61 protein-coding genes (2 of these 61 running past the window's edge) are annotated in these 57671 nt (G+C 37.3%); 56 read left to right on the forward strand and 5 right to left on the reverse strand.

Annotation, left to right across the window (positions count from 1 at the left end):
* Positions 1 to 194, forward strand: the final stretch of a protein-coding gene (locus Ana3638_RS11810) for a DUF1492 domain-containing protein (RefSeq protein WP_161838203.1). Its footprint begins 253 nt before the window's first position; only the last 194 of its 447 coding nucleotides appear in the window; the start codon falls outside the window, past its left edge; it ends in the stop codon at positions 192 to 194.
* 61 nt (positions 195 to 255) lie between these two features.
* On the opposite strand, the gene Ana3638_RS11815 is transcribed toward Ana3638_RS11810, so the two are convergent.
* Positions 256 to 1323 carry a ParA family protein gene (locus tag Ana3638_RS11815; RefSeq protein WP_202621607.1) on the reverse strand — a complete coding sequence of 356 codons (1068 nt, stop codon included), beginning with the start codon at positions 1321 to 1323 and terminating at the stop codon, positions 256 to 258.
* 334 nt (positions 1324 to 1657) lie between these two features.
* Here Ana3638_RS11815 and Ana3638_RS11820 point away from each other — a divergent pair, with 334 nt between their 5' ends.
* The 29 genes from Ana3638_RS11820 to Ana3638_RS11960 all read left to right on the forward strand — a co-directional run bounded on the left by Ana3638_RS11820 (position 1658) and on the right by Ana3638_RS11960 (position 24432).
* A complete protein-coding gene (locus tag Ana3638_RS11820; RefSeq protein WP_161838204.1) occupies positions 1658 to 2461 on the forward strand; it encodes a hypothetical protein in 804 nt (267 codons plus the stop codon).
* Positions 2462 to 2872: 411 nt separating this feature from the next.
* Positions 2873 to 3604 carry a phage terminase small subunit gene (gene terS / locus Ana3638_RS11825; protein WP_161838205.1) on the forward strand — a complete coding sequence of 244 codons (732 nt, stop codon included), beginning with the start codon at positions 2873 to 2875 and terminating at the stop codon, positions 3602 to 3604.
* The gene (locus Ana3638_RS11830) at positions 3601 to 4854 is read left to right on the forward strand and encodes a terminase large subunit domain-containing protein (RefSeq protein WP_161838206.1); all 1254 of its coding nucleotides are present in this window, start codon (positions 3601 to 3603) and stop codon (positions 4852 to 4854) included. The genes terS and Ana3638_RS11830 overlap by 4 nt, the downstream gene beginning before the upstream one ends.
* A gap of 7 nt (positions 4855 to 4861) precedes the next feature.
* Positions 4862 to 6238: a phage portal protein gene (locus Ana3638_RS11835; RefSeq protein ID WP_246241038.1), complete on the forward strand. Its 1377-nt coding sequence runs from the start codon at positions 4862 to 4864 to the stop codon at positions 6236 to 6238.
* A gap of 15 nt (positions 6239 to 6253) precedes the next feature.
* Positions 6254 to 7723: a phage minor capsid protein gene (locus Ana3638_RS11840; protein ID WP_161838207.1), complete on the forward strand. Its 1470-nt coding sequence runs from the start codon at positions 6254 to 6256 to the stop codon at positions 7721 to 7723.
* Complete coding sequence (locus tag Ana3638_RS11845; RefSeq protein WP_161838208.1) at positions 7720 to 7941, forward strand: hypothetical protein; 222 nt, start codon at positions 7720 to 7722, stop codon at positions 7939 to 7941. The genes Ana3638_RS11840 and Ana3638_RS11845 overlap by 4 nt, the downstream gene beginning before the upstream one ends.
* A 51-nt stretch (positions 7942 to 7992) precedes the next feature.
* Complete coding sequence (locus Ana3638_RS11850) at positions 7993 to 8310, forward strand: ribosomal-processing cysteine protease Prp (RefSeq protein ID WP_161838209.1); 318 nt, start codon at positions 7993 to 7995, stop codon at positions 8308 to 8310.
* A gap of 122 nt (positions 8311 to 8432) precedes the next feature.
* Entirely contained in the window at positions 8433 to 8963 is a 531-nt protein-coding gene (locus tag Ana3638_RS11855) for a phage scaffolding protein (RefSeq protein WP_161838210.1), read from the forward strand.
* Positions 8964 to 8989: 26 nt separating this feature from the next.
* Positions 8990 to 10219, forward strand: a complete 1230-nt coding sequence (locus Ana3638_RS11860) for a phage major capsid protein (RefSeq protein ID WP_246241040.1) — start codon at positions 8990 to 8992, stop codon at positions 10217 to 10219.
* A gap of 130 nt (positions 10220 to 10349) precedes the next feature.
* Positions 10350 to 10625: a head-tail connector protein gene (locus Ana3638_RS11865; protein ID WP_161838211.1), complete on the forward strand. Its 276-nt coding sequence runs from the start codon at positions 10350 to 10352 to the stop codon at positions 10623 to 10625.
* Positions 10625 to 10993 carry a DUF6751 family protein gene (locus tag Ana3638_RS11870; RefSeq protein ID WP_161838212.1) on the forward strand — a complete coding sequence of 123 codons (369 nt, stop codon included), beginning with the start codon at positions 10625 to 10627 and terminating at the stop codon, positions 10991 to 10993. The genes Ana3638_RS11865 and Ana3638_RS11870 overlap by 1 nt, the downstream gene beginning before the upstream one ends.
* A gap of 50 nt (positions 10994 to 11043) precedes the next feature.
* Positions 11044 to 11421, forward strand: coding sequence for a minor capsid protein (locus Ana3638_RS11875; protein ID WP_161838213.1), 378 nt, complete (start codon positions 11044 to 11046; stop codon positions 11419 to 11421).
* Positions 11418 to 11858: a hypothetical protein gene (locus Ana3638_RS11880; RefSeq protein WP_161838214.1), complete on the forward strand. Its 441-nt coding sequence runs from the start codon at positions 11418 to 11420 to the stop codon at positions 11856 to 11858. The genes Ana3638_RS11875 and Ana3638_RS11880 overlap by 4 nt, the downstream gene beginning before the upstream one ends.
* Entirely contained in the window at positions 11859 to 12338 is a 480-nt protein-coding gene (locus Ana3638_RS11885) for a hypothetical protein (RefSeq protein ID WP_161838215.1), read from the forward strand.
* A 41-nt stretch (positions 12339 to 12379) separates the two neighbouring features.
* Entirely contained in the window at positions 12380 to 12826 is a 447-nt protein-coding gene (locus tag Ana3638_RS11890; protein ID WP_161838216.1) for a hypothetical protein, read from the forward strand.
* Positions 12823 to 13383 carry a Gp15 family bacteriophage protein gene (locus Ana3638_RS11895; protein ID WP_161838217.1) on the forward strand — a complete coding sequence of 187 codons (561 nt, stop codon included), beginning with the start codon at positions 12823 to 12825 and terminating at the stop codon, positions 13381 to 13383. The genes Ana3638_RS11890 and Ana3638_RS11895 overlap by 4 nt, the downstream gene beginning before the upstream one ends.
* Positions 13384 to 13398: 15 nt before the next feature.
* Positions 13399 to 16281 (forward strand): phage tail protein, encoded by a 2883-nt coding sequence (locus tag Ana3638_RS11900; RefSeq protein ID WP_161838218.1) that lies wholly within the window; start codon positions 13399 to 13401, stop codon positions 16279 to 16281.
* 12 nt (positions 16282 to 16293) lie between these two features.
* Positions 16294 to 16692: a DUF6711 family protein gene (locus Ana3638_RS11905; protein ID WP_161838219.1), complete on the forward strand. Its 399-nt coding sequence runs from the start codon at positions 16294 to 16296 to the stop codon at positions 16690 to 16692.
* 2 nt (positions 16693 to 16694) lie between these two features.
* Entirely contained in the window at positions 16695 to 18998 is a 2304-nt protein-coding gene (locus tag Ana3638_RS11910; RefSeq protein WP_161838220.1) for a tail fiber domain-containing protein, read from the forward strand.
* Between the two features lie 80 nt (positions 18999 to 19078).
* Positions 19079 to 20023 carry an Ig-like domain-containing protein gene (locus tag Ana3638_RS11915; RefSeq protein WP_161838221.1) on the forward strand — a complete coding sequence of 315 codons (945 nt, stop codon included), beginning with the start codon at positions 19079 to 19081 and terminating at the stop codon, positions 20021 to 20023.
* A gap of 70 nt (positions 20024 to 20093) precedes the next feature.
* On the forward strand, positions 20094 to 20312 hold the full coding sequence (locus Ana3638_RS11920) for a hypothetical protein (protein ID WP_161838222.1): 219 nt from the start codon (positions 20094 to 20096) through the stop codon (positions 20310 to 20312).
* The gene (locus Ana3638_RS11925; RefSeq protein WP_161838223.1) at positions 20281 to 21186 is read left to right on the forward strand and encodes an Ig-like domain-containing protein; all 906 of its coding nucleotides are present in this window, start codon (positions 20281 to 20283) and stop codon (positions 21184 to 21186) included. The genes Ana3638_RS11920 and Ana3638_RS11925 overlap by 32 nt, the downstream gene beginning before the upstream one ends.
* A 1-nt stretch (position 21187) precedes the next feature.
* Entirely contained in the window at positions 21188 to 21472 is a 285-nt protein-coding gene (locus tag Ana3638_RS11930; protein WP_161838224.1) for a PF13754 domain-containing protein, read from the forward strand.
* Between the two features lie 9 nt (positions 21473 to 21481).
* On the forward strand, positions 21482 to 21748 hold the full coding sequence (locus tag Ana3638_RS11935) for a hypothetical protein (protein ID WP_161838225.1): 267 nt from the start codon (positions 21482 to 21484) through the stop codon (positions 21746 to 21748).
* Positions 21749 to 21907 (forward strand): hypothetical protein, encoded by a 159-nt coding sequence (locus Ana3638_RS11940; protein ID WP_161838226.1) that lies wholly within the window; start codon positions 21749 to 21751, stop codon positions 21905 to 21907.
* Positions 21907 to 23190, forward strand: a complete 1284-nt coding sequence (locus tag Ana3638_RS11945; protein WP_161838227.1) for an SGNH/GDSL hydrolase family protein — start codon at positions 21907 to 21909, stop codon at positions 23188 to 23190. Before Ana3638_RS11940 ends, Ana3638_RS11945 begins: the two co-directional genes overlap by 1 nt.
* Before the next feature lie 56 nt (positions 23191 to 23246).
* Positions 23247 to 23486: a hypothetical protein gene (locus tag Ana3638_RS11950; protein ID WP_161838228.1), complete on the forward strand. Its 240-nt coding sequence runs from the start codon at positions 23247 to 23249 to the stop codon at positions 23484 to 23486.
* A gap of 5 nt (positions 23487 to 23491) precedes the next feature.
* The gene (locus tag Ana3638_RS11955; RefSeq protein WP_161838229.1) at positions 23492 to 23767 is read left to right on the forward strand and encodes a phage holin family protein; all 276 of its coding nucleotides are present in this window, start codon (positions 23492 to 23494) and stop codon (positions 23765 to 23767) included.
* Positions 23768 to 23772: 5 nt separating this feature from the next.
* Entirely contained in the window at positions 23773 to 24432 is a 660-nt protein-coding gene (locus Ana3638_RS11960; protein ID WP_161838230.1) for a M15 family metallopeptidase, read from the forward strand.
* Between the two features lie 35 nt (positions 24433 to 24467).
* On the opposite strand, the gene Ana3638_RS11965 is transcribed toward Ana3638_RS11960, so the two are convergent.
* Positions 24468 to 25202 (reverse strand): Ig-like domain-containing protein, encoded by a 735-nt coding sequence (locus tag Ana3638_RS11965; RefSeq protein ID WP_161838231.1) that lies wholly within the window; start codon positions 25200 to 25202, stop codon positions 24468 to 24470.
* A gap of 971 nt (positions 25203 to 26173) precedes the next feature.
* The gene (locus Ana3638_RS11970) at positions 26174 to 26602 is read right to left on the reverse strand and encodes an FMN-binding protein (protein ID WP_161838232.1); all 429 of its coding nucleotides are present in this window, start codon (positions 26600 to 26602) and stop codon (positions 26174 to 26176) included.
* A 472-nt stretch (positions 26603 to 27074) separates the two neighbouring features.
* Here Ana3638_RS11970 and Ana3638_RS11975 point away from each other — a divergent pair, with 472 nt between their 5' ends.
* The 8 genes from Ana3638_RS11975 to Ana3638_RS12010 all read left to right on the forward strand — a co-directional run bounded on the left by Ana3638_RS11975 (position 27075) and on the right by Ana3638_RS12010 (position 39780).
* A complete protein-coding gene (locus Ana3638_RS11975) occupies positions 27075 to 27836 on the forward strand; it encodes a nitroreductase family protein (RefSeq protein WP_161838233.1) in 762 nt (253 codons plus the stop codon).
* A 78-nt stretch (positions 27837 to 27914) separates the two neighbouring features.
* Positions 27915 to 29105, forward strand: a complete 1191-nt coding sequence (locus Ana3638_RS11980) for an aldo/keto reductase (RefSeq protein WP_161838234.1) — start codon at positions 27915 to 27917, stop codon at positions 29103 to 29105.
* A 145-nt stretch (positions 29106 to 29250) separates the two neighbouring features.
* Positions 29251 to 31329: an SPFH domain-containing protein gene (locus Ana3638_RS11985; protein WP_161838235.1), complete on the forward strand. Its 2079-nt coding sequence runs from the start codon at positions 29251 to 29253 to the stop codon at positions 31327 to 31329.
* A 415-nt stretch (positions 31330 to 31744) separates the two neighbouring features.
* Positions 31745 to 32419, forward strand: coding sequence for a FadR/GntR family transcriptional regulator (locus Ana3638_RS11990; RefSeq protein WP_161838236.1), 675 nt, complete (start codon positions 31745 to 31747; stop codon positions 32417 to 32419).
* A 149-nt stretch (positions 32420 to 32568) separates the two neighbouring features.
* Complete coding sequence (locus Ana3638_RS11995; protein ID WP_161838237.1) at positions 32569 to 34284, forward strand: methyl-accepting chemotaxis protein; 1716 nt, start codon at positions 32569 to 32571, stop codon at positions 34282 to 34284.
* A gap of 319 nt (positions 34285 to 34603) precedes the next feature.
* A complete protein-coding gene (ilvD, locus tag Ana3638_RS12000) occupies positions 34604 to 36262 on the forward strand; it encodes a dihydroxy-acid dehydratase (protein WP_161838238.1) in 1659 nt (552 codons plus the stop codon).
* 326 nt (positions 36263 to 36588) lie between these two features.
* A complete protein-coding gene (locus Ana3638_RS12005) occupies positions 36589 to 38745 on the forward strand; it encodes an ATP-dependent helicase (protein ID WP_161838239.1) in 2157 nt (718 codons plus the stop codon).
* Positions 38746 to 38862: 117 nt separating this feature from the next.
* Positions 38863 to 39780, forward strand: coding sequence for a phosphotransferase (locus tag Ana3638_RS12010; protein ID WP_161838240.1), 918 nt, complete (start codon positions 38863 to 38865; stop codon positions 39778 to 39780).
* 124 nt (positions 39781 to 39904) lie between these two features.
* On the opposite strand, the gene Ana3638_RS12015 is transcribed toward Ana3638_RS12010, so the two are convergent.
* Both Ana3638_RS12015 and Ana3638_RS12020 read right to left on the reverse strand, forming a co-directional pair.
* Entirely contained in the window at positions 39905 to 41953 is a 2049-nt protein-coding gene (locus Ana3638_RS12015; RefSeq protein WP_161838241.1) for a DUF5301 domain-containing protein, read from the reverse strand.
* Between the two features lie 2 nt (positions 41954 to 41955).
* The gene (locus Ana3638_RS12020; RefSeq protein ID WP_161838242.1) at positions 41956 to 42318 is read right to left on the reverse strand and encodes a BlaI/MecI/CopY family transcriptional regulator; all 363 of its coding nucleotides are present in this window, start codon (positions 42316 to 42318) and stop codon (positions 41956 to 41958) included.
* Positions 42319 to 42887: 569 nt separating this feature from the next.
* Between Ana3638_RS12020 and Ana3638_RS12025 the strand changes: the two genes are divergently transcribed.
* The 18 genes from Ana3638_RS12025 to Ana3638_RS12105 all read left to right on the forward strand — a co-directional run.
* Positions 42888 to 43310, forward strand: a complete 423-nt coding sequence (locus Ana3638_RS12025; RefSeq protein WP_161838243.1) for a MarR family winged helix-turn-helix transcriptional regulator — start codon at positions 42888 to 42890, stop codon at positions 43308 to 43310.
* 98 nt (positions 43311 to 43408) lie between these two features.
* The gene (locus Ana3638_RS24700; protein ID WP_202621608.1) at positions 43409 to 43774 is read left to right on the forward strand and encodes an alpha/beta hydrolase; all 366 of its coding nucleotides are present in this window, start codon (positions 43409 to 43411) and stop codon (positions 43772 to 43774) included.
* A 26-nt stretch (positions 43775 to 43800) separates the two neighbouring features.
* Complete coding sequence (locus Ana3638_RS24705) at positions 43801 to 44232, forward strand: hypothetical protein (protein WP_202621609.1); 432 nt, start codon at positions 43801 to 43803, stop codon at positions 44230 to 44232.
* Between the two features lie 224 nt (positions 44233 to 44456).
* Positions 44457 to 45812, forward strand: coding sequence for an amidase family protein (locus Ana3638_RS12035; protein WP_161838244.1), 1356 nt, complete (start codon positions 44457 to 44459; stop codon positions 45810 to 45812).
* A gap of 148 nt (positions 45813 to 45960) precedes the next feature.
* Entirely contained in the window at positions 45961 to 46791 is an 831-nt protein-coding gene (locus Ana3638_RS12040) for a carbon-nitrogen hydrolase family protein (RefSeq protein WP_161838245.1), read from the forward strand.
* 310 nt (positions 46792 to 47101) lie between these two features.
* Complete coding sequence (locus Ana3638_RS12045) at positions 47102 to 47539, forward strand: LytTR family DNA-binding domain-containing protein (protein WP_161838246.1); 438 nt, start codon at positions 47102 to 47104, stop codon at positions 47537 to 47539.
* A 117-nt stretch (positions 47540 to 47656) separates the two neighbouring features.
* On the forward strand, positions 47657 to 48100 hold the full coding sequence (locus Ana3638_RS12050) for a DUF3021 family protein (RefSeq protein ID WP_161838247.1): 444 nt from the start codon (positions 47657 to 47659) through the stop codon (positions 48098 to 48100).
* Position 48101: 1 nt separating this feature from the next.
* On the forward strand, positions 48102 to 48998 hold the full coding sequence (locus Ana3638_RS12055) for an ABC transporter ATP-binding protein (RefSeq protein WP_161838248.1): 897 nt from the start codon (positions 48102 to 48104) through the stop codon (positions 48996 to 48998).
* Positions 48998 to 49714 carry an ABC transporter permease gene (locus Ana3638_RS12060; protein WP_161838249.1) on the forward strand — a complete coding sequence of 239 codons (717 nt, stop codon included), beginning with the start codon at positions 48998 to 49000 and terminating at the stop codon, positions 49712 to 49714. The genes Ana3638_RS12055 and Ana3638_RS12060 overlap by 1 nt, the downstream gene beginning before the upstream one ends.
* A 306-nt stretch (positions 49715 to 50020) precedes the next feature.
* Positions 50021 to 50596: a winged helix-turn-helix domain-containing protein gene (locus tag Ana3638_RS12065; RefSeq protein ID WP_161838250.1), complete on the forward strand. Its 576-nt coding sequence runs from the start codon at positions 50021 to 50023 to the stop codon at positions 50594 to 50596.
* Positions 50589 to 51911, forward strand: a complete 1323-nt coding sequence (locus Ana3638_RS12070) for an MFS transporter (protein ID WP_161838251.1) — start codon at positions 50589 to 50591, stop codon at positions 51909 to 51911. Before Ana3638_RS12065 ends, Ana3638_RS12070 begins: the two co-directional genes overlap by 8 nt.
* A gap of 218 nt (positions 51912 to 52129) precedes the next feature.
* Complete coding sequence (locus Ana3638_RS12075; protein ID WP_161838252.1) at positions 52130 to 52603, forward strand: GNAT family N-acetyltransferase; 474 nt, start codon at positions 52130 to 52132, stop codon at positions 52601 to 52603.
* 268 nt (positions 52604 to 52871) lie between these two features.
* On the forward strand, positions 52872 to 53774 hold the full coding sequence (locus tag Ana3638_RS12080; protein ID WP_161838253.1) for a radical SAM protein: 903 nt from the start codon (positions 52872 to 52874) through the stop codon (positions 53772 to 53774).
* A gap of 1 nt (position 53775) precedes the next feature.
* Complete coding sequence (locus Ana3638_RS12085; protein WP_161838254.1) at positions 53776 to 53937, forward strand: hypothetical protein; 162 nt, start codon at positions 53776 to 53778, stop codon at positions 53935 to 53937.
* Between the two features lie 110 nt (positions 53938 to 54047).
* On the forward strand, positions 54048 to 55448 hold the full coding sequence (gene rlmD, locus Ana3638_RS12090) for a 23S rRNA (uracil(1939)-C(5))-methyltransferase RlmD (RefSeq protein ID WP_408609521.1): 1401 nt from the start codon (positions 54048 to 54050) through the stop codon (positions 55446 to 55448).
* A 337-nt stretch (positions 55449 to 55785) separates the two neighbouring features.
* Positions 55786 to 56487 (forward strand): MBL fold metallo-hydrolase, encoded by a 702-nt coding sequence (locus Ana3638_RS12095; RefSeq protein ID WP_161838255.1) that lies wholly within the window; start codon positions 55786 to 55788, stop codon positions 56485 to 56487.
* 113 nt (positions 56488 to 56600) lie between these two features.
* On the forward strand, positions 56601 to 57356 hold the full coding sequence (locus Ana3638_RS12100; RefSeq protein WP_161838256.1) for a MerR family transcriptional regulator: 756 nt from the start codon (positions 56601 to 56603) through the stop codon (positions 57354 to 57356).
* Between the two features lies 1 nt (position 57357).
* Positions 57358 to 57671, forward strand: partial view of a class I SAM-dependent methyltransferase gene (locus tag Ana3638_RS12105; RefSeq protein ID WP_161838257.1) — the 5' portion only. Its footprint extends 154 nt past the window's final position; 314 of the gene's 468 nt are visible here — the first part of the coding sequence; the start codon lies at positions 57358 to 57360; the stop codon falls past the right edge of the window.

The following is a 57671-nucleotide window of genomic DNA, read 5'->3' on the forward strand; positions in this document are numbered from 1 at the left end:
ACCAGATTGAAATTGAGCGATACATATCTGGAATCAGTGATAGTACTACCAGGACAATATTCCGGATGTATTTCATTGATGGAATGAATCAATGGCAGATTGCGAGGAAGTTGGGATACGAGCAGAGCAGTATATCGCAGCGAATTAGAAGATACTTTAGTAGTAAACAACATGTAGATACAATTGGAATTTAAAGTAATTATATGTAATGGCACACTTTATTGTGTGCCATTTAATTATAAATATAGTATTCAATTAAATTATACTGGCAATGGCATCTATTGCTTTAATACATTCTTTTATTTTATCGGCATTAACTTTTACACTTTCGCCATAAACAGGATAATAACCTTGGCTCATAGAAGACAACAACCTACCTAGATGTGCACATACAACGCCAGCAGTGTTAAAATCACGCAAAGGTTTTGAATAATTAGCAATAAACGATTCTTTTGTAGCTATTGCTGTAGTTCTTGAAACAAAGTATTCAGGGTGAATCTTAAAAATATCAAATAATGAAGAGGCTGTTGCGTCGGATAAGGCACCATAAGCTGTTGCGGATCCCTCAAACTGAGTTAATCTATTACCAATAAGTAAATGAATTTTAGGGATATTTATTCCTTGTTCGGCTGCCATTGCTGCATAAGTCCATGACCCATAAATGGGGTGTGGTGGAATTGTGCCATGTAATAATGCTATTAATGCAGAAGCAGCTGTTTTAGAAGAATCATCAGCATTTATAGGGGTTAATATTCTTTCAACTCCTGATATAGCTATTTGAGTATATATGCTAAAGCTGGGATTAGTATCTACTAGAACAAGCCAATCTTTTTCATCATTAGTAGTTACATTAGAAATAAATTTTTTAATAATTTCTTGTATCCATTTCCATGGTTTATCTTTTGGGGTTAAAGATTTAGCGGAAGCAGCTTCATTAATTGCAGGGGCCATAGGTTCAAGATTACCATCACCACAGAGTAAATATAAGTTTTCAGGGACATTACTATTATATTTATTAACTTTGATTATGTAATCAGAGGGATTGGGTAAGGAAGCACCACGACCACTCGATATAACAGTACTTAAATATCCAACAACTGATTTTGGTGTAGCTTCACTGCATAAATCTATTAGATATTGTTCACCAATTGGACCACCACCAAGTAACATCATACTTGAATTTGCTTGGGGACATAAATCAATAACTAGTACATTTCTATTTGAATGCAATTCAGCATACCGCATAGCTAAATGAAAAGTTATAGTACTTTTACCAACCCCACCTTTATTATTCCAAAGTGCATAACTGTGAATTAAAGACATATAGAACCTCCTTGTATTTAATTTATATTACCTAAATTATATAGCAAAGCATAAATTAAAACAACAACTAATGTCAAATTTTGTGAAATAATGCGATTAATATACTTTTATAAAATGTCATATAAATCATAAAACAATATGATAAAATACTATCATGGAAGTTTGTATAGAACCTCCTGCGGCTGCCAGGTGTCAAAAGCCTGGAGGCTGTTTCAGCCCCTTATTAATTATACTCCCCAGTTAAAAGGCATTCTGACTATTATGTTTGAATGCCTTTTTTGTTATTGCAAATTATGGAATTTGGTGGTAGGATTTGTAATATGAGGAGGGATTCATGATGAGTGAAAAACCAATACCAGATTATTTGTACCACTATACAAGCCTATCATCACTTGGGTTAATTTTGAAAAATAAATCATTAAAATTTAATTCATTAAAAAACATGGATGACTTGGAAGAAATAAAAGCAAAGGATTTAACAGAATATGGTAAATATTATTTTGTAAGTTGCTGGACAGATGTTGAGGAAGAAAAATTGTCATTATGGAATATGTATACTGGAGACATGGGCGGTGTTAGAATAAAATTACATAACTTGCCTTTTGAAACATATACCTATTGTATAGAGGTAGAAGGGGTACATATTAAATCGAATAATAATTTCTTACCTAAAGAATTTTTTGAAGCTGATAAATATGTGGTATATTCCGGAAACAAGGAAATTGTTAAAAGAGTGATTTACACAGATGACGAAGAGTTACTATGTCCCCAGTTAATTCAATATGATTCTGAAACAAAAATTAACTTGAATGTTAAATTACCTGGAAAATATAAACGAAAAGAATGGAATTTTCAGGATGAAGTTCGATATATTCTACCAGTTTTACCAGTAAAAGTTAAAGATGCGAATAAAAAGAATGTCAATGAATTATTTATTAATAATATATTAAAAAAAGTTGATCTTCCCTTTGAATATATATTTTTAAAAGTTAAAGAGGAATATATTAATGAGATTGAAATCACGAAAGGTCCTAAAATGAGTGATGCAGACAGTGAAATACTTGATTTATTAGTAAAAACGTATTGCCCTGATGCAAAAATTTATGAAAGTAAATTTAAAGGAAAAATTAGAATGTAATTACATAAGCATCATCCGGGGTGTTTTTTCATACATGAATAGAAATATTGGAGTTTAAAGCATAAATTTATATATAAAGAATAATATTATTTTAGTGAATCTCTTAATTTTGGAGATTCCTGAAAACTGAATATACCGGAGGGATTATATGCTTTATGAAGTAATCACCATACTTGCATTAGTTTTATGTATGATGGGTATTATAAGCCTTGTGCTTATAGTTCGCATGTTAACTAAAAGTAAGAATGGTAAGTAAAGTAAAAAGCCTTAACCCATGCAGGGATAAATATTTACTGCTTTATGGGTTAAGCACCCTCCTTAGTAATAGTTATATAAAACGTAAATTTCGGAACTGCTTAGTGCGGTTCCTTTTTTCATATATCAAAACAACACGAATTGAGGTGATGAAGCTTGGCGAGGGCACCGGATGAAAGATATAATCAGGCATACGAACTGTTTAAAAGTGGTATGAAATTAGTTGAGATTGCAAGTCAACTAAATCTTCCAGAGGGGACGGTTCGGCGTTGGAAAAGCACCCATAAGTGGGATAACGAACGCTCGGATAAAAATAGCGAACGTTCGCATAAGAAAAAAGGTGGACAGCCTGGAAATAAAAACGCTATTGATAATGATGGCGGCGCACCTGAACAAAATAAGAATGCAGAAAAACATGGTTTCTTCTCGAAGTATCTTCCGGAAGAGACCTTTTCTATTATCCAGGAGATTGAGAAAAAGGATCCGTTGGATATTCTTTGGGAGAATATTCAGATAGCCTATGCTGCCATTATACGGGCACAAAAACTTATGTATGTTAAGGATCAGCAGGATAAGACCATTGAAAAAGTAGGAGAGGGCTTTGGTAATATTGATAGCGAGAAGTGGGAAGTACAGCAGGCCTGGGATAAACATGCTACCTTCTTACAGGCACAGAGCCGGGCAATGAAGACCCTGGAGAGCATGATCACAAGGTATGATGAACTATTGCATAAGAATTGGGATAAGGCTTCTGAGGAGCAAAAGCTCCGCATCGAAAAGCTCAAAGTTGATGTTAATAAAGCAACCGGTAAAGATAATGAGGATGAACTTGCCAAACTGGATGAGATGTTGGCAGAGATAAAAAAGCAGGCAGGTGATACAAATTGATATTAAGTCCTAAGCAAATGGAGTTTGTAGCTAATGCCAATCATCGTTATAATGTTAAAACCGGCGCAACCCGTTCCGGTAAGTCTTATATGGATAACCTTTATACCATCCCCTCCAGAATCCGCGAAAGACAGGGTAAGGATGGCTTAAACGCTCTGATAGGTGTATCGAAAGGAACCATAGAAAGAAATATCCTACAGCCAATGCGGGAGATATACGGGCAGAGAATTGTCGGGGAAATCGGCTCTGACAATATTGTTGACCTGTTTGGAGATTCCGCTTATTGTCTTGGTGCTGAAAAGGTCAGTCAGGTAGCAAAATTAAGAGGATCCTCACTTAAATATGTTTACGGTGATGAGGTTGCCGAGTGGAATCAACAGGTGTTTGAGCTGCTTAAATCCCGTATGGATAAGTCGTACAGCTGCTTTGATGGAGCATGTAACCCGGATAACCCTAATCACTGGTTTAAAAAGTTCCTTGATTCCGATGCGGATATTTATTGTCAGAAATACACCATATTTGATAATCCATATTTACCGCCTGAATTTGTCGAAAACCTGTGTAATGAGTACAAAGGTACTGTTTACTATGATAGGTATATAAGAGGTCTGTGGGTGGCTGCTGAGGGCGCTGTGTATAGATTATTTAATGATGCGCAGGCACAGATTATAAATCCTTTTAAGCTCACAGAAAAGCCTAAGAGTTTAATGGAGATAAACATCGGTGTAGACTTTGGAGGCAATGGTTCCGGTCATGCATTTGTAGCTACAGGATACGGCAGAGGATACACCAATATTATAGCTCTTGCATCTGAGTGGATAGACTGCAGTAAAAATGATATAGACCCTGAAAAGCTTGGACAGTTATTTGTAGACTTCTGTTTAAAGGTGTTAAATGTCTATGGTTACATAACGCAGGTTAATTGTGATAGCGCAGAAAAAACATTGATAGCCGGACTTAGGAGCACTGCAAGGAAATCAGGATTAGGCTGGTTAAGGATATCAGACGCACTGAAAACAGAAGTTAATGACAGAATCCGCTTTACTCAGCGTATGATGGGGCAAGGCAGATTTTTTTATGTTCCGGAATTGTGTAAAAGCTTAGAGCTTGCTCTTTGCGGAGCACTTTGGGATCCTGATGAGTTAACAAAAGACAAACGGCTTGATGATGGTACCAGTGACATAGATAGTCTTGATGCCTTTGAATATGGGTTTGAAAGAGATATTTCCCGGTTTATCCGGTACGAATAGAGGTGAGATGATGAAATATAGTAAAATGGTTGAATGCCTAAATAAGCTGGTAGCCGAAAAGAGCCTTAAATTGGACGGTATCAATGTGTCCACTGTTATGCAGGGAGCTATTGAGTTGTGGGATTTAATGTACAGTAATCGAGCACCCTGGTTGTCAAGTGGTCAGAAATCAGCAGGGATACCGGCATCTATAGCAAGTGAGATTGCAAGGCTGGTCACTCTGGAACTTAAGTCAGAAGTCACGGGAGATAACGAAAGGGCGAAATATATCAATAACATCTATCAGAACGTGTTATCGAATATTAGAAAACAGGTAGAGTACGGTTGTGCAAAAGGCAGTATGGTATTTAAACCTTATCCATCCAATGATGGAATAGCCGTTCAGTATAATGCTGCAGACAGCTTTTATCCAATTACTTTTGACAGCAACGGTAATATTACGCAGTGTGCCTTTACGGAACAGTATACCAGGGGGAAAGAGATATATACCCGAGTAGAGTTACATTCCCTTGCTGATACCGGAGTGAATGTATATAACTTTGCTTACCTGAGTAAAACTGGCGCTACACTGGGCAGTGAAGTGTCATTAAAATCCGTAAAACAGTGGGAAGACATTGAGCCTCATGGCTTATTGCAGGGAGCTAAAAAGCTGACAATCGGCTTTTTCAAGGTACCCATTGCAAATAATATTGATTCCGATAGCCCTCTTGGGGTATCCGTATTTAGTCGGGCCACGGAACATATTATGATTGCTGATAAGAGGTACAACCAGATCGACTGGGAGTATGACAGCAAAGAGACAGCAGTGCATCTCGCCTCTTCGCTTCTGAAATATGATAAAACCAATGATAAATTTGAATATCCTGGCGGTAGAGAACGTTTATATCGTACATTAGAGTATAATACCGGTGCAGCGGATAAACCCTTTATGGATACTTACAGCCCTGATATTAGGGATGAATCGTATTACCATGGATATAACCAGCAGCTCCGCCGAATTGAGTTTGACAGCGGATTGGCTTATGGCACATTATCGGATGTCCAGGAAGTAGAAAAGACTGCCGAAGAGATAAAGGCCAGTAAGCAAAGGTCCTATGCAACAGTATCAGACATACAACAAGCCTTGCAAAGAGGTTTAACCGATTTGGTTGATGCAATTGACTTTTGGGTAAGTGCTGAAAATCTTGCTCCGGCCGGCAATTATGAAACTACTTTTGATTGGGATGATAGCGTGGTAACCGATAATGAAAAGGAACGGGAAGATGACAGAAAAGATTTGGCATCCGGAATAATGCGTCCTGAAGAATACCGTGCTAAGTGGTATGGTGAAACATTAGAGGATGCGCTTAAGAATCTTCCAGAACAGGCTGATGTTGTTATGTAGGGGGGGATAATTTCAATGCTTACACCTGCTGAATTAGAGCGTATCCCAGTAGAGATACAAAAGTTTATGATTGAACTTTCTATGCGGATTATGGAAGATGTTATTGATCGAATTAATATGATTAATAGCATATCCCGGACTGCAGATTATGAAATATATACTTTGAGCAGGATCGGGCTTTCCAGTGATACCATTCGTAAGGCTATACAAACAACCTTGCAAAAGACTGATTCAGAGATTGATAAGATTTATGACGAGATTATTAAGGATGGATATGCAAGGGACGAGAGCTTATATAAGGCAACTGGTAAGCCGTTCACCCGATATGACGACAATATTCCACTACAGCAGCTCATAGAAGCGGTTAAGAAGCAAACCAGAAACGAGTTATTTAATATTACTCAAACAACTGCTTTTCGTGTGGAGTCTGGGAATACAGTATCGTATCACACAACAGCCGAATACCTTAAGAAGAAGTTTGATGAAGCATTGATGTGCATTGCTTCTGGGGCCTTTAATTATAACAAGGCCATTAAAGATACAATTCAGGAAATGACGAAATCAGGAGTAAGAGTTGTCGAGTATGAAAGCGGCTGGCATAACCGAATAGAGGTAGCATCCAGAAGAGCTATTATGACTGGGGTTACCCAAATAACCAGTAAGATTAATGAAATGAATGCCGAAGCCCTTGGAACGGATTATTTTGAAGTGTCCTGGCATGCTACAGCAAGACCTACCCACCAAGTATGGCAGGGTAGAGTATATAATCGGCAGCAATTAATTGATGTATGTGGTCTTGGTACTGGACCTGGTCTTTGTGGATGGAACTGTTATCATTCTTATTATCCGTTTCTTCCTGACATATCGAAACGCACCTACACGGATGAGCAGTTGGATGCTATGAATGCCAAAGAGAATGAGAAAAAGGCTTATAAGGGAAAAGAATATACTACCTACGAAGCTACTCAGAGACAGCGACAGCTTGAAACTCTTATGCGAAAGCAACGCCAGGATATAAAGCTGATGGATAGAGCGGGTGCCTCCGAAGATGATATAATAAATGCAAAATCCCGGTACCGCGGTACAATGGCCGAATATGCGGATTTCTCTAAGGAAATGGGTTTACCACAGCAAAGGGAACGAATATATTCGGATGGCCTTGGACGTGTGGGAGGTGGAAATGGAGTTGCAAATATCGGGAAAAATGGTATAATTAATGTTAAATCTACCACCACAGCAGGAGATCCTAATTCTATAACACAGGTTATCGGAAAAAGTGGAGGTATCACAAGAAATTATTATAATTCAAGTGGTAAATGGTATAAACAAATTACAAATAATGATCACGGTAATAGAAAAAACCATCCATTTGGACAGCATGGAGAACATGCACACGATATAGTTTGGGAAGATGGAAAAATTGTTGAAAGAAAAGTAAGAGAGCTAACGGAAGAAGAAAGAAAGGAGAATCAAGATATCTTATGAAACCGGACAATTTAAGAGAGTGGATAGTAAGTTTAACTGATGATATTGAGTTTGAATATCTTGATATTTTCGGTTCTATATGTCCTTTTAGCAAGAACAATATTTCGGTAACTTATAACGGCATAACTAAAGACTATGATAATATTGATGAAGTAATGACGGATAAGTTTTTTAACGGAAAGTCATTAATTGAAATAAGTGAGTTATTAATATTTTAATACCATCTATCACAACGGTAGGTGGTATTTTTATACCTATTTGGAGGTTAAATGACACAAATTACAGAACTGTACAGGGATAATGAATTAATTGGATTCCGAGTTGGGGGACATGCGAATTATTCGATTCCGGGGCGTGATATCGTGTGTGCTGCAATATCGGCATTAACCATTAACACGATCAATTCTATAGGTGAATTGAGTGATGCAGAAATGGAGATACAAGAGGGCTTGAATGGCAATATACAATATTGCGTGGTATCTAAGCCTGATATAATCACTCATACACTTTTAAAGGCAGCCTTGATAGGATATAAAAACATTGCGGAACAGTATCCTGAAAATGTTTCAATCGTAGAAAGGCGGTGATCCAAAAATCTCGTTTAGGGCGTACGTTAACGTCTTATTTTTATGTCCGGAATGACGTAAAACTATAAATCAACTTTACATGGGTGCTGACCCGTAAAAAGCGTAATGAAAGGATTGATAATATGCAGAGAAAATTTTTAAAAGATATGGGACTTACAGACGAACAGATAGAGCAGATCATGAAAGAAAATGGAAATGATATTACTCGTGAACAGGGAGTTGCTAACACGTATAAAACACAACTCACAGAACTAGAGGAAAAACTAAAGGCTTTTGATGGAGTTGATGTTAGTAAGCTTAAAGGGGAAATTGCAACATTAACAAGTGATTTAACCAATACAAAGGCTACTTACGAAAGCCAGATTGCTGATATGCAGTTTACGTCTGCACTGGAAAGTAAAGTAAGCGCTCTTAAACCTAGAAATACTAAGGCTGTTATGGCTTTACTGGATGTGGAGAATCTCAAGAAGTCTAAGAACCAGGATACAGATATTATAGCAGCTCTGGAAGCCCTAAAAAAAGATAATGGTTATCTTTTTGAGGAATCAAAGTCTAACCCAAGGGTAGTAACCAGTACACAAACAACCACTGACAATACAGATAAGAAAGCTGCAGCAAATGAAGCTTTTCGATCTCTGTTTAAGTCAGAATAACAAAGAAAGAATGAGGTAAGTAATATATGAACAGAATTAGAAAAATCGCAATGAATTTACAAAAATTCGCAACCAGTATTGTAAACAGAGCAGACGCTGAGGCTATTATAAGAGAGCAGATAGTCGATGCTATCGCCCAGGATACACCAAAGTCTTCTGTATTTATGGCTATGGCCAAGAAGCTCCCCAACATGACCTCCAAACAGACGAGAATCCGAGTGCTTGATTTCCTGCCTACTGCTTACTGGGTTAACGGTGATACCGGAATGAAACAGACATCTAGGCAGGCCTGGGATAATGTCTATTTGACAGCTGCGGAGCTGGCGGTAATCGTACCTATTCCGGAAGCCGTACTTGATGATGCAGAATTTGATATCATGGGTGAGGTCACTCCTCGTGTTATCGAAGCTATTGGGCAGCGTGTTGACTCCGCTGTAATCTTTGGAGAGAATCGACCTTCCGAATGGCAAAATGATATTATCACTTTAGCAAGACAATCCGGTAACAATGTTGCTCTTGGCGCCAGCCCTGATTATTATGCTAAAATTCTCGCAGAGGACGGAGTATTCTCAAAGGTTGAAGATGATGGATATGCCGTTTCTGGTGTAATCGCTTCCACCAACATGAAAGCTAAGCTTCGTGGGCTTCGTGATGATGCAAAGCAGCCTATTTTCAATAAGACGATGCAGGGTGCTACTCAGTATGCTCTTGATGGTGCTCCGATGTATTTCCCAGACAACGGATCGTTTAATACCGCCATTGCTCAGATGGTTGTTGGTGATTTCTCCAAGGCAGTATACGCAATCCGTCAGGACATTACTGTTAAGATCCTCACAGAGGGTGTTATTCAGGATCCGGTATCAAAAGAGATCGTTTACAACCTTGCTCAGCAGGACATGATAGCTCTTCGTGTTGTGTTCCGCCTTGGTTGGGCGTTGCCTAATCCTGCAACCCGTATCGATGAGGATCGTGTTGGCTGTCCATTCGCATATCTTGAACCAGCAACGCCTATTACCACTCAGGCAGTTACTTTTACCGTAAAAGATAATGCAAGTACACCTGTAGCTATTACAGACGCCAGGGTTAATGTTAATGGATCAAATATAAAAACTAATGCATCTGGTCAGGCCGTATTTAACTTAAGAGCCGGTATTTATCCTTATGCTGTAACACTTAAGGGATATACCAAGGTAACCGGTACTGTTACGGTTGCTGCATCTGCAGTGACACAGGCTGTAACGATGATCGCAGAATAGTAAGGCGGTGATGTACCGTGATCGATATTTTTGCGGATTATGAATTTTACAGTGGTACATATAAGGATGAAATGGGGGAAGTGATAATCCCCAGGAGTCCTTTAAAAAATGGACCATTAAGTCAAGTAATTTGATTAGGCAATACACTTTTGGAAATATAAAGGAATCTGCTGATATCCCGGAAAAGGTGCAATATTGTTGTTGCGAACTTGCAGAACATCTCTATCAATGCGATAAGAGAGACAAAGAAAATGATAACGCTGGTATTGTATCAGAGAAAGATGGAAGCTGGTCGGCAACCTATGAAAGCCGTGATAAGGTTAAGGAAAATGACCAAAATACATCCAAAAACATTATATATGACTGGTTGGCTGATACTGGTCTTTTGTATTGTGGGGTGGGGTAATGGCAAAAAGGACAACAAAGGTCACGATGTACCATTTTGAGGATAATAAGTACATAAGATTTGTATATGATCGTTGCTTCTGGGAAGATGATCAGGCAGCAAGCATCATAAAAACCGGATTATCCAGTGCAGACAGTTTGTACGTATCAATTCCCATGTCGGAGGCTCCTGATCTTGTGATAAGCAAAGGAAAAGACCTCATTGTACGTGGTGATATTGCTTTTGAAATCGATAATACATCACAGGCTACACAATCCACATCTCTTAAAGCATTAAAGGCAGAGAATGAGGTATTCACAATTAGTTCTTTTGCAAAAAAAGTCCATGGAAGCCCTAGAATGCAACACTGGGAATTAAGTGGAAAGTAGGTGATAGTATAGGGTTTAATGGCCATTTAGAAATTAAGTCTACCGATATAATGTTAAAAGCCCGGGGACTTGAGCCAGGAGGAAAGGTCCAGAAATTTATCGATAGTGAAGTTATTCGATTCATGGTACCGTATACACCGAGACAGAATAATATTTTAATTGATTCAGCTACGCTTGGAACGGTTATAGGCAGCGGAGAAATAAATCAGAATACTCCATATTCCAGATATCATTATTACGGTAAGTTAATGGTTTCCCCTGCTACAGGAAGTGCATGGGCCAAAAAAGGAGAAAAGAAAGTGTTAACCAACATAGATTTGAAATATAACGGTGCACCTATGCGTGGCCCTTTCTGGTTTGAACGAATGAAAGCCGATAAAAAAAAGGACATCCTTGACGGAGCCCGGAAACTGGCAGGTGCAAAGTGAACATAATTGAATTGGTAAAAGAAGTCGTATTGGGATACCCGAATATCACAGATTTACAGATTGATTATACGGAGGATTCTCCTGATAATTATGGATTGTATCCCACCGGTGATCAGCTGATAAAAGAATCTATTACCGGTAATCAAGACAGACAACACAATTTTGTGCTATATGCAATCTTTCAAAGCATTAATGACTATGAGAGAATGGCAAATAGCACTTTTTTATTAGACCTGGCTTATTGGCTTGAACATGCAGCCACAGGTCAAGAGATTGAAGTAACTATTAATGAGCATATTGTGACTGGAACGCTTATTAAACTAAGTAGTGCAAACGGTATGTTATATGGATATCAGGAAGGAACTTTGTCCGGTCCGGTAACATACCAGTTACAGATCTATGCTCAATACCATTTGGAAAGCGAGGTATTAATCTAAATGAAAATTGCAAGAAAATTCATGGCACATTTTATAGATGCATCTCTAACTAGCACTGCAGCTTATACCAGGCTCGGCAAAGATTTAGAAGAACTTAGTGTTGAAATGAATGCCAACGTAGAAAGTAACCCCAATATCTTAGGAGATACAAGTAAACGTATCGATAGTTACGAACCGCAGGCATCCGTTGAACCGTTTTATGCGGATGAAGATGACCCTATGTTCCCCAAACTGCAGGATATCATTGATAAACGGCTTGTTCTCGATGATTTGAAAACTACTACAGTCGAAGTGCATCTCTGGGAAGAGGATGAAACAACTGCAGGCTCATATGTAGCATATAAAGAAGATGCATTAATTGAAATCGGTTCTTACGGTGGAGATAGTACCGGTTATCAGATATCTTTTAATGTTCACAATATCGGAAATAGAGTCAAGGGGTTATTTGCACTTTCAACTAAGACTTTTACCCCGGATTAATCATAGGGCGGTTAAATCCGCCTTTTAAGGAGGAATAGTGCATGCAAAATATAAATTTTGACGATGGATATAAAGAGTTTAGTATAAATGGTGATGAAAACAGGGTTATAAGAATCAATCCTTCCGACTTTGGCTTAATTGAACGTTTTAATAAGGCGATTGAGAACATTGAAAATGAATTAGGTTCATTAAGTACCGATGTCCATTTGGATGCAAAAGGTGACCCTATTGAACAACTCAAAGAAGCAGCTGACGAGGTGGCAAAGGCTAGAATATATGTCAATGAGCAAATAGATTATATATTTAATAGCCCGGTAAGTAATGCTGTATTCGGGAATCAATCTCCATTGTCCAGCCCGGGAGGAATTCCTTTAGTGGAAAGGTTTTTGAATGTTGTTGGACCAATTATAAACGACATGATAAAAGCAGATGTAAAAGCCCGTGAAGCACGTATTAAAAAATATACTAGCCAGGTGAAGAAAAAATGATCGGGCGGTTACCTGATAGTTTAGAAGTGAATGGAATACAGCGGAATATCCGGAGCGACTTCAGGACGGCTTTACTAATCTTCCAGGCATATAATGACCCTGAAATGACCGACTGGGATAAAACTATAGTCATGTTGGATTGTTTATATGAAGATTTTGATTCATTTACTCAAGACGATATTCAGGAAGCCATTGAAAAAGGTGTATATTTTCTTGATGGTGGAAAAGATTTTGAAGAAATAAAGGCGTCACGAAAGGTAATTGACTGGGAACAGGATGAACAGATTATTTTCCCAGCACTTAATAAGGTTGCCGGTTATGAAATTAGATCAAAGAAATATGTACATTGGTGGACTGTTATTGGCTTCTTTTATGAAATCGGCGAAGGTCTTTTTAGTAATGTGCTTACTATACGGCAAAAGCTATATAGTGGGAAAAAGTTAGAAAAATATGAACAGGAATTTTATCGTAACAATAAACAACTTATTGATTTAAAAACACGATATACTGCAGAAGAACAGGCCGAAATTGATCGGTTAAATAAACTCCTGGGATAGAAAGGAGATAATAATTTGGCAGACGGAACACTAAGATTTGATACTAAGATTGATACGGATGGGTTTGAAAAAGATACCAGAACATTGAAAGGATCCTTAAATTCGTTTATAAACTCTCTGAAAGGTGTTGGTAATAACATTGCTAATGCATTCTCTGGTACGGGAAGCATTGATAAAACAGATAGCAGTATAAAGAATTTAGTTGATGAAATCGATCGATACAAGGATTCTTTATACTACCTGGAAAAACAGGGATTGTATTTTGGTGATAAAGAGTATGATGAAGCGTACCAAAGTCTTTCATTACTTGAGAATGAATTAAACCAATATAAAAAAGAATTATCCAGCGTAAATACAGAGCAAAATAAAACTTCTAAAAGTGCTAAAGATATGGGGAAATCCATGAAAAAGGCGGATAGTAATGTAAGCGGATTCAGTAAAACATTATCACTATTAAAAATGTCTTTACTATTTTCTGTAGCTTTTAGGGCTATGTCAGCAGCTACAACGGCAATTTCAGATGGGTTTAAAAATCTTTCACAGTATAGTGCAACGACAAATAAAACTTTGTCAGCGTTGGCTACATCTCTTCTGACATTAAAAAATTCACTTGCTACCGCTTTTTCACCAATACTTACCGCTATCACACCGGCATTACAGACATTAATCGGATATCTTACTACTGCTATTACAGTAATGGGAGAATTTTTTTCATATTTGATTACCGGAGCTACAACATTCACCAGGGCAAAAGATGCCCAGATTGATTATGCCGCATCCGTTAAAAAGGCGGCGCAGGAAGCTAATAAAGCACTGTCACCAATTGATAGATTAAATGAAGTCTCTGATGATAGCGGGGGAGGAAATGGTGGTTATACTGGTCCGAGTCCTAGTCAGATGTTCGAAGAAGTTCCAATTAATAGTAAGATAACAGATGCAGTAAACGGTCTTAAGAAAGCTTTGGAACCAACAATAGAAGCTCTTAAAAAATTAAACGAACAATTAAATCCTCTGAAAGCATTTGTTGCACAAGCGTTAATTGATTTTTACAATAAATTTCTTAAGCCGGTCGGAACATGGGTATTAGGAAACGGTATTCCTGGACTGGCAACCGCACTCGGCAATTTACTTAAAAATATTGATTGGAATTCACTGAATAAAGCATTAGCAAATTTATTCGAAGCGTTAGGAAAATTCACAATAGGAATCGGTCAAGGGCTTGTTGATTTTATAGTTGAATTATCCGATGGGTTATCACCTGTGATTGGTAAAACACTTGATGTAATAGGAAAAGGATTAGCTGTTTTAGCAGATGCAATAAATAGTCTTTCGCCACAAACTGTCCATGACCTAGGTATTTCGTTAGGTATATTATTCACTAGTTTAGCCTTTGCTAAATCATTAGCAAAAGTAGGGGCTATATTAAGTACATTGGGTGGTGGATTATCTGGATTAGCTGGAGGACTTGCAATGTTTGCAACATTAAATCCTATGGCATTTGTGGCTATGTTTAACGGGTTATTTGAAGATTTGGAAGCATGGGTTCAAGATAAAATAGCAGAAAAGTTCGGAGAAATATGGAACAAAATCCTTATTGTTTTTGCGAATGTTGGACTTGGAGCGGCAACGGGATTTTATCTTGGAGGTCCTATTGGTGCAATCATAGGAGCCTTAATTGGAGGATTAATTGCAGCTATTCATGAATTTGACTTTACACCTGTATGGGAAGCAATAAAAACTGGATTGTCCATGTTCCTTGGGTCTGTATTTAACTGGGATTCAACCAAAGAGTTATTTAGCGATATGATTGGATATTTTAAAGCTGCCTTAAACGGTGACAATATTATCGATATTGGTAAAAATATTGTATTCGGTTTATTTAATGGTGTAGTTGCAGCATTCGCTTTAATATTTGAACCATTCATCGATTTATTTATGGGTATCATTAATGGGGTAAAAGATTTATTTGGAATACATTCACCCTCTACAGTATTCGCTGAAATAGGTGGTTATTTAGTTCAAGGTCTGTTTAATGGTGTGAAAGCTATTATTAATACTGTTCTCCAGATATTTAAAGATCTATGGACGAATATTCAGAATGTATTTAAAGATATTGGAACCTGGTTTAAAACGAAATTCCAGTCAGCCTATGATACTGTAAAAGGAGTATTTAAAGGGATTGGAACATGGTTTGGAGAACGTTGGGCAGATATACAAACAGCATTCTCAGCAACCGGAACATGGTTTAAAACCACTTTCTCAACGGCTTGGGAAAATATCAAGACAGCATTTACACTTAGTAGCATAAAGACGTTTTTCAGCGGAATATGGACCGGAATTCAATCAGCTTTTAGTCATGTATCGAAATGGTTTAAAGATACTTTTACAGAAGCATGGACAAATGTTAAAAACGTGTTCAGTACTGGTGGAAAAATATTTGATGGTATAAAAGATGGTATTTCCGATGTATTTAAAAGCGTGGTTAACAAATTGATAGATGGTATCAATGCTATTATTACAGTTCCTTTCAATAAAATAAATAGTATGCTAAATACGATAAGAAGCGTAAGCATATTAGGAGCGAAACCATTCAGTGGGTTATGGAGTCAAAATCCCTTATCAGTACCCAGAATACCTAAATTAGCAACCGGTGCAGTTATTCCTCCAAATTCAGAATTTTTAGCTTTACTTGGTGATCAGAAACGTGGTACCAATATTGAAGCTCCCCTGGATATAATTGTCGAAGCATTTCAAAGGGTTGTAGGTGGAAGTTCTAGTACAGGGGATATGTTACATGTCACTATAACTCTACCGAACGGTAAAGTATTATTTGACACTGTGGTACAGGCTGAAGAAGAAAATTATAAATCTACCGGCAAACCTAGTTTTGTACATTAAGGAGGGGTGGTAATGACAGGTAACGGCTATGTAATAAAAGTTAATGGAACGCCATTCCCCAATGCATTATTAGCACCTGAGGGATATAGTAATACTCCAAATCGCCGGCAGGATAAAAACAGTTATACAGACGGCCGGGGAACTACACGCCGAAATATACTTCCAGTTAAAAGAACTACTTTTAAACTAAAAACAAAAGATTGGCTCACTTATGGACAGAAGCTTATTGTTCAAGCTTTTTTCCCTAACCGTGATCGTGTCACTGTTGAATGCTGGAACGATGAAATAAATGACTATGAGACAACCGTATTCTATGTTCCGGATATAGAGTACACAGTTAAAAAAATCATTAATGGTAATTTTTATTACAACTCTATTGAATTTGAATACATTGCATACGGGGAGGAATAACAATGTTAGATATATTAGATACAATAAAAGCATTATATAACAACGATATTCTTCCCCTGGTAGCGGAGAATGTGCCCAAGGAATTAGTTATATATTTCCCGGATTTAAATCTTACCATTGAAACAGATCAGGTGGTGGATGACAGTTTTTCACTGGAAGAAAAATTATGCAGTGATACTGATCTTGTATTTGGATCCTGTGAAGCCTCTATTATTAAATTTACTCTTGCTGACGTTAACCAAGATTTATCCGGAAAGGAATTTATTATTAATCAGATAGTAAATAGCTACACGGTACCGCTTGGTGTATACACTGTAGACAGTTGTAAGAAACAGGATGATTTAAGGTTTAAAGATATAACAGCCTATGACAGAATGAGGAAAGCAGATATTGATGTGGCGAACTGGTATAATTCACTTCCTTTTCCACTTACCCTGGCGGCGTTTCGGGCAAGCCTTTTAAACTATTTAGGAATCCAGGAAGAGTTAAAAGCACTACCAAATGACGCTATGATCGTCACTAAAACCATTGAGCCAAGTCAAATTAGCGGCAGGGATGTATTAAAAGCCTGTGAAGAAATAAACGGCTGTTTCGGGCATATAAACCGCTTTGGGAAGTTTGCACATGTTGTCCTAGAGCCAAGTTACGGATTATATCCGGCAGTGACATTGTTACCTGCAGATGATTTATTCCCTGTATCGGAAAATGATACTACCTATTTCGAGCAAACTTCTGCCGCCACTCAGGTAAGTACTGCAATGTGTATACCACCAGTCATATTTGAAGAATATACCGTAAAAGAGATTGATAAACTGCAAATAAGGCAGGAAGAGGGCGATATAGGCGCAATAGTTGGTACCGGAGCAAATGCCTATGTAATTGAGGGTAATTTTTTAGTATACGGTAAGTCCGCTGAGGAATTAAATACAATAGCTATTAATGCCTTTGGTAATATGCAGAAACGTCCATACCGGCCATACCAAAGTAATAACGTAGGATTGTCATATATCGAAGTCGGGGATACTATTGCTTTTAACCTAACCGATGTTATAGCTGGCTATGTATTTAAGCGTACCCTGACCGGGATACAGGCATTAAGGGATGCTTTTTCTGCACAGGGCAATGAAGAACGGAAACAGAATTTCAGTGTAAATAAGCAGATTATCCAGTTACAAGGGAAATCAGCTGTATTAAAGCGAAATGTTGAAGAGTTATCTAATACAATAACGGACGTTGAATCCGGATTAGAGTCTAAGATAGAACAGACAGCCGGACAACTGCAAGTACAAATTACGGATACTAAGAACAATCTACAATCTCAGATAACGCAACAGGCAGGACAGATAGAATTAAAAGTGGATGCCGCCGGGGTAATAGCTGCGATTAACTTAAGCGGTGAGGGTATTAAAATTGATGCGACTAAGCTTAATTTAAACGGATATGTTACTGTGACTAATTTAAATACTCCAGGTCAAACAATCATTGATGGTAGAAATTTAAAAACCGGAACGGTAACCGCTGATGAAGTAAGAACATCATGGGTATATGCCGGGAATATTAATGCTTCTCAGATTACAGCCGGTACCATGAGCGCTAATAGGATTTCAGGCGGCACATTAAGAGGCGTTACTATCATAAGTGAATACGAGGCTTCTTTTCCGTCAGTTAGAATACAGGGAACTTCTACCACTACAGAGATATTTGGTGGTAATATTGATTGTAATAATATTACCGTTGAATCAATTAACGGTGGAGAGCCTATAACAACTGATAATAAAAGAGACGAAATTAACATTTTATACTCTGCTACAACTGGAACCGCTCAAGTAACATCGAATGGTAATAACTTTAGACCCCATTCTTCTTATGGTGATAATGAAGTTTCATGTGGATCTCCGTCATATAGATGGACGCAAGTATACGCAGCAACATCAACAATTTCCACAAGTGATAGAAATCTAAAGGAATTAATCGGTAGTTTAACAGAAGCAGAAAAAAGAGTAGCGCAAAGAATAAAACAACTTTTTATTACATTTAAATTTAAAGATGCAATAGTAAAAAAAGGAGATAATGCCCGTATTCATATTGGTGTATTTGCCCAGGACGTAAAAACTGCTTTCGAAGAAGAGGGTCTAAATCCTTATAACTATGCTATGTTTTGCTCTGATACATGGTATGAGAAAGATGGAATGGCAGTTGATGGTAATGAAAAACCATACACAGCTGATAGCGATGGAGTAATGCAGATTACGAGATTAAGTCTAAGATACGAAGAGGTCTATGGTTTCCTATTTGCAGCGTCATAAGATTAAAAGTTGCTTAATTTTCCATTTTTCATTGTAATTTTTTTTTAGCTGTGTAATAATATGGCTAGGAGGTAATTATTATGAAAAATATAAAATTGATAAGTATAATTAGTTTATTAATTTCAATAATCATTATTCCTATACATGTTTTTGCACAGGAACATAAAAGTTTTACAATCGAAAGCATAAGTAATAGCGATTATGAACTATCTTTTGGGATCCTTAATAATCTGCCGGGCGCCGATGATTATGATGCATGTACAGGTAAAGAACTCAACAGATATATATTTCGAGGTGGCAAAGCTTACAAAGACGGAGTTATAGTTTATGGTCAATATGAATGGGAAAATCCTGATTATGTTATTAAAGATGGAGAACAGACTGTAACAATGCTCTTTAAATCTGATTCTGGTGAAATAGTAAAAGCTGAACTTGTGCTGTATGGTGTAAAGTGGGAAAATCCATATGCAGATGGTCCAAGTGAGCCAACTACGGACCCTGCAACAGTTGAAGAGCAACCCACAATTACAAAACCATCCCTTACTGCTTCTTCTATTGCGTTGGATAAATCTTCAACGTATGACATTAATATAAATGATAAGGTATCCGGAACTTATGCTTGGACAAGTAGCAATCCCAAGGTAGCAAAGGTAAATTCCAAGAATGGTTTTGTTACCGCTGTTTCAGATGGTACAGCTAAAATAACCTGTAAGATTACCGCTTCTGACGGCCAGGTATATACTTTAGTATCAACCGTAACCGTTGGAGTAGATGATAACTTACCCATCCTTACTGATGATGTAATAGACCTGAATGCAGGTAATCAATATGATTTAGGGGTTGAAAATCAGATAGCCGGTTCCAAATACAGATATAGAAGTTCGAACCGTTCAATCGCTACGGTAAACGTTGCCAATGGCATTATTACAGCTAAGGGAGTTGGAAAAGCAAATGTATACTGTACAATTACCACCCCCGATAAACAGGTAATCGTACTTAAATGTGAAGTAAATGTAAACAAATAGACAAAATCAATAACTAAGCATCTGCATTAAGTTGTGGGTGCTTTTATTATGCCTAAAATGGAGGTATTGAATGAAAGAAAAAGGATTTAACCTACAGATAGTAGAGTTGAAAGAAAATCTTGCAAAAGTACTTAATGAGGCCAAAATGCCAACGATGGTAAAACAGATGGCTCTCTTTGAAATATCTAGTCAGGTAAACCAGTTAGTAGCTCAGGAAATAGAAGCTGAAAGAAAAGCATGGGAAGAGGGTGAAAAGGATGGCAATAAATCAAGTAAAAGCAACGATTAATGGAACTACATACATCCTGTCTTATAACAGTAGTACTGGAAAGTATGAATCTACCGTAACGGCTCCGGGAAACTCGTCTTATCCATTAAGTGGACATTATTATCCGGTAAGTGTAGAAGTAACTGATACGGCCGGAAATAAGACCACTAAGGATGCTACGGACTCAACACTGGGGACATCATTACGCTTAACGGTTAAAGAGAAAACTCCTCCGGTTATTACGTTTACAGCTCCTACCGAGGGTGCTATGGTATCCAATAACAAACCTGCGATCAGCTGGACTGTGACTGATGATGACTCCGGTGTAGATCCGGACAGCATTAAGTTAACTATAGACGGCACGGTTATTACATCTGGTATTACGAAAAATCTCTCTGGTGGAACTTATACCTGCTCTTATACTCCTACGACGGCCTTATCTGACGGGACACATACTATTAAATTCGATGCATCCGATAATGACGGAAATGCTGCAACTCAGAAACAGGTAACATTTAAAATTGATACGGTACCTCCTGTCCTTAACGTATCAGCTCCGGTTAACAATTTAGTGACTAATCAATCAAGCCTGACTGTTAATGGCTCCACAAATGATGCTACCACAAGTCCAGTAACGGTAACTGTGAAATTAAATTCCGGATCCGCACAGGCAGTGACGGTAGATGGAAGTGGTAATTTCACTAAGACTTTGACCTTGGTAAATGGGGTCAATACAATCGTTATTACCGCAACGGACGGGGCAGGTAAAACCACAACAATCACAAGGACGGTTACTTTAGATACGGTAGCTCCTACAATCTCCGCTATTACTCTTACTCCTAATCCGGTAGACGCAGGGGCAACTTACATTATATCTGTTACAGTTACCGACTAATATGAGAGTATTTGGTAAGGTAGACGGAGTAGATGTAATATTTCAGCAAAAAGAAGGAGGCCGGTGGGAGGTACCGGTTCCCCTTGATACGGATGGAGAGTACGTGGTTGAAATCATGGCAGAGGATGAGGCTGGTAACATAGCCTACATGGCTAAAATGCTGTTTATTGTCAACAGGAATCAGCTTAGTGCGTATATGGTTCCATATTCATATTTGGCACAATTACAGGACAGTTATAACGCTTACCTAACAACTGATACATATACCGTGGAATTGCTGAGATAGGAGGAGATCATGCAAAGAATTAGATTTGATAGAGGAGAATATAGGCATGTGCGCATTTTGATCAAGTCAGCAACCGGAGAGGCCTTTACCATAAGAAATGCGTCATGGGAATTATCCTTAAAAGATGTGAACGAATCCTCTGGAGCTTGTACCATAGACGAACATATCATAGATGCTTATATTTCTCCTGCGCAGAAAGGTATCTATAAATTAAAAATGACCTATGAGATCGCAGACGAGACCCTGATAGAAGTAATAGAAGTGGTGGTGGATTAATTGGAGGAGATAGGAATAAAAGCAATCACCATTACCCCTAATCCAGTTGAGACAGGAAAGCAATTTTTAGTTAGCATCGAGTTAGATATTATATATCCGGACTCTTATTTATATCCGGAAGATACTTTATATCCAACTTATGCTGGAAAGGATACATAATGGCAAAAAGATATATTAGAATAAATAACGGCCAGGGCTGGGTTAATAAGCCTTCTACAGCAACGCCGGTAAATGATGTTAACTTAAACCACATGGACAAAGGTATCGATGATCTGGATAATGCGATTGAGGACCTATATAATGTTTTACCCCACTTAAAAGCAATAAAAGAAGTCGATGATTTTAGTACGGATTACTCTATGTATGAAAATGCCTCTAATATTGTAGATTCTACATCGGCTATTAATACCACAAATAAAACCCTAACCATAACCAAGGGAGTGTATTTTTCCAACTCTTATAAAGCTCATATGCTAATGTCGTATGGTAGGAACGTTATAATTAATACTGTATTTAGCCCGTCTAATCAATATCCGCAGATCGGACTAAGATGTAATGCAAAAGATTGCATAGGAGCATTGGTGTGGTACTTAAATGCAACTATGAACGGAATGAATCTATTGAAAATAAATAATAATTCGGGAGGACAAACAACTATTTATACGGGGCCAACGCATGATGGAAATACTACGGATGATATAGAGATGAGCGTGCGAAGTTATGAAAACATGACAGAGTGTATTTTTAGGCAAAATGGAAGAGTAATTGCAATGGGGCGATATATAGGTTCTGACTTTTATAGTCTGCAAGGGGTTGCTAATGGGTTAGGAGCGAATGGAATAGTTATTTATAAAAAATATCTGAAAGCAATGGAATTGAGAAATTATATCAATATTATATGTCTAGGCGATAGTAACACAGCCGGTAACGGTCTTACCCAAAAAGATACATACCCAGCATTATTACAAAATAGATTCTTTGATTATAATGCTGGAGTAATAAATAAAGGTGTGAGCGCGGATCGAATTGCAAACGTTGTGTCAAGATTGTCTGCAGATGTTTATGGCCAAAAAGTTACATCTGCCAGAAATATTGTAGTATTACAGATAGGCACTAACGATGCAACAGACGGAATGTCAGCAGCTAATATTTATAATAACATTGTAAATAATCTGGTAAATCCAATGAAGCAGAACGGGTTTGAAGTATGGCTGTCTACGATACCTGCAAGAGATAATAATTCTGGAGCAAGGACGATTGTTAAAGGGGTAAATAATCTTATTTTGCAGGATACGAACGCGGACAAGGTTATAGACTTTTATAATCGAATGGTGGACAGTAGCGATATTACAGTTCCGGGATTGCTACAGGCCGACAATCTACATCTATCAGCAAAAAGCACAAATTTGTTAGCGGCATTAATTGCCAATGAATTAAAGTAGTGGTCGCAGGCGTAACAGTTTGCGGCTTTTATCATTAAATAACGAGAGGTAGTTGGATGACAGAAACAGTCATAGTAGCATTAATCAGCCTTGCCGGTACATTGGCAGGGTCATTTTTTGCCCAGAGAAAAGGTGCGGCTTTAATTGCTTATCGATTAGAGCAATTAGAAGAAAAGGTACATGCCCACAATAACTTAATCGACAGAACTTACAAACTGGAAGAGGGCCAGCGCCTACAGGAAGAAAAATTAAATGTAGCTAATCACCGCATAGCGGATTTAGAGAAAGAGAGGTAATTTATATGGATTTAACATTTTTAACAGATTACATTAACTTAGTGGTTTTAGGCATTTGCTTATGTATTGGGTATGTGGTTAAAACAAGCCTGGATTTCATCCCGAACAAATACATACCACTTATCATGCTTTTGGCCGGAACATCAATTAATGCTGTTATGAATCTGGGTAATGTAAATGCTGCAGTTATTCTGGGCGGAATGATAAGCGGCCTGGCTAGCACGGGCCTATATGAAGCAATGCGTAATCTATTAGATAAAGGCGGAAAAAAGGAGGACTAATAATCATGAATATAAAAGAGACATGCAGAGATATCTATGAGTTAAACCCACTGGTTAAGGTTATGCTGGAACTGGCACTGATTGATATCCGTAGCCAGGGTATAAATCCTTTAGTGGTAGAAACATACCGGCCGGCAGAACGACAGAAATATCTGTATTGTCAGGGCCGATCCATAGCAGAGTGTACAGCTGCAGGTATAAGCAAATCATTTGCTGAAGCTTACAGCTGCCCTAAAGCGATTGAAGTAACCTGGACACTTAACAGTATACATATCCAGCGGAAAGCCGTTGATGTGGTACCACAGCGCAAAGTAAATGGTGTTATGACGGCAATCTGGAACAGCCAGGACAAAGAGACCAAGGCTATTATAAACACTATGGCTCGTTATGGTTTCGAACCAGGGGCCAATTGGGGAACGAATCCGGACAGTCCTCATTTTCAGGTTAAGGGAGATTTTACAACTCTCTTTTATTCTGGACATACAACCCAATATGTTACTATGGCGGTACAAATTGCCCTTAATAAGAAAGTAAAGGCAGGAATAGCCACAGACGGGGAATGGGGGCCTAAAACAACAGCTGCCGTAAATGCTTTCCGAAAGAAAAATAAATGGAGCGCAAACGGTAAGCTGGGCGCTACCGCTCTAAAGAAATTATTAACATAAATATAAAATCCCCGGTCGTAATGACCGGGAATAATTTATTCTATATCGGATAGATTTATTGTATCAAATTTTTTACCTGTATCCTTATCAACTATATCAATCAAAAATTTAATATCTGCATCTTTTATACCATTGAATTGCTGATATCCACTACTCCATATAAATAGTCCTAAAGCCGTAGGATCATTTTCTACATTTTTTTGATATTCATTTTTATCAACCGTTGAGACGAAATAAGTAAAATCCTTATTTACAGTAATTGCTTCATAATAAGGGAGCAAATTATCAGATAAGGAAGTTTTAAAATTTTCAGTTAAAAAATTCAAAATATCTTTTTGCTGAACAGTTGTCATTGTGTAAGTTGTTGTATAATCATCATTCAGTTTAGTCTTAGAAAATTTAATGGTACCTAAATATTTTGTTATTGCATCATTGTTTAGCATATTAGTTACTGTTACAGTGACTGTTTTTTCATTGACCGTAATTTTACATGTATATTTTTTACCGTTTATTGCTGCAGTAATATTTGCGGTGCCTTTTTTCATGCCTTTAACAACACCTTTAGTACTTACAGTGGCAATTTTTTTATTGCTTGTACTCCATTTTGCTGCTTTAGTGGTACCTGTTAATTTTAAGGTAACAGAACTCCCCACCAAGATTGTAGCTTTACTTTTATTAAGTTTAATAGTTGCAGCGTTAGCAGTTTGAACTGGTGCCGCTAATGCAATCAGAATGATGAAAGTCATTAGCACTGATAAGAATTTTTTCATTTATAACCCTCCTATGTAATAATATACCAATAGTATGGGATTAATTTATTAAATTGTCAATATAAAAATACCCCATGCACAATAGGGGTAGCGCATGGGGTTCATCAAGATCTTATACTGGGGAGCATATAGATCGAAAATATATTACCACAAATTACTATTGTATTCAACATGAAATTACATAAAATGCCCCATGCAATCTGGGGGAGAGCATGGGGCGCGTTTTGGATGCTAAGCGGGGTGCCTAGCAAGAATATTTTAACATATCTTTCATAATGTGACAATAAAAGTAGCCCGGTTTTTACCGGGCTATCTGCTCTTAGTTTGACATATATTTGACTTCCGTTTGACTTCCGGACACATAGTATTTTGTATTTTTTACTAGTATTTTATAGTACTTAAGTGATTTCTGAAAATTCATGCAAGTGCTTGATTTTACTGCATCTAAGCACTTTAATAAGGACGTTGTTTAAACAGATAAATTTAATAAAGTCGTAAAGTAAAGTATTATTTTTGGGAGGTGGGATTGGCTTAAAGTCTGTGTTTATGAGATTTTATTTTGTGTTTTCGGGGTAAAAAAAAGGCCCACCAGGTTGGTGGGCCTACAAAAAACTATTACATGCTTAGTTGCAAGAACCGAAACGGCAATATTTTAATATTTGTCTACATAATTCACTAAAATCGCAAGAACCAAAATTGAAACACATAATTTATATCCTCCTTTAATTAGCTGTCTTTTAGGAACAAATTAATAGTAACACATTTGTAACAAATATGTAATATATAAGTGGTGGAAGCTAAGGAGGTATATGGGAATGGTGGAATTATTAAGGAAGTATTGACTGACTCCTGATGGCTTAACGGATTTGCGAGGCCTGACTTTTAATATTATTGACAGAAAGAAAGATCTGCTGCAAAAAATCGTAATTATTATTAAGGAATTTTACAACAGATCAAAAGATATAATTTTATTACTTATTTTTTAAAGCCTCCGTATCAACTCCAGCTTCCTGCAGCGCTGTTTCTGCCGCAGTTAAAACTGCTTTACAGGTTATGGTGGCACCGGATATGGAATCTATAGAAAGGCTTTGTTTGGCTACGATTGATTTGACCACTCTGGGAGCAGCCTTGCCGCCGATATCCGGTGTTTCCTTTGAGGCATCAACCCGCATTGTACCAATTTTTCCGCTATCCGTTGTGGTTACTTCAACGGTGATATCACCGCCATAACCAGCAACAGTAGCAGAATATTTTTGGTTTTGCGGATTTTTAGTGTTTATATAGCTGCATCCGGTCAATAATAAACCGGATACCAGAAAAGGTATGATATAAAATTTTAAAATCATAAATTTTATACTTTTAAAATAAGCTGTAAATTTATCAATTAAATAAAATTGCATAGTAATATTCCTCCCAAATGATTTATGAAAATACATCTTAAGGCAGATATCCTAAAAATAAATGCAACGATCCCGGCAGAATATCCATAGATATATCAGATATAATTTGTATGCAAGTAAATCTTTTCTATATATCGTAATTGGATTTTGATAATTCTAATATTATTATAAACATTTATCAGTTTTTAAAACTGTTAAATACTTATAAATTTAATTATTTGGGTGTCATAGTCCAACGTAGTTTATTGAATGTTGCCAGTATGTTAGAATCAAAGAATCTATATCCTTTAATTTATTGTAAAAAATATTTATTCTTTCTAATCTTTTTATTAAATTTTCCGTTATCTCCGGTTTTTTATTAACATAAAGTAAGTAAAATGGTATAATACGTAAAAAAGCATTATATATAAGTGAATTCTAGGTGGAATGTATATCTTGCTTACATAAATGAAAATTAGAAGGAGGTATAAAGATGACAAATTCACAATTGTATGAAACAATTTTTAAACGGAAGTCAATCCGAAAATTTGACATGACACCTCTTGATGCTGCTGCTTTATCAGGTATAAAAAATTATGCGGCAGAAATAAGACCACTAGATAAAGAAATAAAATATGAGTTTGTATATTTAGTAACAAATGATGTGAAAAATCTTTTGCCGATTAAAGCTCCCCACTATATCTGCATATATTCGGAGAAAAAAGAAGGATATCTCACAAATGCCGGTTTTCTGCTTCAGCAGATGGACCTTTATTTTTCGGCAAATCATTTAGGCAGCTGTTGGCTGGGTATGGCGAAAGTAGCGGGAGATATACCGGATAAAAAGAACAGTATGGAATTTGTTATTATGATTGCTTTCGGTAAGACAGACGAACCGCTGTATCGAAGTGATATTGCCGAGTTCAAGCGTAAAAACCTTACCGAGATTACTAATTTAACAGATTGTAAGGAGCTGTTGGAACCTGTTAGGCTTGCACCGTCGGCATCGAACTCACAACCCTGGTACATCAGCGGAAGTAAGGAAGAAATTATCGTCAGCCGTAAAAGTTTAAATATTATAATGGCACCTATATATAATAAAATGAATCAGGTTGATATTGGCATAGCATTATACCATTTATGGCTTTCTTTAGAATATCATGGCTTTACACCTGATTTAGCTTATGAGAAAGGAAATGTACCTAAAGGTTATGATTATATGGCGACCGTACATGTAAGAAAAACACTTTCATAAAAGCAATGATAAAGATGCCGCCTTATGGCATCTATTACAGGAATTAGTCTGCTAAGGGCAGCGGAATGGGAGGAAATAATGAAGACAAGAGTAAATCAAAAGAACGGGGATAACCTTTCCATATTAGGATTTGGGTGTATGCGTTTTCCTACCAGGGGAGGCAGTATTGATGAACCCAGAGCCACTGCTATGGTTCGGGATGCCATAGCAAAGGGAGTTAATTATTTTGATACGGCCTATATCTACCATGGGGGAAAAAGTGAATCTTTCTTAGGTTCCGCATTAGCCGGCGGTTACCGGGAGAGAGTCAAAATAGCTACGAAACTTCCTCCGTTTATGGTAAATAAATTAGACAATGCCAAGAAAATATTTGCTACACAGCTTTCCAGATTACGGACCGGTTATATTGATTATTACCTGTTACATATGCTTACGGACAAACCCATGTTTGACCGATTGAATTCTCTTGGAGTATTGGAGTGGATGGAGCAGTTAAAAGCAGAAGGCAAAATCCGAAATATCGGATTTTCTTTTCATGGAAGTAAAGCGGATTTTGAAAAAATAGTTAAGGCTTACCCCTGGGATTTCTGCCAGATACAATATAATTATATGGATGAAAATAATCAGGCGACGAAGGACGGATTGCAGCTTGCAGCAAGTCTTGGAATTCCTGTCATAGTCATGGAACCCTTACGGGGCGGAAAATTAGTCAACAATTTGCCGGGAGAAGTAATCAAAACGTTTAACAAATACGATGATAAACGTTCCCCTGCCGAATGGGCCCTTAGATGGGTGTGGAATCATCCGGAGGTTAATGTATTATTATCCGGAATGAGTACCGAAGAACAATTAGCTGATAATATCCGAATTGCCGGTGATGTAGATGCAGATTCCCTAAGTAAGGAAGAACTTAATATCTTTGAAAAAGTAAAGTCAGTAATGATGGAAAAGACAAAAATACCTTGTACTGCCTGCGGTTATTGTATGCCATGTCCTGCCGGTGTTGATATACCTGGATGTTTTTCCTGCTATAATGACAAATACCTGTTAAATGATAAATCCATGCGGTGGAAATATATGCAGACTCTTGGTGCAATGTCCGTAAAACCTGCTAATGCTTCCAGGTGTAAGGAATGCGGCAAATGTGAGACACATTGTCCGCAGCATATAGCGATTCGCTCCCAATTAAAGACGGTAAGTAAAGAGATGGAGGGTTTTTTCTATAAACCCATGGTAGGTATTGTAAGAAAGGTAATGAAGATAAAATAATTTTGGGGACTGAATTCCATATAGTAGAATTCGGTCCTTTTATAGTCTTTCTTAGCACAATATGTCATTGCTTTCGTTGAAAAATAGGAGTATGATTAGGAATGTAAACTCATATATATATAAATATCGAGGAGGAGATGGTAATATGGTGTTATATTATATAGCAGGAGCTGTTGTCGGCGGATTACTTCTATTGTATTTGATTATATTCAAAATATTAGGCCTTAGGGTAATAGATTCCGACGAAGTCGCAGTAATTGAAAAATGGTGGAGCATGAAAGGTTCCTTAAAGGATTCCATTATTGCTCTCAATGGAGAAGCCGGATATTCACCGGATCTGCTTCGTGGTGGTATTCATTTCAAATCCGTATTAATGTATAAAATTCATAAGTATCCTTTAATCACAGTACCGCAGGGTCAGATAGCTTATATATTTGCACGTGACGGTATGCCGCTATCCCCTACTCAGACCTTGGGTAAGGTAGTGACGGAAGCAAATAACTTTCAGGATGTACGTGGATTTTTACAAAATGGCGGACAAAGAGGACCTCAGAGAGGAATACTAAGAGAAGGTACTTACGCAATAAATTTAGCACAATTTATCGTAATTACCCCAAGTGATATAAAAGCAATTAACACCGGTTCCAAACAGGAACGTTCCGAACTTGTGAGCATGCAGCAGACACTTGCCGCAAGAAATGCGTTCAGCCCAATTGTAATTATGGGTAACGGAAACGAATCCAGTGACCTAATGGGTATCGTAACCGTACATGATGGCCTGCCTCTGGAACAGGGAGAAATTATCGCAGAAGATGTTGGACCGGAACATTCTAATTTCCAGGATCCGGAGAAATTCTTAGAACTTGGCGGCAGAAGAGGTAAGCAGATTCAGGTCTTAACAGATGGTACGTATTATGTAAACCGCTTATTTGCAACCGTGGAATTCAGACCGAAAACCGTAGTCCCTATTGGTTTTGTAGGTGTTGTCGTATCTTTCTTCGGTAAAGAGGGCGTGGACACCACAGGTGCCGATTATAAACATGGTGAGTTAGTCGGAGTAGGCTGCAAAGGTGTTTTGGAAAAACCTTTAATGCCAGGTAAGTATGCATTTAATACCGATGCAGGTAAAGTTGTATTGGTTCCGACAACCAATATTATCTTAAAGTGGAACAAAACCGAAACCGGTGAACACAAATATGATGAAAACCTCACGGAAGTTGACATAATAACCAAGGATGCATTTGAACCCTCCCTTCCGTTATCCGTTGTTATGCATATAGACTATAAGCAGGCTCCTTGGGTAATCCAAAGATTCGGTGACATTAATATGCTGGTCAACCAATCCTTAGACCCGTTAGTCAGCGCATATTTTAAAGATGTAGCCCAGACTAAGACATTGATAGAGTTAATTCAGGAACGTAGTGAAATCCGTGAACGGGCTGTTCTTGAAATGAAAGAAAAATTCCAGAAGTATAATCTGCAGTTGGAAGAAGTTCTTATTGGTACGCCGAAAACAACGGCAAATGACTTGCAGATTGAAAATATCTTAACCCAATTAAGGGAAAGACAGATTGCAGAAGAAAAGAAGATTACCTATCAAAAACAACAGTCCGCAGCTGAAAGTGAGAAATCACTCAGGGAAGCTCAGGCTATTGCTGAACAGCAAAGCTTCTTAACCAAATCTAAAATCCAGATTGAAATTGAAGGAAACAGCGGTGCAGCACTTGCAAGTAAAGCAGAACAGGAAGCAAATCAGATTGTTGCCCTTGCTAAGGCGAATTCCTCCAGAATACGCTTAGAAGGTGAGGCAGAAGCTTCCAAAGAGACTAATGTCGGTCTGGCAAGAGCTCAGGCTATTGACGCCCAGGTTAAGGCATATGGCGGGGCTGAATACAGGGTTATTCAGGAAGTTGTTGATAAACTGGCAGATGCAATTAAGAATTCACAGGTAGACATTGTACCTAGAACAGTCGTTAACATGGGTAACGGAAACGGCAGTCAGGGTGATACCGGCAGCAATACCGTTATGGATACCTTATTAAAATTTATTACTTTAGATAAACTTGGAGTAAATCTGGAACATTCATCAGAACCCACCCTTTCTGCCCAGGAAATCAGAAGACCTGCAGGTGAGATTCAGGACGAAGAAAATATTAAAGATTTGAAAGACATGAATCCGGATCCGATAACGGATACCGGTAAAGTATCCCAGGCGCAATTATAGTATCTGGATACAACAAATTGTTAGGCACAGGGTTTCATTGCGAAACTATAAAATATAGCCGGTATACCAGGAAAGCATGACGAATTGCTAACCCATGGTATACCGGTTTTTTATTTTTTATGTATGTCACAAAGAGTATCGAATCAAAAGGATTAATTCAGACATCAGACATCCCCATTGCTACATTACATCTTTTGTAGTATGATTAGAATAATCAGTTATTTCATAGTTATATAGGTAATTGCGAAACTATGTAGTTTTTCGAATATACCATCCAATTGATACGAATTTTATAGCTTCAGTTACCCTCAGGGCAAAATTCAGCTCTAACATTGTATCAATTGGATGATATGTAGATACAATATTGGAGTTTCGCAATTATCTATCATAGTTTTTATTGAAAGGAATTATAAATATGCCCAAGTCAAAAATGTTATCGGAGCGAATAGCTGATGATATTTTATCCATGATAACAATTGAGAAGCGTTTTCTTCCGGGAGATAAATTGCCCAATGAAAATGAATTATCGACGGAATTAAATATCAGCCGGACTACACTGCGGGAAGCCATTCGAATTCTGGTAACCAGTGATGTTCTGGAGATAAGAAGGGGAAAAGGTACCTTTGTAACGAGTTACGCCAACAATAGGGAGAATTTTGGATTCGAGGAATTTAACAGTGTTAAAGTAGATGCTAAGGATTTATATGAGATGCGTCTGATATTTGAACCGGAAGCAGCTTATTATGCCACGGAGCGTGCCACGGAAAATGAATTAAAGAGAATTATACAATATGGCAGAAGGGTTGAGCAAAAAATCATTAATGGAGAAGATAGAACGGAAGAAGAGCAGGCTTTTCATAAGTCCATAGCCAAAGCAACCCATAATGAATTTATGAATAAACTAATGCCGATTATTTATCAGGCAATTCACAAAGGGGTCACTCTTTCAAAGAAAAATGAACAGGCGGTTAAGGATACTTTAAACGATCACCGTATGATTATGGAGTTTTTGGAACAGCGGAATCCAATGGGAGCAAAGACGGCAATGAAGCTGCATATTCTCCATGCCATGAAAGAACTTGACATCTGATTTACCACCATTTACCAATTTAATAATTTATTGCATACGAAACAACTCTATGATATATTAGAAAAATATAAATCATTCTACAGGCATCCAGCTTTGGGTAACTTCCGATGCCGCCTTTACTGAAAAAGAAGAACAACGAGGATAAAAAAATGAAAGTAAAAATATTTAAAAGCATCCGGGCAAAACTGGTGCTTAATTTTGTTCTATTAGGCTTGATATTATCTGTTACTTCCGGTATTTTCAATTATTACAATAACAGTGCGAGAATGTTATCGGATATAAGGCAGGAGGTTACCAAACTGGCCAGTGCGGCAGCATTACTGGTTGATGGAGAACAGCATGAAAAGTTAAATTCTCCTGAATCTGCTTCAAGTGAAGAATTCAACGCTATCAGAACAAGTCTACAGGAATTTATGGCTAAAACCGGAGTAAATGACGTATATACCTTAATCCTTAAAGGAAAAGAGCAAACCCAGTTTATTATTGATGCTGCTATTGAAGAACCGGTGGCTTTCGGTGAAGAATACGAATATCTTCCGGCGATGGAAATTTCGTTTAATGGCGGGGCTTCAGCAGATAAACATATTACTTCCGATAAATACGGAAGTACACTTTCGGGATATGCACCGATATGGAACGAAAGCGGTGCGGTTGTCGCTATTATCGGTATCGATATCGATGCCGGTAAGATTAATGCAGAGAAGACAAAATTATTAATCAGCATAATCCTTAATACCTGTTTAAACATGCTAGTGATGTTTGTATTGGCTATATTTTTGTCAAAGAAGATTGTAATACCGATACATCAGTTAATCTCCAGATTTGAAGAATTAAGCCATTCCGGCGGAGATTTAACTAAAAGAATTGAGATAAAGACAGGTGATGAGTTAGAGATACTTGGCCGTACCGTTACGGAATTTATTGCGAATATAAGGGAAATTATTATACATATTAAAAGCAGTTCCGACAATGTGGCAATATCGGCGGAAGGCTTAAATAATTCTATTGTTGAAAATGAAAAGTCGATTAATGAGGTAACCAATTCCATACAAAATATTGCTTCCGGGGCATCCGAGCAGGCGGCAAATGTGGATAGTATCGTAATGAATATTGAAAACATAACCTCCAAAATGCAGGAGAATGAAAAGAAAGTGACTACCATAAATCAATCGGCAGAAGAAACTTTTGAATTAATTGATACTGGGTTGACTACAGTAAATCATTTAAACGAAAAAACAGAAGAAAATATGAATGCTTTTAAGCGGGTTACCGATACAGTTGAAAGACTTGTAAAAGAAGCAGAAGAAGTTGAAATAGTTCTTTCGACCATTACCCATATAGCGAAACAGACTAATCTGCTGGCTTTTAATGCCGCCATAGAAGCTGCAAGAGCAGGAGAACAAGGCAAAGGATTTTCTGTGGTAGCCGAAGAAGTAAGGGAATTAGCCGAGGGATCTTCCAAAGCGGCGGATGAAATTACTTTAATTCTAAAGAAACTGAGTATGGATGCAAAACAAGCCAGTGAAGAAATAACTGGAGCAAAGATAATAGCAGATGAGCAGAAACTGGAAGTAGAAGCAACAGATCAGACTTTCCACAGTATGACAGATAATATTGAGGGCATATTAAATAATATTAAGCGAATCAGTTCATCATTTCAGGAAATCAGCCATGGCATGAATAACATAACAGAACGAATTGAAGAGGTTTCCAATATATCCGGGGAAAATGCTGCCATTACGGAAGAAGTTGCAGCCAGCAGTGAAGAACAGAATGCTTCTATGGATAACATAAGCAGTACTTCCAAACGGCTTAGCAGTTTGAGCAGAGAGTTAAAAGAGATTGTCTCCAAATTTATAGTGTAAAAAAAATAATAGAAAAAACCTGAACAAATCTGTATATGGATTTGTTCAGGTTTTTTTTCATTTCCGTGAAGGCAAGTGGGAATAAGCAAGCTTGTATGCAATAATTCAAAGACCCACGCGAAACGAAGAAACTAGCAAACTGTGTTTCTTCGTTTCGCCTTATACATCTGGCTTATCTTGTGGATTTATTTCTCCTGCTGTTTCTTCTGCGTTGTATTATATATATATTGACATAAGACAACATACAACATATAATTAATCATACATTTAATGTAACGAATATAGAATTTATTAAAAATTAACTAAGAGGTGATTCTTTATGAACAGTGAAAAAATTACGAAAGGTATTGCAGCAGCTCCCCAAAGAGCGTTACTTCATGCTTTGGGGTTAACGGAGGAAGAAATTAATAAGCCCTTAATCGGAATTGTAAGTTCCTATAATGAAATCGTTCCGGGGCATATGAATCTGGATAAGATTGTAGCGGCAGTAAAGCAGGGAGTAGCTATGGCAGGAGGGACCCCTATCGTATTTCCGGCAATTGCAGTTTGTGATGGAATTGCAATGGGACATCAGGGTATGAAATATTCGCTGGTTACCAGGGAGTTAATTGCAGACTCTACTGAAGCAATGGCCATTGCTCATGCTTTTGATGCATTGGTTATGATACCGAACTGTGATAAGAACGTACCGGGTCTTTTGATGGCGGCTGCCAGGGTAAATATCCCCACCATATTTGTCAGCGGAGGTCCCATGTTAGCAGGTACCGTAAACGGTAAAAAAATCAGCTATTCCACCGTTTCGGAAGCGGTCAGCCGATATGGTGCAGGGGAAATTGACGCTGCTACATTATGCGATTATGAAAATAAAGCTTGTCCTACCTGCGGATCCTGTTCCGGAATGTTTACGGCGAACAGTATGAACTGCCTGACGGAAGTACTGGGTATGGGACTTAAAGGAAACGGAACGATTCCGGCTGTTTACTCAGAGCGAATCCGACTTGCCAAACAGGCAGGTATGAAGATTATGGAATTAGTGGAAAAGGATATCCGCCCCAGAGATATATTGACAGAAGGCGCCTTTTATAATGCACTTACCATTGATATGGCTTTAGGATGCAGTACCAACAGTATGCTTCACCTGCCTGCCATTGCCCACGAATGCGGAATTGAGTTGAATTTAGATAAAGCGAATGAAATATCTGCAAAAACTCCAACATTATGTCATCTTGCACCCGTGGGTGACCATTTCATTGAGGAGCTAAATGAAGCGGGCGGAGTATATGCGGTTATAAATGAAATAAATAAACTGGGCTTATTACATACCGGACTTTTAACCTGTACCGGTAAGACGGTTGCGGAAAATATATCCGGATGCCGGATAAAAGATACGAATATTATCAAAACAATAGAAGAGCCTTACAGCAAAACAGGGGGAATTGCAGTATTAAAAGGAAATATTGCACCGGACGGCTGTGTTGTAAAACGCTCCGCAGTAGCAGAAGAGATGTTATGCCACAAAGGTACGGCAAGAGTTTTTGACTGTGAAGAAGATGCCCTTACTGCAATTAATAGCGGAAGTATAATGAGCGGGGATGTTGTGGTAATCCGTTATGAAGGTCCGAAAGGCGGTCCGGGAATGCGTGAAATGTTAAATCCTACCTCTGCAATTATGGGAAGAGGTTTAGGAAGTACCGTTGCTCTTATTACAGACGGACGTTTCAGCGGAGCAACGAGAGGAGCCGCTATCGGTCATGTGTCACCGGAGGCAGCGGACGGGGGGAATATAGCTCTTATTGAAAATGGAGATATTATTGAAATCAATATTCCGGAATGTACCATTCAGGTACTTTTAAGCGAAGAAGAATTAGATAAACGCAGGCGGAAATGGCAGCCCAGACAGCCAAGGATTACTACCGGATACCTTAAGAGATATGCGAAAAGTGTTTCTTCCGGCTGTAAAGGAGCAGTTTTGAATTAGATATAAGAGATTACATTTCCTCATAGAAGTTGGGATATAATACTATACTGATTTAAAATCTGAGACAAAGATTTTAATCAAATAATAACTAGTACAAATATTAGCAATAAATAGGTCAACAGTTCCGGTAAAAGAACTATTGGCCTTTTTCAATTAACAAAAAAGCTCTCTGAACTTCCCTGCTTTGTTCTTATTGAAACATATGTTTGTTTATGATAATATAATTATATCTTATAAATTTGAATTAAAATAATAAATAGACGAATAGCTAAACTATAAATCGGGCAGTCTGCCGGATTCTTAATAGATAACAGGAGGTTCTGTAAGTGGCAGATACTTTATTAAACGGGTTAAATGAGGAACAAATTCAGGCAGTAACAGCAACAGAGGGCTACATAAGGGTCATAGCAGGCGCGGGTTCCGGTAAAACCAGAGCATTAACTCATCGGTTTACCTATCTGGTGAACGAGCTGGGAATAGCTGCTTCCAATATACTCTGTGTTACATTTACCAATAAAGCAGCGAATGAAATGAAAAAGAGAATACGTTACATGATTGGTGATAATGATACGGGATTTATCTGTACTTTTCATGGCTTTTGCGTACAGGTACTGAAAGAAGAGATTCATGTACTAAACTACCCTAAGAATTTTCTCATTATCGACACGGAAGATGTAACGGCCATTCTGCATACTATTTTCGAAGATATGGGGTTAAATTCCAGGAATTATACTTTCAGTACAATCACTGATATGATAGCGGTTAGAAAAGAAAAAGAACCTTATTTAGCCTATATTTTAGAGACCAATAATGATGTTTTAAAGGAAAAGTTTTTAACGGCCGAAAGTAAGGAAGACGCTATCTTTTATCGTTACCTTTATGAGCAGAAGAAATGTTATGCCCTGGATTTTGATGATTTGATTAATTATGTATTATACATATTTGAGAATCACGAAGAAATCAAACTCAAGTGGCAGAAAAAGCTGGAATATGTAATGGTTGATGAGTTTCAGGATGTTAGCCCAAAGCAATATATGTTATCAAAACTGTTAAGTGGCTATCACCATAATCTCTTTATTGTGGGTGACCCGGATCAGACTATTTATTCCTGGCGGGGAGCCAATGTGGAATTTATACTAAATTTTGATAAAGCATTTCCAACCGCCAAGACGATTATCATGAATAAAAATTACCGCTCAACACCTAATATAATTCAGGCTTCCAATTCTTTAATCGAGAAAAACAAGCGGCGTATTGAGAAAAGTCTGGTACCTATAAAACAGGCAGATATACCGGTTATCTATAACCATATGAAAACGACCCAGTTGGAAGCGGAATGGATCGCAGCCCAGATAAAGAAGATACAGGAGGGTGGCATTAGTCTTAAGAATATTGCAATATTGTACCGCTCCCATTTCGTATCCAGAAGTTTTGAGGAAGTATTTATTAAAGAAAATATTAAATATACAATTTACAGTGGAATCGAATTTTATAAACGGAAAGAAATTAAAGATGTTTTATGTTATTTGAGAATGATTCTTTATTCCGATGATATCTCATTTAACCGTATCGTAAACATACCGAAAAGAAATATCGGAGAAAAGCGGATGACATTTTTAAAAGAGTATGCCGGAAATCATTCCTGTTCTTTGTATCAGGCTTTACAGGATAATCTGGAGGATAACCTGTTCAAAAAAACAAATGGGAAAGACTTTACGGCTTTGATAGAAAAATATAAACAGCTTTACGAAGAAAAGAAAATCTCGGAAGTTTTATCAGATATATTAAATGACAGCGGTTATGAAGCTTTGCTTCGTACGGATGGAGAGCAGGAAAGACTGGATAATTTAGCCGAATTAAAACAATCCATTTTTGATTATGAAAATTCGGCAGGTGAAGAATGTACCCTGGCAGATTATTTAGAGAAAATATCCTTATTTACCAACCTAGATCAAAAGGAGAATTCCGATTCCGTACAGATGATGACCATTCATACTGCGAAAGGACTGGAGTTTCCTTATGTATTTGTTTGCGGTTTGAATGAAGGAATCTTCCCGAGTAAACACATTGATACTTCGGATAAGATGGAGGAGGAGAGGCGGCTTGCATACGTAGCGTTTACCCGTGCTGAAAATACCTTGTTCTTAAGTGATGCGGAAGGAGTTAATTATGATGGATCTTACCGTTATCCGTCCCGTTTTATTTTTAATATAGAAAAAACTTATATCAACTATATGGTTGAGTTAGAAAGCAGGCTGGCAAGTGATGCAAGGATGTATATCCAGCTGAATGAGCAGAAAATGGAACAGAACAGCCGCTGTCTTGCAATCAATGATTTAGTTGAACACCATGTTTTTGGAAAAGGTAAGATATTAGATATAAATCATGATACGTCATCTTACGTCATCAAATTTGAAAATATGGAGACAACAAGAAATATCAGTTTTAAAATCATGCTTGAGTATGCGGGGCATGAAGAGTAATTACGGGATAAATAATCTGGTCCACAGGCAGGTATTTGCCCGATGGTATACAAAATGGCTGCAAAATCATGGTAATTATTTATGGTTTCGGTAGATTATGTGTAAAGTGAGGAAAATATGTATTATTTTAATCAAAAAATAAATGACTGGGAATCCTGGGGAAAGGTTTTCTGTTCCACGGATGCTTTTAGGGAATTGGCCGGGGCTATTTTTAAAAAAGAGGGATTAGAAATAAAAGAAGATATTAGAAACCTGACTCCCGGAACCAATGCGGTGTTTCGTGCGGATGGTTATGTCATAAAAATATTTGTACCTAAGGAATCGGGACTTGATACGGAATATGACTTTAAAGCAGAGCTGTCAGTCATGGATTATATCAGTAAGAAAGGAATTGCTTCTCCAAGGATCATAACAAAAGGTGAGATAAAAGATAAATATCTGTTCCGCTATATTATTATGGAGTATATAGAGGGTAAAGATGCCGGGGATGTACTTCCTCATTATAATCTTGCCAGGAAGAGAGAAGCAGTAAAACAGCTTAAGGAATTGTTAAAATGTCTGAATCAGCCGGCAGATAATCTGCCGATAAAAAGGGATTTAATTAGTCAAGCCATTCATAATTCACGTTTAAATGGTTTATCCGGAGACTTAATACGGGATTTATCGGACTGTGTGAATGGGCAGGAGCTTAATTCCTGTGTTTTGGTTCATGGTGATATCACGGGAGAAAATGTATTGGTTCAACCAGATGGCGTAATACGGTTAATTGATTTTGCTGATTGTACCCTGGCACCGGAATATTATGAATTGGCACCTATTGTTTTTGAATTATTTAAAGGTGATAAAGAATATGTAAATGAATTTATAGGCGGACAAAACAAAGAAGAATTCCTGAATCATTTAATAAATGGATTAGCTCTCCATGATTTTGGCGGAAATATTATCAAGGATTATTTAACAAGACTAAACATTCCTTTTGATCAAGTAAAAGATCTGCAGGCTTTAAGAAAAATAATTAAAACCAATATTTTATGATTGGGAGATTCCTTTGTGAATTAAAATTGGCCGTTGTAAAAATTATAAAGTAACGACTTACGTGACTGACCCGTTAAGTTAAGTATTTTTTTACAACAGCCTATAAAAGCTTTATCTTCTATATTCAATTTTCCTTTGTATCAAACAGTGTATACATCATATCGTCCCGTGCATAGGAGAGAGTGCCTAACGTCCAATCGTAAGTATGGAGAATTCCATGCTCGCCGTTTTCAAACTTGACCGCGTTATAACTGTAGCTGCCAATTTCCTCAGGACCGATAATTTCCTGTGTCGGGATAAAACTGAGAAAGCGGTCTTTCATGGGCTCATAGTCTGTTTTAAGCAGGGTATTGTCCGAAACCGTATAGATGTACATTTCTTTGCTGCTCATAGGATGTAACTGCACCGTGTTACCATCCGTACTGACCGAAACTTCGCAATAATTGTCTCCCTGTGTCTGATGACAGTCAAGTGATTTTAAGTCCAGGCTGCGAATGATTTGAAGGGAATTCAGGTCATATACAAACAGACCGAAATAGCCGTGGAAGATTACAATATCATCCGTAGCATAATCGATTTCCGCCATATCGGCACCAATAATCTGTTCGGGCGACCATTCGGGGACTGCAGGTTTAAGCTCTGTCTGCTCCGTGGGATATTTTGTGATCTCTTCCTTGTATAAATATTCATTCAATTCATTAAAAGTCTCGCGGGACACTTTATAGATCGAATCATAGGGTTTTTCTATATAGTAATTTCCACCTTTCTCATAGGTATAATATATTTTATCTCCGCCTGAACCTATGTCAATTTTTAAATAACGGGAAGCATTTGGAGTATCATTTAAGCTTGGTGATAGGGTGTATGATCCGCTTAATATAAGGGCGGGCATTTCAGCGGATATGCGGGGGTTATGTAAAGTGGTTGACTTTATGATCTTACCACTTTCAAAAAGCGTAAAAGCAGCCGGGTAATCAAGGCCTGTAAGAGTTGATAAATCGCAGGCTATAAATTCTACAGGTTTTTTCTCTCTGACCGTATCATAACCGATATTAATCCAATCGCCGGGTTTTAATGAAGTTACGTCATAAGTAACGGTACCGCCGATGGCAACTAAAACAATATCTCCGGCCTTATAGTCGTCTTTATCCGTAATAATCCTGCCGGTTATTTTATCACTGGCGATTTCATTGATTTCAATCTGAATATAATTAACGGATTTATTATTATCGTTAACCTTGCTTATCTCTTTTGGATTAAATGCTAACCCTAATCCGATTCCTCCGACAAGGATAACCGTTGCAATCACAATCCAAAAAGCAGGTTTTTTATAATTCAGTACGTTTTTTATTCTGCCCTTAATGTTGCCTTCACCGAATGCAAGAGGGCTTCCGTTTATTATACGCTTATCAGATGCAAGAGATAACAACGATGAAGAATAAGCTTTTTTGATATCACTGCCCATTTCCTTAATAACTCTTTCATCGCAGGAAAGTTCCATATCAGTGCTCATAAGTACAAAAGCTATCCACACCAGCGGATTAAACCAATGGACACTCACAATTAAATAGGCTGACAGCTTTATTAAATGGTCAAAACGGCTGATATGGGTCTGTTCGTGCCGGATGATATATTTTTTTTCCTCGTCGGCTAAACCGGTGGGAATGTAAATTCTTGGTTTTACAAGTCCAAGTACAAAAGGAGTTTTCAGGATGCCGGCTTCGAAAATATTATTACCTGTATTTTGTGCATATTTTAGTTGTCTTTTTAAAATCAATACGGAAATGATACTATAGGTCAACATTACGGAAACACCTAAAAGCCAAATTACCGCGCCTATTATAGTATAGATATAAGGATTTACGTTTCCTGTAACAGCGTGGGATTGCAGGGATCTGTTTATATAGGAAGCAGTGTCGGTAATACCGCTGTTAATCGGAGGACTTTGCTGAGAGATAGTATACTGCGGAATCGATGCTGTACCTGACGGTAAAAGACTGAACATACTTTCAAAGGAGAAAGGGCAGATAAGTCTAAATGCTGCAACACCCCACAGAGCATAGGATATGACTTTAGGCGCTTTTTTTAAGGGCAGCCGGATTAGCATAACAAACAGGATTACATAACTTGCCGTAAAGCTCATATTTAAAACGGTTAGAAATAATCGATCCAATGCTACTCCTCCTTATGTTCATCAATCAGTTTTTTCAGTTCTGCAGCTTGAGAGTCGCTTAATTTTCTGCCGCCAATAAATGCTGTCAGAAATTTCGGCAGAGATCCGCCAAAGGCATCCTCCACAAAACGTCTGCTTTGCTTTGCGTAAAACTCATCTCTTTTAAGCAGAGAAGTAATGACTGCGTTTTGATTTTGAAAGATACCTTTATCACATAAATTCTTAAGAACGGTATAAGTAGTGGATTTTTTCCATTTCATTTCTTTTTCGCACAGCTTCACCAGCTCGCCGGAACCGATAGGCTCATGCTGCCAGATTATTTCTGCAAATCTCGTTTCACTCTTCGACAGTTTATAATCCTTCATGATAACTCCTCCTTGGACTATACTTAATAGACCTATATGTGTTTAGTCTATAATATATAGACCTATTTGTCAATAGAGATATATCCGTTACAGATAAGCCTATGATACCGCGATGTGGTTTTTGAGTGAATGGGAATGAAATATGATGCAAAATGAGCATAATACGAAACGGATAAATTCAAAAGTTTATTTGTCTACAGTCTGAGGCAGACAGCTGATAAGCCGTCTGCCTCACATAATCATACGTGCGCATACTCGAAGACTGTTGCAAAACGGAAAAAATGCAAACTATATTCTGGGGAGAGCCCGGTAAGTTAATAATTTTGCAGCAGCACTTGATTTATGACTTCTTTAAAAATACCATATTCCAGCCACGGGTATATTTGTAATAAGCCTGTATGGTAATAATCATAAATATCACCTCGCTATAGTATATGTATCAGGAATAACATAGTATACGGATCCTTATTAATTAATCTGAAAAGAAACAATACCAGACATTTTAAATAAATAAGTAAATAACTAAATTCTATCTTGACAATAGTTTGATATAAAACTATAATGGAATCATGAATGCAAACGATTTAATTTCATTAATTTCAAAGATCAGAGAAAAAGTCAATCGTCTTATCATTTCAGAATTAGCGGTACATGGTGTGGAGGGTATTGTTACATCACATGGAGATATCATTTACGCCCTTATACAGAAACCTAAAATGACCATGGCAGAGATTGCCGCGAAGATCGGCAAAGATAAGTCTACCGTTACCGCATTGGTGGATAAATTAGTCAAACTTGGGTATGTGGCAAAGGAAAGAGGAACAGAAGATACCAGAATAATTTATGTTACCCTTACTAGGAAGGGTCTTGATTTAAAACCCGTGTTTGACGAGATATCACAGAAAGTACTGGATGTTTTTTATACTGATGTTTCAGAAAAAGAAAAGGAGGTAATATTTCAAATACTTAATAAAATCTATAATAACTTTTAATTTTATTTACCCAAATGGTTTGATATCAAACTAAATTTTATCTTTATTGCAAAAACGTAAGGTTGAAAGAGAATATAATAGAAGAAAGGAAGACCATTATGACAGACTATACAAAAACGCTGCCGGATCACATTGAAAAATATATCGGAGAAAATGATTTGTTTCTAGAAATATACCAAGGAGAAGAAAGCAGGGATAAAACCCATAAAAAACCTCCGCTGTTATTCGTACATGGTGCTTATACGGGAAGCTGGATGTGGAGTAAATACATACCTCATTTTGTAAGCGGTGGATGGAATTGTTATGTAATGAATATGAGAGGTCATTATAAAAGCAGAGTTATGGATTTAACGAAAGTTATTTTTGAGGATTACTTAGCAGATATAAAGGAAGTAATCAGCGAATGCGGCGAACCGCCAATTGTTTTTGGTTTTAGTATGGGGGAATCCTGTGTCAGAAAATAGCTGAAAATACTGTATTAGCCGGTTTGGTGTTAATTGATTCAAGTATTAGCAGGGAAGTATATGAGAAAGTTCCCTACAAAAGTGCGGAAAATATAATACCGGGAATTATTGTACCGGCTCCGGAACGGAATGAAAAATTCAGTATGGATGAAACGATCGAAGACATTGAATTTCAGAGAAAATACCTGGCTGCGGAATCTACAAAAGTATTTCTGGTTAGTTCTTTTCTATTTGGAGCAAAAGACGGAATCTCTATAGACAGTAGTCTTATAAATTGTCCCTGTCTGGTAATTAAAGCAATTAACAGTGAGGAAGAGGACAGACGCGGTCAGGCAGAAGCTGAGCATTTACAAGCGGAATATTCAGGACTTGTAAAAACAACGCATACCGGACTTTTAGTCGGACAAAGATATATGGAAGCAGTGGATCGAATAATGGAATGGCTCAAGAGGTATTAAACAAAGTAAAAATATGTAAAATTCAATAGAAACTGTATAACTATTTTCTGAATCATGGTATAATATCCATAGATATTATACCAGTGCCAAAGGAAAGTTCCTGCACATAAACGTCACGAAGCGGAGCATACCATGAGTACTTGCATACCTGGTATAATAAGTAAAATAACGGATAAGTTCTATTTATTACGATAATGGTAACCGGTTTGCAGGGAGAATAATTTATGAAAGATCTAAATGAAATAACAATATTAGAACTTGTGATTATGTTAAGAAACAAAACTTTATCTGCGAAAGAATTAGTTCAGCACTACATAAGCAGGATTCAACGATTGGATCAGGGGGAAAATGGAGTAAACAGTATACTGGAAATCAATCCGGAAGCAGTGGAAATTGCAGAACAGTTGGATAAAAAGGGATTTAAAGGAGCCGGAATGTTAGCAGGTATCCCTATTCTTCTGAAAGATAATATTAATACTGCAGATTTCATGCATACATCAGCGGGCTCTTTAGCTTTGGCAGAGTCATATGCTCCTTGGGATGCCGATCTTGTGAAAATGCTAAGAGAGAAAGGAGCAATTCTTCTGGGAAAAACCAATATGACGGAATTTGCTAATTATATGACCCAGGGTATGCCAAGCGGTTACAGTTCCAGAGGAGGTCAGGTTAAGTCTCCATACATAAGTAAGGAGAATCCTTCCGGTTCCAGTTCCGGTTCCGCCGTTGCCGCAGCGGCTAATTTTTGTGTTGCTTCCATTGGTACGGATACCTGTAATTCGATTATTGCACCTGGTTTAAAAAACGGGATTGTAGGGTTTCGGCCCAGTATAGGTGCACTAAGCCGGAAAGGTATCATTCCAATCAGCAGAACGCTTGATACTGCCGGACCTATGGCAAGAACAGTAACCGACACAGCAATTCTTTATTCGGAACTTACCAATACTCAGCTAACAACAAGCAGCATTATAGATTTTAGCGGAATAACGATTGGCATTAACGAATGGGGAAAGGATGTAATGACAGAAGAGGAAGCAATAAAAATGGATAATATTATTAAAGAGCTGGAATCAGCGGGAGCGGATCTTAAGAAAATTGAAATTCCGGCAACAAATAATGTAATGCCTCTTATGAAATACGAATTAAAATTTGCTATGAACCGCTATTTATCAGAGCTTCCTGTATCATTTCCTATACATACCTTAAAAGATATCATCCATTTTAATCTGGAACACAAGGATACTGCTTTACGGTATGGACAGTCCTATCTTACGGATGCGGAGGATAATACATCGGGAACTCTTTGTGAAACGGAATACCTGGAGATAATAAAGGACAGGGAGGAAGAAATTAAAAAAATCCGTTATCAGTTAAAAAATATAGACTTCTGTATTATGCTTATTGGAAATAATATACTTCATTATACCGGACTTCCCAGCATAACAGTGCCTTGCGGTCTTTATAAAAACGGAATGCCTTTTGGTATTATAATAACAGCAAAAACCGATTCCGAACTTTTAAAATATGCCGGCGCAGTGGAGATGATTGTTGGTCAAAGGGTTGAACCGCAATTTATAATTTAGTCATATAGACGTTCCGAGCAATATCTACCGGAGGATTTCGAATTCCCATGCACCGTTTATATTTACACCATACAAAACCTTGGCATGGAATTTGACACAAAAAATAGTTTAAAAATTGTGTAAATAAAATAGAAACAGAGGAAAAAATATGAGCCGATTAAAAATAGCAATGATTCAAATGAGGGTAGATTTTAATGAACCGTCTAAAAACCTGGAGAGAGCGGAACAATTTATAGGGGAAGCGGCAAAAGCAAAAGCACAAATCTGTGTACTACCGGAATGTTTAGATATTGGCTGGGGAAATCCCAAAGCTTTGGAACTGGGTGAACCAATTCCCGGTAAAATAAGTGAAGCCTATTGTGAAATGGCTAAAAAGTATCATATTTTTCTTGTGGCCGGTCTTACAGAAACATGTTCTGAGAAAGTTTATAATGCTGCAATTTTAATATCAGATAGGGGAGAGGTACTTCTCCACCACCGTAAAATTAATGTACTTACAGGGGTTGAAGATGTATATGAAATAGGCAATTCCCTTGGTGTGGCAGATACTGCTTTAGGAAAGATAGGAATTGACATATGTGCGGATAATTCAGCAAATAGCACGGTACTTGCTCATTCCCTGGCGCGTATGGGTGCGCAGATTATTTTGTCTCCCTGTTCATGGGCAGTTAGGCCGGACCGGGATGTTGAAAAAGAACCTTATGGTAATGAATGGTTTGTACCCTATAAACAGTTAGCATCCCTTTACCAAATGCCGATCATAGGTGTCAGTAATGTAGGTAATGTAGAGGACGGTAGCTGGAAAGGGTGGAAAGCTATCGGTAATTCCATAGCGGTTGACAGCAACGGAGAAGTACTAGCAGTCTTACCCTATGGAGAAAGTGCTCAGGTTATGGAAATAGTTGAGGTTACCCTTTTGGATGACAGGAAAAAGGGTACTTCGTTATCCGAAGAGATTAGTAATAAATTATTTGAATAATAATTTTTAGCCTGTTTAATAGTTGGGTGGGATTCTTTTGAATCCCGCCCAATTATTGTATTTAGAACTTTTTCTTTTTTACTTACTTAATTGCCAGCGTGTCAGCACCGGAATATGACAGGCAGGATCTTTTCTGCACTTTTATTATGCAACTTACCGCCTAAATTATGGCAGAAAACCGGAAAGCTATTGAAAAATAAAAACGGTATAGTAAGATAGAATTAGGGCAAAACGGATATTGTCAGATCCGCTGGGTTAAGTCGCAGAAGACTTACCTGAAAGGTTAAATTCTAAGGGAGGAAGTGAACTCTTGAGAATAAAGATAGAACAATCCAAGGAAATTAATGAAACCGAAATTACGATAAAATGCCAAAACCAGACGGAAGAAGTAGATAGAATCGTATCAGCAATACAGCTACTGAATCATACTATAACGGGAAAAGCTGAGGGTAAAACCTATTTCATAAAGCTGGAAGATATACTTTATTTTGATACGGTGGATGAGAGAGTTTTTATCTATACAAAAGACAGGGTATATGAGACAGGTTTAAGACTTTATGAAATTGAGGAAAAATTTATGGATACCAGTGTTATCAGGGTAAGCAAATCCGCTATCTTAAACCTAATGAAAGTTGAACAGGTAACACCGCTGCTAAACGGTAGAATTAAAGCAATCTTACAGAATGGGGAATCCATTATTATCTCAAGGCAATATATACATATATTTAAAAGAAAATTAGGAATATAGTCAAGTAAAAAACCTCGGATACGAGGCTTTGGTAGAATAGTCGAATTAATCATTCTTCTAAATTAGTACCAGGAAGGACGGTATTAGTATATAAAAGCAAAACAGAAAGGAATAGATATGAAAAAAAAATCTTTAATTAATTTTTTGCTGGGATTAGTGATATCTTATACCATTGAGATATTGGTTATGACAATAACAATAGCATTTTCCGGGCAGGATTCCATTCCGGTTTTTATGATTATTGAGGCTTTTGGTTTAGCGGCATGCTGCGCTTTTATCGGAGCAGTTTTTTCTTCCGATAAGCTAAACTACTATTTACAGGTTATATTAACCTATATCTTCTCATTTATTGTCATAATACTATTTTCTCTTATGTTCCGGTGGTATGATCTGGGTCATGGTATGTTTAAGGGGAGGTCTTTTTTTGTAATTATAATAAGTTTGTTTACAATCGGATATATCATAATTTTGCTTCTTAAAGAGGTCATCCAAAGAAAAAGGGTTAAGCTGATAAATGAAAAATTAGCGGAATATAAAGAAAAAGAAAGTGAGGGAAAATAGTATGTCCTTAATACTGGAAGTAAAAGATTTAGTGAAAAGTTATAATGGAAAAGAAGTGCTTCACGGTATATCCTTTCAGGTGGAAAAGGGAGAAGTCTTTGCCCTCCTTGGTATTAACGGAGCCGGTAAATCAACAACATTGGAATGTTTGGAAGGATTAAAAAGGTACGAAAGCGGTAGTATACAATTTTTTAATAAAAACGGAAGTCAAAGTAAACTTCATAATAGGATCGGTATTCAATTACAATCCAGTGCACTGCCTGGTAATATTACAGTTTATGAAGCATACCGGCTATTTTGCCTGGCTAATAAGGTGAAAGCAGATAAGGAACTATTAGAACGGTTCGGCCTAAAAAATTTACTTTATAAACAATATTCTTCTTTATCAACAGGGCAGAAAAGGAGACTACATTTAGTTCTAGCACTGGTACACAATCCGGAAATTGTATTTTTAGATGAACCCACCGCAGGACTTGACGTAGAAGGCCAGGTTGCACTGCATGAAGAAATAAGTAAGCTAAAAGAATCCGGTAAAACCATCCTCCTGGCTTCTCATGATATGGCAGAAGTTGAAAAATTATGTAATCGGATTGCGATTATGAAAGAAGGAAAGATAGGTTATATCGGAAGTCCGGAGGAACTCATTCCGGCTTTTTCCGATACGGCGGAAATTGCCCTTAAGACAGAAGATTCTTATGAATTAGGAAATTTAAATTTCAGTAAATATCTTAAAAGAGATAATGGATATGATTATTATAAATCCAGTGTTTTATCCGATGCATTATTAGAACTTTTGCAATTTTATAAAGAGAACAATCAAAAAGTTCTGGACATTAAAATAAACCATGCAACGTTAGAAGAAAAGTTCATGGAATTTTCAAAGGAGGAGTTAGCCTGATGGAAGTGTTAACTTATTCAATTATCCTGCAATGGAAGCGGAATTTACGAAATAAAAATGTACTATTGGTTTATTATATAATTCCTTTAGGATTTTGGGCTTTTATGGGGGCAATTTTCTCTTCTGTAAATCCCGATATGAAAAGTATATTAATGGAGGTATTAACGGTTATTGCGGTATCCACAGGATCGTTGCTGGGTGTACCGGTATCTTTAAGCGAAGCCTATACCAGTGACATTAAAAAAGCCTATATTGCCGGAAATATAAAACTATGGATTGGAGTTATCAGTAACTTTATTTCAGCATTTTTACACTTAAGCATTGTCTGTGTTATTATATATTTTTTAACCCCTGTTACTTTTCATACGGAAGCGGTTGAAAATGTCTTACTTTATGTCATATCCCTTTTCCTGTTTTTGATTACTTCCATTTCCGTGGGATGTGTAATTGGATTATATGTTAAAGATCAGGGAAAACTGACAATCTATTCTCAGATAGTATATATGCCCTCCCTTATGTTATCAGGAATCATGTTTGATGCTGCAATCCTGCCGAAAGCATTTGTACTGGCAGGCAGGCTTCTTCCGGCAACCTGGGGTTTTGAAGCTATGAAAAGTGAGACACTCCATTTAATAAATATCTTTCCGTTATTTATTATTTTAGGGATTGCAATTCTTTTGATTGTTTTACGATTAATCAGGATAATGAAAGAATAAAATAATTCATAAAGGACGGAATTTCTTTTCTGGGGGCTGGTAACTTTTGGACGGATCATTTAATTTACGGATATACATAAAGCTGTTGTATTATTTATGAAATATCAACGGAATCAGTTCCCAATGGATTTCCGGTTATAAATATTACTAATCTTATTAAGAGTATGTATTACATATCAAGAATATATTTTTATGTCTTGACGTTACACAATGTGAAATGTTATAATCTGTGTAACGAATTGGTTTGACAGCTATAGAATAATTCAGTAGCTAACCGCATCAAGAGATAGAAAGGAAAAATATTTCATGGAGAAAGTGAAACTTACTACAAAAAAAGAATTGAGTATATACATGAATCCAGTCAGGCAGCAGCTGCTTCGCCAGTTGAATATTACCGATATTCCTATGACACCTAAAATGCTGGCCGATAAATTAAATATATCGGCCTCTGGGGTACAGCACCATATAAAAAAGCTTATGTCTTTAGGTTTAGTCGAATTAGATCATACCGAAATTATTAATGGTATTACGGCGAGTTTTTATAAGCCGACCTATGTGACAGTTCAGATCGGACTGGAAAAAGAAGATGATACAACACCTCAGAGAGAAGCACTGACTCAAAATTTAATATCCCAGGTTTATGATGGTTTTCAGTCTCAGAAAGAAAAAGTACTTAAAAAATATGCGGATGCAGATTTAGAATCTTTTAATCAATGGGGGGATATATTAACCGGTGTACTTTATTTAAAAAAAGAGGAATCCAAGGAACTTTTAAACATGATTTCGGAATATATCAGATTACATTCTTTACCTGGTGCAAAGCGGGCACCCTGGGAATTTGCCATTATTTTATACAATGCAAAGGAGAATCTGGATGACTAAACTTCAACAGACCCTGGTAACTATGAATAGCTTTTCCTTAGGAATCATACTTCCTGTTTTAAATCTGATTTTACTTCATCGAGGTGCAGATTTACAGACACTTCCTATTCTTATGGCAATCTATGCGGTTACGGTTCTTGTGTTTGAATTGCCCAGTGGAATCTGCGCGGATATGTATGGACGTAAAACCGTATTCTTAATATCCTGTGGCTTCCAGATGATTTCCCTGATACTACTTATTATGGCAAATAATATAGTGCTGCTGGTTTTGGTTGTAATCTTTAACGGCTTAAGCCGTGCATTTTCTTCCGGCAGTCTGGATGCATTAATCATCGACCAGGCTCTGGCTCTACACGGAGATTCCTGTTTATCAAAAGTAACATCACGTCTTGCTATATTAGAGGGAAGCGGCCTGGCAGCGGGAGGGATTGCCGGTGGTTTTATTTCATATCTAAATGGCTCCTATTACACTAACCTGACTCTTCGTTTAACATTTACAGCTGTTATTCTCATATTATGTTGTAGTAATATGAAAGAATCATCAGTACAGGCGGAGAAAGAGGAAGCTGCTTCCCTGCTTGCTCATTTTAAACAGGGAAAAGAGGTAATTCTTTCTTTCCCTTTCTTTCGGTACATTTTTATAGGGGTTTTTTGTGTGGGATTTTTTTTAATTACAATAGAAACCTATTGGCAGCCGGCATTTATGAATCTGTCATCTAAATCCGACAGAACCTGGGTACTTGGATTCATTACTTTTTTAGGATTTCTGGCTGTTGCTGCCGGAAATACGGTTTCACAGAAATTATTAGATAAATTTCATAAGGATCACCTGGGAATCTATTATATAAGCCGGTTTATTTTGGCTGTCTGTATTCTGATCTTTGCAGTTCAACAAAGCAGTATAGGTTTTATCGTAGGGTATGCGGGGGTATATTTCCTGTTGGGATTAGGTAATGTAGCAGAAAATACGTTAATGAATCAGTTCACGCCCAGTCATATGAGAGCCAGTCTGCTTTCACTAAGTTCTTTTATAGCCCAGGTTGGTGTAATGTGTGCTTCCATTTTCAGCAGTATCACGATTAACCGGCTGCATTTTAAAGGATTATGGCTGATAACCGGTTTACTGCTTGGGGGATATGTTATATTAACAGCAGCTGTTACCTATCTTAAGAGAACGTTATTAGTTAGTAAAGAGTTTAATGAGATAAAACAACAGGGCAATTGCTATAAAACAGAGGGAAGTTTACAAGCAGAAATTAATTTAATGGATGATACGGTTAATTTGCCGGAAGAAACAAAAGGTATGTCTGTGTAGTAATCCAGTGATCAAGACCGGGTAAGCTGGTCCTCCGGGAATTTTTAGTTAACTTCAGATTCCATATGCCCCGAATGTGTATTATGTATAAAATTATTATAATAGAAAAAGGCTGAATGGAAAAATTGACAAAGTATATAGTTGTGTTAAAATGGAAAATAATAGAAGATTGAAATGGATAACGAATCAAAGATTCGATATTCAGAAAAGAGGTAAAAATGGAACTATGTCCTGTTAATTCTAAAAACCGGCAGCAGGTGAATGACTTTATAATTTCCCATTGGTTTTCAACGGATATGGTAATAAGAGGAGAAATAGTGGATTTGGCGGTTGCGGATGGTTTTGCGGTATATGATATGGAAGAGCTGATTGGACTAATCACTTACAGAATATCTGAGGAGGAGTGTGAAATTACATCTTTTGACAGTCTGCGGGAAAATCAGGGAATTGGAACCAGCCTGATTAATAAAGTAAAGGAAGAAGCCCTAAAACATAACTGTAAAAAGATTAAATTAATTACAACCAATGATAATATGAATGCCCTTCGTTATTATCAGAAGCGTGGGTTTGATATGGTGCATCTCTATCCCAACGCATTAGATATATCAAGGCAATTAAAACCATCGATTCCCATGATAGGTGATTTTGGCATTCCTTTAAAACATGAAATCGAGTTTGAAATGATTTTGTAACTTTAAATTTAAATAGCTAAACCATATAAGTGTAAAATTAGCTTTTAGATAAGGTTTATCTGTATTACGAAGGTGATTCAAAATGATGGAGCCATTGTTTTGAATCACCTTTTTTTGTAGGAAGGTTTTTATAGATCCACCTGATATCTTTTTTTTACTAATAATCTTTCAGTTCTAAAATACGTAGTAATTGTATTTTTAAAGTATTTCAGTTAAAATGTATGAAGTATTAGTATTTTAAGATAAACGAATTAAAGGAATATTTATCATGGATAAAAATTTGCTTAAGGATTGTACCTTATGTCCAAGAAATTGCCATATAGACCGGACCATGGGACAGATAGGAGCATGCAGAGAGACTGAGGAGCTGGTGGTTGCAAGAGCTGCTTTGCACATGTGGGAAGAGCCCTGTATATCCGGTGAAAAAGGTTCGGGAACTGTATTCTTTTCCGGCTGTGCGCTGGGGTGTGTCTATTGTCAGAATCATAATATAGCAAAAGGTCTGGCTGGCAAAAGAATTACCATAGAACGTCTGTCAGATATATTTATGGAAATTCAGGATAAGAGGGCCAATAACATTAATCTGGTAACTCCAGGCCACTTTATACCCCAGATTATGGAAGTAATAGATTTAGCCAAAGCAAAAGGACTTCACCTGCCTATTGTCTATAACAGCAGCGGTTATGAAAAGGCAGAAACAATAAAATTGCTTAAGGGTTATGTAGATGTCTATTTACCGGATTTAAAATATAAGTCCGGTGAGATATCGAAAAAATACTCCAATGCGGAAAATTACTTTGAGTATGCCGCGGAAGCGATACAAGAGATGGTTCGTCAGACAGGAGAACCTGTCTTTGATGAAGATGGTATTATGGTAAGAGGCGTAATAGTAAGGCATTTAACCTTGCCGGGGTGCCTTAAGGATTCAAAAGATATTATGGAATACTTATACGAAACCTTTGGCAATCATATCTATATCAGTATTATGAATCAGTATACGCCGCTATCCAATGTAATACAATATCCTGAGATCAATCGGAAGATAACAGAAGAAGAATATGACGAATTAATCGATTATGCACTTTATTTGGGAGTGGAAAATGGTTTTATCCAGGAGGGAGAGACTGCATCGGAAAGTTTCATCCCGGAATTTAATGAAGAAGGAGTTTAACATGCCGGTATATAGAGAGAAAAACGGGGATAAAAAAATACCTGGGAAGAATAAAATACCTGGGATAATAAGATACCAGGGAAGAATAAAATACCTGGGAAGAATAAAATACCTGGGGATAATAAGATACCAGGGAAGTCTGAAGACAGAAAAAATCAAGTAGATAATAAACAAGCAAGAAACGATAAACCTCAGAAAGATGCAGATGTACAGAAAGAGAAAATTTCAGGTTATAAATTTAGTAATGGTAACATTTTAAGTAATAAGCAGGGAATACAAGCTAAGAATTGGAATAGTAGAACAGAAAAAAATAATCATATAAAGATAGAAGGCGAAAATCTAGATCATAATCAAGTTGGAATAAATAAAAATAGTAAAAATAAAAATTTTCATAAGAAAAACGATAATAATAAAAATGATAATAACAATAATCATAATAAAAAAAATGATAATAAAAATAAGAATAAATATGTAAATGGAAAAAGAAATCTTAATGATAAGCCAAAACTTAATAAAACTGATAAAAACCAGCAAAATTGTCCTGTAATAAATAAATGCGGCGGCTGTCAGTTACTGCACGTCAGTTATGAGCAGCAGCTCAAAACAAAGCAGAAACAGGTGGAGGGGCTGTTAAGTAAATTTGCAAGGGTAGAACCGATTATCGGCATGAACAACCCTTATCATTACCGTAATAAAGTACATGCGGTATTTGATCATGACAGGAAAGGCAATCCTATTTCAGGTGTCTACGAAGCAGGAACACATAGGGTAATTCCTGTTGAAAGCTGCCTGATAGAAGATGAGAAAGCGGATGAGATTATCGGAACAATCCGTGGAATGTTAAAATCATTTAAGATAAAAACCTATGATGAGGATACGGAATTTGGCTTACTTCGCCATGTGCTGATCCGTAAAGGATATCACAGCGGGGAGATTATGGTTGTTTTAGTACTATCCTCACCTGTTTTCCCCTCGAAAAATAATTTTACTAAAGCACTTTTAAAACAGCATCCCGAGATTACCACGATTGTATTAAATGTCAATAATAAAAAAACAAGTATGGTATTAGGAGAAAAGGAACAGGTTATATACGGAAAAGGTTTTATAGAAGATAGCTTATGCGGGAAGATATTCCGAATCTCGCCAAAATCATTTTACCAGGTAAATACAGTACAGACCGAAATTCTTTATAATAAAGCAATACAACTAGCTGGCTTGTCCGGTAAAGAAACCATTGTAGATGCATATTGCGGTATCGGCACCATAGGACTGATTGCCAGTGACCACGTAAACAAGGTCATAGGAGTAGAATTAAATCCGGATGCGGTAAAGGATGCTAAAACGAATGCTATAAGAAACAATATTAAGAATGTTGATTTCTATAATAAGGATGCCGGAGAATTTATGCGGCAGATGGCAGTACAGAATGAATGCGTAGAAGTAGTATTTATGGACCCGCCCAGAGCCGGAAGTGATGAGGTATTTTTAAATTCCGTTTGTACATTAGCACCACAGAAAGTTGTTTATATTTCCTGTAATCCTGTAACATTGGAAAGAGATTTAAAATACCTGGTTAAAAATAAGTATGAAGTGAAGCGTATTATACCTGTTGATATGTTCCCGGGGACGGAACATGTTGAGACGGTAGTATTGATAACAAGGGTAAAAGAGTGAGCGTGTGAAAAGCCTTGAAATAAGGGCTTTTTGGGTTTTGAGAGTAAAAATCATCTGTGCGAAAACCGTAAAAATATCGCTCCGTGGGAATAAGTCCACGGAGCGGATTTTTAAGCGTACAGAGCAGGTTAGATGTCATAGTCCGGTGAGTGTACAGGTTAGATGTCAGGTGCTCGTGACAGAGCAGGATAGACGTTTTTTGAAATTTTTGAGGTTGACAGAGCAGGTTGGATATTGAGTCATTATTAAGACTCTTGACGGCCCGAAATGCAGGCTGGGCATTATTTAGACTACTTAGCATTCGCTATCAGATATAAAAGGAGGTCACAAAATTATTATGGAATATAAGATTTTAAGTTTTCCCATAACTATGTCATTTGGCAATACTGAGAATACAGTTTATCCAACCTTGCTTTGGGATAAACAAAACATTATTCTTGTCGACTGCGGTTTTATCGGATCACTCCCCTACCTTGAAAAGGAGCTGCGGCGGCACGGATTGTCAGCAGAGCAAATAACCGGCCTTGTGCTGACTCATCATGATCATGACCATATGGGGGCGGCTGCCGCCCTTAAAAGGATAAACCCTCATGTGAAAATATATGCTTCTGCTGTAGAAGCGCCATTCATTTCCGCTCACGAAAAACCGTTGCGGTTGCGTCAAGCAGAAGAAATGCAGAAAACACTTCCGCCTGAGCAGCAGGATTTTGGTAAGGCATTTTGTGAAATGCTACGTCGGGTTGAGCCGGTACAGGTAGATGTTTTTCTGTGTGACGGAGAACGTATGGATTGGTGCGAAGGATGCAGGATTCTTGCGACGCCCGGTCATACACCCGGGCATATTTCGCTTCTTATGGAAAAGGACTCGATTGTTATAACTGGTGATGCAATTGCGCTGGAGGACGGTAAGCCTGTTATCGCAAACCCGCAGTTTACGTTGGACATTGAGCAGACTACAAAATCTATGGAGAAATTATTGTCACTTAAGGCAAAGGTTTATTATTGCTACCACGGAGGGACTCTTACTTTGACATTATAAAAATTTTGCAAAACAAACAAAAATACTTAATGACAATAAATCATTTAAATCATTTAAAATTAGGTTGACTCTTACACGGTGTCATAGTTTATAATGCATGTGGAGGAGATAACATGTACTACAAGGTAAAAGAGATTTCTGATATGTCAGGGGTAAGTGTCAGAATGTTACACTATTATGACAAAATTGGGTTGCTTAAACCGGGAAATGTATCACAAGCTGGATATAGATTATATACAACAGATGACATAAAAAAGCTCTCACAGATATTGTTTTATAAAGAACTGGATTTTTCTCTGGAGGAGATAAAAGAAATATTAGACTCCTCAAATGCTGACAAGTTGGAAGTGTTGAAAATGCAGCAACAAATCTTAACAAAAAAGCGAGAAAAAATAGATGCTTTAATGGGTGCTATTAATAAGTCAATTATTTCCTTCGAGCAAGGAGAGAATCCCAAAGGTCTAAATATCTTTACCTCATTGGATTTGGTTGAAATAAGCCGGAACAAGGATCAACTGAAAAAAGATTTAATGGTCCATCTATTCCCTCATGCAGATGAGGAGTGTGGCGTAAAAACATCAGGGTATTCCAAGGATGACTGGACAATTATCATGTCCAAAATGGAGGGCCTTCTAAATGAAATAGCCATAAGAATGGATAAAAGGCCGGAGAATCCAGAAATACAAGGGTTTATAGGAGAGTTTAAAGAGTTTATCAATTATAACCTTATTCGGTGCAATAATGACCTATTAAAACTATTGGGCGCTTTATATGTTGATAATCCGTTGTATAGAAACTATATGGAACAGTATGGAGAAAACTTTCCCGAATTCTTAAAAAGTGCAATCGATTTTTATGTAGGTGATTAACATGAAACACGTTGGAATTACTGATTCTTACAATAGGTTTTATTCTGCTTTGAATTTTGATAGAGCAGGGCTATTCGAGTTAATAAGAGATGAATACGGCTGCGGCACAGTATTATATCCCGGGTGCTCTATTCATATAACTCCTTCTTTCTATTTTCAGCATGTTGTTTATGTTGATATCAGCGAAACAGCGAAGGGGTTTTTTCAGGATAATCAAAATATATTGAGCATTGTAAACAGCAATAAAAAATATAAGCAGTCAGCGTATATTCAATTTATTCATAATGACTATACTAAGAAGCTTCCGGTGAGAGA

Origin of the sequence: Anaerocolumna sedimenticola (genome assembly GCF_009931695.1) — a bacterium.
GTDB lineage: Bacteria > Bacillota > Clostridia > Lachnospirales > Lachnospiraceae > Anaerocolumna > Anaerocolumna sedimenticola.

Bases quoted from the DNA above. Each gene is read 5' to 3' on its own strand.
- Ana3638_RS11815 (WP_202621607.1), bottom strand. From the start codon at position 1,323: ATGTCTTTAATTCACAGTTATGCACTTTGGAATAATAAAGGTGGGGTT.
- Ana3638_RS11820 (WP_161838204.1), top strand. From the start codon at position 1,658: ATGATGAGTGAAAAACCAATACCAGATTATTTGTACCACTATACAAGC.
- Ana3638_RS11835 (WP_246241038.1), top strand. From the start codon at position 4,862: ATGATGAAATATAGTAAAATGGTTGAATGCCTAAATAAGCTGGTAGCC.
- Ana3638_RS11840 (WP_161838207.1), top strand. From the start codon at position 6,254: ATGCTTACACCTGCTGAATTAGAGCGTATCCCAGTAGAGATACAAAAG.
- Ana3638_RS11845 (WP_161838208.1), top strand. From the start codon at position 7,720: ATGAAACCGGACAATTTAAGAGAGTGGATAGTAAGTTTAACTGATGAT.
- Ana3638_RS11850 (WP_161838209.1), top strand. From the start codon at position 7,993: ATGACACAAATTACAGAACTGTACAGGGATAATGAATTAATTGGATTC.
- Ana3638_RS11855 (WP_161838210.1), top strand. From the start codon at position 8,433: ATGCAGAGAAAATTTTTAAAAGATATGGGACTTACAGACGAACAGATA.
- Ana3638_RS11860 (WP_246241040.1), top strand. From the start codon at position 8,990: ATGAACAGAATTAGAAAAATCGCAATGAATTTACAAAAATTCGCAACC.
- Ana3638_RS11870 (WP_161838212.1), top strand. From the start codon at position 10,625: ATGGCAAAAAGGACAACAAAGGTCACGATGTACCATTTTGAGGATAAT.
- Ana3638_RS11875 (WP_161838213.1), top strand. From the start codon at position 11,044: ATGTTAAAAGCCCGGGGACTTGAGCCAGGAGGAAAGGTCCAGAAATTT.
- Ana3638_RS11885 (WP_161838215.1), top strand. From the start codon at position 11,859: ATGAAAATTGCAAGAAAATTCATGGCACATTTTATAGATGCATCTCTA.
- Ana3638_RS11890 (WP_161838216.1), top strand. From the start codon at position 12,380: ATGCAAAATATAAATTTTGACGATGGATATAAAGAGTTTAGTATAAAT.
- Ana3638_RS11895 (WP_161838217.1), top strand. From the start codon at position 12,823: ATGATCGGGCGGTTACCTGATAGTTTAGAAGTGAATGGAATACAGCGG.
- Ana3638_RS11905 (WP_161838219.1), top strand. From the start codon at position 16,294: ATGACAGGTAACGGCTATGTAATAAAAGTTAATGGAACGCCATTCCCC.
- Ana3638_RS11910 (WP_161838220.1), top strand. From the start codon at position 16,695: ATGTTAGATATATTAGATACAATAAAAGCATTATATAACAACGATATT.
- Ana3638_RS11915 (WP_161838221.1), top strand. From the start codon at position 19,079: ATGAAAAATATAAAATTGATAAGTATAATTAGTTTATTAATTTCAATA.
- Ana3638_RS11920 (WP_161838222.1), top strand. From the start codon at position 20,094: ATGAAAGAAAAAGGATTTAACCTACAGATAGTAGAGTTGAAAGAAAAT.
- Ana3638_RS11925 (WP_161838223.1), top strand. From the start codon at position 20,281: ATGGCAATAAATCAAGTAAAAGCAACGATTAATGGAACTACATACATC.
- Ana3638_RS11930 (WP_161838224.1), top strand. From the start codon at position 21,188: ATGAGAGTATTTGGTAAGGTAGACGGAGTAGATGTAATATTTCAGCAA.
- Ana3638_RS11935 (WP_161838225.1), top strand. From the start codon at position 21,482: ATGCAAAGAATTAGATTTGATAGAGGAGAATATAGGCATGTGCGCATT.
- Ana3638_RS11945 (WP_161838227.1), top strand. From the start codon at position 21,907: ATGGCAAAAAGATATATTAGAATAAATAACGGCCAGGGCTGGGTTAAT.
- Ana3638_RS11950 (WP_161838228.1), top strand. From the start codon at position 23,247: ATGACAGAAACAGTCATAGTAGCATTAATCAGCCTTGCCGGTACATTG.
- Ana3638_RS11955 (WP_161838229.1), top strand. From the start codon at position 23,492: ATGGATTTAACATTTTTAACAGATTACATTAACTTAGTGGTTTTAGGC.
- Ana3638_RS11960 (WP_161838230.1), top strand. From the start codon at position 23,773: ATGAATATAAAAGAGACATGCAGAGATATCTATGAGTTAAACCCACTG.
- Ana3638_RS11965 (WP_161838231.1), bottom strand. From the start codon at position 25,202: ATGAAAAAATTCTTATCAGTGCTAATGACTTTCATCATTCTGATTGCA.
- Ana3638_RS11970 (WP_161838232.1), bottom strand. From the start codon at position 26,602: ATGCAATTTTATTTAATTGATAAATTTACAGCTTATTTTAAAAGTATA.
- Ana3638_RS11975 (WP_161838233.1), top strand. From the start codon at position 27,075: ATGACAAATTCACAATTGTATGAAACAATTTTTAAACGGAAGTCAATC.
- Ana3638_RS11980 (WP_161838234.1), top strand. From the start codon at position 27,915: ATGAAGACAAGAGTAAATCAAAAGAACGGGGATAACCTTTCCATATTA.
- Ana3638_RS11985 (WP_161838235.1), top strand. From the start codon at position 29,251: ATGGTGTTATATTATATAGCAGGAGCTGTTGTCGGCGGATTACTTCTA.
- Ana3638_RS11990 (WP_161838236.1), top strand. From the start codon at position 31,745: ATGCCCAAGTCAAAAATGTTATCGGAGCGAATAGCTGATGATATTTTA.
- Ana3638_RS11995 (WP_161838237.1), top strand. From the start codon at position 32,569: ATGAAAGTAAAAATATTTAAAAGCATCCGGGCAAAACTGGTGCTTAAT.
- ilvD (WP_161838238.1), top strand. From the start codon at position 34,604: ATGAACAGTGAAAAAATTACGAAAGGTATTGCAGCAGCTCCCCAAAGA.
- Ana3638_RS12010 (WP_161838240.1), top strand. From the start codon at position 38,863: ATGTATTATTTTAATCAAAAAATAAATGACTGGGAATCCTGGGGAAAG.
- Ana3638_RS12020 (WP_161838242.1), bottom strand. From the start codon at position 42,318: ATGAAGGATTATAAACTGTCGAAGAGTGAAACGAGATTTGCAGAAATA.
- Ana3638_RS12025 (WP_161838243.1), top strand. From the start codon at position 42,888: ATGAATGCAAACGATTTAATTTCATTAATTTCAAAGATCAGAGAAAAA.
- Ana3638_RS24700 (WP_202621608.1), top strand. From the start codon at position 43,409: ATGACAGACTATACAAAAACGCTGCCGGATCACATTGAAAAATATATC.
- Ana3638_RS12035 (WP_161838244.1), top strand. From the start codon at position 44,457: ATGAAAGATCTAAATGAAATAACAATATTAGAACTTGTGATTATGTTA.
- Ana3638_RS12040 (WP_161838245.1), top strand. From the start codon at position 45,961: ATGAGCCGATTAAAAATAGCAATGATTCAAATGAGGGTAGATTTTAAT.
- Ana3638_RS12050 (WP_161838247.1), top strand. From the start codon at position 47,657: ATGAAAAAAAAATCTTTAATTAATTTTTTGCTGGGATTAGTGATATCT.
- Ana3638_RS12055 (WP_161838248.1), top strand. From the start codon at position 48,102: ATGTCCTTAATACTGGAAGTAAAAGATTTAGTGAAAAGTTATAATGGA.
- Ana3638_RS12060 (WP_161838249.1), top strand. From the start codon at position 48,998: ATGGAAGTGTTAACTTATTCAATTATCCTGCAATGGAAGCGGAATTTA.
- Ana3638_RS12065 (WP_161838250.1), top strand. From the start codon at position 50,021: ATGGAGAAAGTGAAACTTACTACAAAAAAAGAATTGAGTATATACATG.
- Ana3638_RS12070 (WP_161838251.1), top strand. From the start codon at position 50,589: ATGACTAAACTTCAACAGACCCTGGTAACTATGAATAGCTTTTCCTTA.
- Ana3638_RS12075 (WP_161838252.1), top strand. From the start codon at position 52,130: ATGGAACTATGTCCTGTTAATTCTAAAAACCGGCAGCAGGTGAATGAC.
- Ana3638_RS12080 (WP_161838253.1), top strand. From the start codon at position 52,872: ATGGATAAAAATTTGCTTAAGGATTGTACCTTATGTCCAAGAAATTGC.
- Ana3638_RS12085 (WP_161838254.1), top strand. From the start codon at position 53,776: ATGCCGGTATATAGAGAGAAAAACGGGGATAAAAAAATACCTGGGAAG.
- Ana3638_RS12095 (WP_161838255.1), top strand. From the start codon at position 55,786: ATGGAATATAAGATTTTAAGTTTTCCCATAACTATGTCATTTGGCAAT.
- Ana3638_RS12100 (WP_161838256.1), top strand. From the start codon at position 56,601: ATGTACTACAAGGTAAAAGAGATTTCTGATATGTCAGGGGTAAGTGTC.